Here is a 55,724-nt window from a genome sequence, read left to right as displayed (position 1 = left end):
CGCTGAGCTCCACAGCCGGGCAGCCGAGCAAGGCACAGGCCAGGGCGCTGGCGGCGGTGGTGTTGCCGATGCCCATCTCGCCGCCGATAAACAACTGGGCGCCGCTGGCGGCCGCGCGCAAGGCACTCTCGCGCCCGCCCTGCAGGGCCAGCACGCCCTGTTCATGGGTCATCGCCGGCACCTGGGCGAAGTTCGCCGTGCCGGCGCCGACGCGCAGATGGCGTACACCCGGCAGCTCCAGCGCGAGGTCGATGGTGCCCAGGTCGACCACTTCCAGCTGTGCATTCAACTGCCGCGCCAGCACGCTGATGGCGGCGCCACCGCTGACGAAGTTATGCAGCATCTGCCCGGTCACTGCTTGCGGGTAGGCCGAGATACCCTCGGCGACCACGCCGTGATCGCCGGCAAAGATTGCGATCCAGACCTGCTCAACGCTGGGCTTGAGCTGGCCTTGCAAGCCGGCCAACTGCACCGCCAACTGCTCCAGGCGGCCCAGCGAGCCAGCCGGTTTGGTCAGTTGCTGTTGACGCGCCAGGGCCTGTTCGCGAACAGCCTGGTCAACAGGACGACAGGCTTCAAGCCACCAGGTTTGACTCATAGTGCAGGTCCTTTAAGGGTGAGCGGCAGGCCGGCGACGGTCAGCACCACGCGCTGACAGCGTTCGGCAATGGCCTGGTGCAGCCAGCCGGCTTCATCGACATAACGGCGGGTCAGCTCGCCCATGGGCACCACGCCCAGGCCGGTTTCGTTGCTGACCACAATGATTTCGCCCGGCAGTTGCGCCAGGCAATCGAGCAGTGCAGTGCGTTCAGCCGCCAGGCGCTCGGGGTTGTCGAGCATCAGCAGGTTGGTCAACCACAGGGTCAGGCAGTCGACCAGCAGGCAGCGCCCGGCACTGGCATTGGCACGCAGCACCCGGGCCAGTTCCAGCGGCTCTTCGATCAATGCCCACTCCGGCGGACGCCGCTCGCGGTGCAGTTGCACCCGCGCGTTCATCTCGCCGTCAAGCGGTTCGCTGGTGGCGATGTAGGTAACGGCCAGGCCGCTCTGCACCGCCAGCTGTTCGGCCAGGCGGCTCTTGCCCGAACGGGCACCGCCAAGAATCAGGTTGAGCATTTCAGTTCAGTCCGCAGAGTTGGCGCAGGCGCGCGGTGTCCAGGTGCTGCTCGACCAGATCGGCAAGGCGCTCGATGTCGCGTTCGCGCAGGGCCTGATAGTCGATCTGCTCTGCCTCCTGCAGCCCGGCCCAGCGCAACAGCGCGGCGCAGCAATGCGGCGCCTCGAACAGGCCATGCAGGTAGGTGGCGAGGATCTGCCCGTCGGCGCTAATGGCGCCATCGGCGCGACCATCGTCCAGTTGCACCGCCGGGCGCTCCAGCGCCGGTCCCTGGGTGACGCCGGCATGAATCTCGTAGCCGTTGATGGCCGCTTGTTCCAGTTGCAGGGTACCGGCGACATTGCGCAGCTGTTTCTCGGCCTCCAGCACGGTGACAAAGTCCAGCAGCCCCAGGCCGTCGCTGACACCCGCCGGCCCTTCCAGGCCCAATGGGTCTTCCACGCGCCGGCCGAGCATTTGCAGCCCGCCGCAAATACCCAGGACCTTGCCGCCATAACGCAAATGACGGCTGATCGCCTGGTCCCAGCCGCGCTCGCGCAACTGCGCCAGATCCCCGCGCACACTCTTGGAGCCGGGCAGGATGATCAGGTCGGCCGGCGGAATCGGCTGGCCGGGGCCAATGAACTGCAGGTCGACCTGCGGGTGCAGGCGCAGCGGATCGAAATCGGTGTGGTTGCTGATACGCGGCAGCACCGGCACGATGACCTTGAGCTGGCGCCCGGCCTTGATGCCCTGGCGCTGGTCGATGCCGTCCTCGGCTTCCAGGTGCAGGTCCATCACATAGGGCAGCACGCCCAGCACCGGTTTGCCGGTACGTTCTTCGAGCCAGTCCAGGCCGGGCTGGAGCAAGGCGATGTCACCGCGAAAACGGTTGATGACAAAACCTTTGACCCGCGCCTGCTCGCTCGGCGAGAGCAATTCCAGGGTGCCGACCAGATGGGCGAAAACCCCGCCACGGTTGATGTCGGCAATCAGGATCACCGGGCAATCCACCGCCTCGGCAAAACCCATGTTGGCGATGTCGCCGGCCCGCAGGTTGATCTCGGCCGGCGAGCCGGCACCTTCAACCATCACCACCGGATAGGCTGTGCTCAGGCGCTGGTGCGAGGCCAGCACAGCCTGCATGGCGATGACCTTGTAGTCGTGATAGGCCACGGCATTCATGCTGGTGACCGCGCGGCCATGGACGATCACCTGGGCCCCGGTGTCGCTGTTGGGCTTGAGCAGCACCGGGTTCATGTCTGTGTGCGGCGCCAGGCCGGCTGCCTGGGCCTGAACCGCCTGGGCTCGGCCGATCTCGCCACCTTCGGCGGTCACCGCACTGTTGAGCGCCATGTTCTGCGGCTTGAACGGCACTACGGCAACGCCCTGACGCAGCAGCCAGCGGCACAGCGCGGTCACCAGGGTGCTTTTGCCGGCATCGGAGGTGGTGCCCTGCACCATCAAGGTGGTCATGGCTGTTCCTTGCGGTAATCGGTGAAGGCCCGGGCCAGGCGCTGGAAATCCTGCTCGCTGGCCGGCAGGCCGAAGCGCAGGCTGGGCGGCTGGTTGAACAGGCGCAGCAGGATGCCGCGCCGGGCCATGAATTCATGCAGTTGCGGCGCCTGCTCGGTGACCAGGTACTGGAACAGGTCGCAGCTGCCGTGCGCAGCGAATCCACCAGCGCTGAGCACCTCGGCCAGGCGCTGGCTGGCCACGGCGCAGCGGATAATCTGCTGCTGATGCGCGGCGCTATCGAGCAGGCACGCCTGGCCGAGGATGCGCGTCGGGCCACTGATGGTCCAGGGCCCGAGCTGTTCGGCGAGCAATTGCAGGAGTTGCCGCTCGGCAAGGACAAAGCCCAGGCGCACACCGGCCAGGCCAAAGAACTTGCCGAACGAGCGCAGCACAATCAGGCCCGGGCGCTCGGCGTGTTCGCCGATGCTGTGCTGCGGGGTGTTGTCCATGAAGGCTTCATCGACCAGCAGCCAAGCACCGCGACGGGCCAGGCGCGCATGCCATTCGAGCAGTTGCTCGGCAGGTATCAGCCGCCCAGTGGGGTTGTTGGGGTTGACCACCACCAGTACGTCGAGACTGTCGAGGTAGTAGTCAACCTGATCTTCAGCCAACTCACGCACCCGATGCCCGGCACGGCGCCAGCCTTCGGCGTGCTCGGCGTAGCATGGCGACAGTACGCCGACCGTACCGGGGCGGCGCAAGCGCGGCAACGCCTGGATCGCTGCCTGGGAACCGGCCACGGGCAGCAACTGGTTGACCTGGTAGTACTCGCAGGCAGCCTGTTCCAGGCCGTCGTCGGTCTCGGGCAAGCGTGCCCAGGCGCGCAGCGGGATCTCGGGGATTGCATAGGGCCAAGGCGCAATACCGCTGGACAGGTCCAGCCAGTCTTCGCGGGCGATACCGTATTGCTGCACTGCGCGCTGCAGGCGACCACCGTGCTCAAGCATAGAATTCAGCTCCCAGGCACAACAGCAGTAACCACAACCACACGCCCTGGCACACCAGGCGCCAGCCGCGCTCGATGGCCTCGGCATCGGCCTGCGGGCCTTCGCCCAGCTGCGGGCGCTCGTGCAGCTCGCCGTGGTACACCGCCGGGCCGCCCAGCTCGACACCCAGCGCCCCCGCTCCGGCAGCCATTACCGGGCCGGCGTTGGGGCTGTCCCACAACGGCGCCTGGCGCCGCCAGCAGTGCAGGGCCAGGCGGGTCTTGCCCAGCAGCGCGTAGGTCAGGGCCACCAGCCGCGCCGGAATGTAGTTGAGCAGGTCGTCGATCTTCGCCGCAGCCCAGCCGAAGCGTTCGAAGCGCTCATTGCGATAGCCCCACATGGCGTCCAGAGTGTTGCTCAGGCGATAGAGCACCACCCCCGGCACACCGCCAACGACGAACCAGAACAGCGCGGCAAACACCGCATCGCTGCCGTTCTCCAGCACCGACTCGGTGGCGGCGCGGGCCACGGCGGTTTCATCCAGCTCACGGGTTTCGCGGCTGACCAGGTAACCCACGCGCTGGCGGGCGTGTTCCAGGTTGCCCTGGCGCAAGGCTTCGGCCACCGGCGTCACGTGCTCGCCGAGGCTGCGCAGGCCCAGGGCGCAATACAGCGCCAGCACTTCCACCAGCCAGCCAATGTACGGCAACCAGGACAGCAGCATGGCCAGGAAGGTCAGCGGCACCACGGCCAGGAACCAGGCGGTGACGCCATGGCTGCGCCAGCCGCGGCCACCGGCATTGAAGCGTTGCTCCAGGCGCCCGGCCATGCGCCCGAAGGCGACCAGTGGATGCCGGCGCTTGGGCTCGCCCAGCAACGCATCCAGCGCCACCCCGGCCACAGTCAGCAACGCCACACTCATCAAGACTCTCCCCACTGGTTTTCAAACAGCATTTCGTGCAACGGACGCGCCGTGGTCCAACCTTCAAGCACCAGCATGGGCGCCGGGTAAAATTCGTGCACCGGCCCCAGGCAAAGGATTGCCAGCGGCTTGGCACCGGCCGGCATGCCCAGCAGCTCGGCCAGGGCCCGGGGTTCGAACAGCGATACCCAGCCCATGCCCAGGCCTTCGGCGCGGGCGGCCAGCCAGAGGTTCTGGATCGCACACGACAGCGATGCCAAGTCCATTTCCGGCAAGGTTCGGCGGCCGAAGATATGCGCTTCGCGCTCATCCATCAGCGCGGCAACCAGCAGTTCGGCACAGTCATTTATGCCTTCGACCTTGAGCTTCATGAAGTCGTCGGAGCGCTCGCCCAGGGCTTGGGCGGTACGCAACCGCTCCTCCTCCACCAGGGCCTGGATACGCTGGCGCAGTTCACGTCGGGTAATGCGGATAAAGCGCCAGGGCTGCATCAGGCCAACACTGGGGGCCTGATGCGCGGCTTGCAGCAGGCGTGCAAGCAGTTCAGGGGCGACTTCGCCGCCGCTGAAGTGGCGCATGTCACGGCGTTCGCCAATGGCGCGGTAGACCGCCGCGCGTTCGGCTTCGGTAAAGGCATGCTCGGTCATGGACACAACAGCGCCGCCGACGCCTGGGGGTTGGAGGCAAAGTAGAAATGCACGTAGGAAGCGGTCAGCCGGCCACAGCGATACACCGCTTCGGCACCACGGCCACCGTTGGGGCTCTGGCCACGGGCAATCGGCTCAAGCCCGGTGCTGGTCAGCGAGTGATGGTAGGTGTGCCCGCGCAAGGTACCTTCGGGCAATTCCACCGCCTGCAAGGCCAGGGCGGCCAGGCGCTTCTGCATCACCGCCTCACCAGCCAGCAACCCGAGCAATTCGGCGCGCTCACCAGCGACATCGGTCAGGGCATCGAGCAGATAGAGCATGCCGCCACATTCGGCGAGCAACGGCTTGCCGGCGTGATGATGGGCGCGAATGGCTGCGAGCATCGGCGAGTTGGCCGCCAGGGCCTGGTGATGCAGCTCCGGGTAACCACCGGGCAGGTACAGGCTGTCGGCCTGCGGCAAACTCACGTCATGCAGCGGCGAGAAGAACGCCAGCTCCGCGCCCATGGCCCGCAGCAGGTCGAGGTTGGCGCCATAGGTGAAGGCAAAGGCTTCGTCGCGGGCGACCGCGATGCGCACACCTTGCAGCAAGGGCTCGCTCACAAGCTCGGTCGGCGCGGCGAAACTCACCGCCGGCGGCAAAGCCGCATCGCAACTGGCGCCCAGGGCGGCTGCAGCTGCATCCAGGCGTGCTTCGAGGTCGTTCAGTTCACTGGCCTGGACCAGGCCCAGGTGGCGGCTCGGCAGTTCGATGCCGGTTTCTCGCGACAGCCCGCCGTACCAGCGCAGCCCTTCGGTCAGGCTGCCTTCGAGCAATTGAGCGTGGCGCAGGGTACCGACGCGGTTGGCCAGCACCCCGGCAAACGGCAGGTCCGGCTGATAGCGCGCCAGGCCCAGGGCCAGGGCACCGAAGGTCTGGGCCATGGCCGTGCCATCGATCACCGCCAGCACCGGCACACCAAAATGACGAGCGAGGTCGGCGCTCGATGGCGTGCCATCGAACAGCCCCATGACCCCTTCGATCAGGATCAGGTCGGCCTCAGCCGCCGCTTCCCATAACAGACGGCGGCTTTCCTGCTCGCCGACCATCCACAGGTCGAGCTGATACACCGGCGCACCGCTGGCGCGCTCGAGAATCATCGGGTCGAGAAAGTCCGGGCCACACTTGAATACGCGGACCTTGCGCCCCTGGTTGCGATGCAGGCGCGCCAGAGCGGCGGTCACCGTGGTCTTGCCCTGGCCGGAAGCCGGTGCGGCGATCAATACCGCCGGGCAATGGCGCGCATCCCTCATAGCTCGACGCCCTTCTGGGCGCGGATACCGGCCTGGAAGGCGTGCTTGATCATGCCCATTTCGGTGACGGTGTCGGCCAGTTCGATCATTTCATCCTTGGCCGCACGACCGGTGACGATCACGTGCTGCATCGGCGGGCGCGCCTGCAAGTCGCTGAGGACCTGGTCCAGATCGAGGTAACCGTGCTTGAGGGCGATGTTCAGCTCATCGAGCACCACGAAGGCGATCGACGGGTCCTGAAGCATCTGCCGCGACACTGCCCAGGCGGCTTCGGCAGCAGCGATATCGCGCTGGCGGTCCTGGGTTTCCCAGGTAAAGCCCTCGCCCATCACGTGGTAGCGCACCTGTTCCGGGAAGCGTCGGAAGAACAGCTCTTCGCCGGTGCTGTTGCGGCCCTTGATGAACTGCACCACGCCGCACTGCATGCCATGGCCCATGGCCCGGGCGAGCATGCCGAAGGCCGAACTGCTCTTGCCCTTGCCATTGCCGGTGAGCACCAGCAGCAAGCCGCATTCGTTAGGCGAATTGGCGATGCGCTCGTCGATGACGGCCTTCTTGCGCTGCATACGCGCCAGGTGGCGTTCGTCGCGCTCGGTGGATTCAGTCATGAGGTTCTCCGCAAACCACTGTCGGCCGACCCGCAACGAGCGTAGCAGTCTATGGCTGCTCAGGGTTCGCGGCGAGGAACGGCGTGACAAATGAATGGATATGGCAGACGGAAAACGCGCAGGGCTACGGCACAGGCCGGAGGAACCGCGCATCACCCTCCGTGATGCCGTTGGCTGTAACAGGCCGGTCTCCGGGCTTGTGAGCGGGGCCATGAACACCCGGGACCGTGCGCCTTCCCGGGTCGAACACCCAGTGGCCCTGCGCGGCCTTGACTCACCTACCGTTGCGGGGGCAGCGCCGGATTCGCGCGCCTTGCGCGCCCACCGGCTTCCCTGTTTCACCCTGCCAGGCCATCGCCTGCAGAGCACCTGAAACAAGTCGCGAAGGTTAGAGGGTTGCACCCGGAGCGTCAATGAAAGGCGCTGAACTGGCCTGGATCAATGGCGCCTTTGACATCTTGTGCAACACTGACTTCAGTGATATCAAATAGCCATACCTCGGCTGTACTCGATCACAACTATAAGGGAGAGCAGCATGCAAGGCCTGATCATCAACAATGCGCGCCTGGAATTCCTGCGCCCCGCCCTGGAGCGCTGGGTCGATTGCATCGACCGCTTCAACCACACCCTCGGTGATGGCGATGCGCCCTACTGGCACGGTGCCCAAGCCAACCTCGGCCTGCTTTCGGCCGCCGCCTGGCAAGCCGAGCTGGTGACCCTGCAGCAGCATCAGAGCAAGAAGCAGCGCGATGACGGTGATCGTGAAGGTCGCTGCGACCTGTACATCGCCAACCGCGAAGAAGCCGCCTACCTGCAAGCCAGCCAGCGCTGGCCGAAAATTGCCAGGCTGGACCTGAACAATGCCCTGGCCGAAACCGTGTATGCCGCACGCCAGGTTGCCGCGCCCAGCCAGCTCAAGGTCGCCGCGCTGTTCGCCAGCCCCTGGAAAGCCGGCCAGCACGCCAGCCCCGAAGAACTACAGGACCTGGTCGACGACCTGCAAAAGCACAACGCCTGCGCCATTGCCTGGTACTTCCCCTACGCCTACCGCAAGCTGCACAACGAAGCCGGCCAGTACCACCCCGGGGTGGCGTTGCTGCTCAAGCAGGCCTGAACCAGGGAACCTCCCGCGCCTGATCCGCCTCTACTGGCAATAGCGGCCATCATCGCGAGGGAAACGACATGGGCATCAGCCGGATTGCACTGCTGCTGGCAGTGACTGCGGGATTAAGCGGGTGCGGCGAGAACGCGCGCCTGGAGGTCAGCGACGGGGTCGGCCCGTCGCCGCAATTGCCCGAACCCAACAAGACCCTGATTCCCACCGTCAACATCGCCCCGGCCATCGGCTGGCCCCGGGGTATGACGCCCAAGGCCGCGCCCGGCACTCAGGTGGCGGCCTTTGCCGAAGGCCTGGACCACCCGCGCTGGCTCTACGCCCTGCCCAATGGCGATATCCTGGTGGCCGAAACCAATGCCCCGCCCAAGCCCGATGACGGCAAGGGCATTCGCGGCTGGGTGATGGGCAAGGTCATGGACCGCGCCGGCGCCGGCGTCCCCAGCGCCAACCGCATCAGCCTGCTGCGCGACAGCGACCATGACGGCGTCGCGGAAACCCGCACGACCTTTATCGAAAACCTCAATTCTCCGTTTGGCATGGCCCTGGTTGGCAACGACTTCTACGTCGCCGACACCGATCGCCTGCTGCGCTTTCATTACGAATCCGGCGCCACCTCGATCAAGGGCCCGGGTACGCCGGTGGCTGATTTGCCGGGCGGCACACTGAACCATCACTGGACCAAGAACGTGATCGCCAGCCGTGACGGCAAGAAGCTCTACGTCACTGTCGGCTCCAACAGCAATGTCGGCGAGAACGGCATGGACCAGGAAAAAGGCCGTGCGGCGATCTGGGAAATCGACCCGGCCAGCGGCCAGCAGCGCATATTCGCCTCCGGCCTGCGCAACCCCAACGGCCTGGCCTGGGAACCCCATACCGGCCAGCTGTGGACCGCCGTCAACGAGCGCGACGAGATCGGCAGCGACCTGGTGCCCGACTACATTACCTCGGTCAAGGATGGCGGCTTCTACGGCTGGCCCTACAGCTACTACGGCCAGCACGTCGATCAGCGGGTCAACCCTTCTGATCCGAACCTGGTAGCCAGCGCCATTGCGCCGGACTATGCAGTGGGGCCGCACACGGCGTCGCTGGGCCTGACCTTTGCCGAGCAGGGCCTGCTACCGGCGCCTTTCGAGCAAGGCGCATTCATCGGCCAGCATGGCTCATGGAACCGCAAGCCGCACAGCGGCTACAAAGTGATCTTTGTGCCGTTCAGCACCGCAGGCAAACCTGCAGGCAAGCCAATTGACCTGCTGACCGGGTTCCTCAATGACGAGGGCAAGGCCATGGGCCGCCCGGTCGGGGTGATCAACGACCGGCGCGGAGGGTTGCTGGTGGCTGATGATGTGGGCAACAAGATCTGGCGGGTGAGCAAGGCCAAGTGACCTGGGGGCCGCTATGCGGCCCATCGCCGGCAAGGCCGGCTCCCACACAGATCACATGCACCAATACCCTGCGCCCTCTCAGCGCTTGCGGCACAGGGTCAAGCCATCGCCAATCGGCAGCATCGACAGGTCCACCCGCGGGTCATCCTTGAGTGTGAGGTTCAATGCCTGGATCGCCCGGGTGTCTTCGCTGTCCGGCGTTCCCTGCAGCACCCGCCCGCTCCACAAGGTGTTGTCGAACAGCACCAGCCCGCCAACCCGCAGCAAGCGCAGGGCCTGTTCCAGGTAGTGTGGATAGTTGGCCTTGTCGGCATCGATGAAGATCAGGTCGTAGCGCTCTGACGGCAGCGTCGCCAGGGTCTGCAGGGCGGGCGCCAGGCGTAGTTCAATGCGCTCGGCGACCCCGGCCTCCTGCCAGTAGCGCCAGGCCACGGCGTTGTAGCTGCCTTCAAGATCACAACAGAGCAACTGCCCGTGTTCCATGGCCTGGGCCATGCATAAGGCGCTGTAGCCGGTGAAGGTACCCACTTCAATCACCCGCTGCGCGCCGATCAGGCGTACCAGCAGTGCCAGCAGTTGCCCCTGCTCCGGTGCTACCTGCCAGCGCGCTTCGGGCATGGCCTGGGTTTCGGCACGCAAACGGGCAAGCAACGGCGTTTCGCGCAGCGACACGCTTTGCAGGTAGTGGTAGAGGGGGTCGTCGAGGTAGAGCGTCTGCGCGGTCATCATCTACCTCGCGAAGGTCAGGGGTTACGCGCCAGATGCGCTGGCTGCAGCACGCGCTTGGCATTCAGGTAGGTTTTTTGCCAGTAGCTGTTGGACAGGTAGTCCAGGCGCACCGTTCCGCCGGTGGCCGGGGCATGGACGAAGCGCCCCTCGCCGACATAGATGCCGGCATGGCTAACCTGCGAACCGCCATTGGTGGCAAAGAACACCAGGTCGCCGGACTGCAGGTCGGTGCGCTCGATGCTCGGCGCTCGGATGCCGATCATTTCCCGGGTCGAACGCGGCAGCGAAATACCGGCGGCATCGCGATAGACATAGCCAATCAGGCCGCTGCAATCGAAACCCGAATCCGGGGTGTTGCCGCCCCAGCGGTACGGCGTGCCAACCAGGCCCAGGGCGCGGAACAGCACGTCTTCGGCAACCGGGGAGAAATAGACTTGCGGGGCCATGACGGCAGGCTCGACCACTTTACGCGGGGCCGGGGCATGACTTGAGCATGCACCGAGCAGTGCTGCGAGGGAAAGTACAGCGAAGCGCGCCATCATCGCCATGGTCAGAACATCCTGTCTGAAGCCGCTTCGGCCAAGAGCCGAAAAGAGTTGAGAATTTAGATTAGACGCTTTCTGTAAACACGCACGGCGACGAGCTTTTCAGCTACGTCGCCGTGGTCAAACCTGTCGAAGGATCAGTTGCGCGAGAGGGTGGTCGCGGCCGGAGCCATGGCCAGTGCACGCTTGGCTTCGATGAAGGTCTTGCTCCAGTAGCGATCACCGAGCTTGTCGATGCGCACACCACCGCTGCGGCGGCTGCTGGAGTGGATGAACTGGTCGTCACCGAGGTAGATCCCGGCGTGACTGACGCGGCCGCGGCCATTGGTGCTGAAGAACAGCAGGTCGCCTGGCTTGAGGTTGTTACGGGCAACCAGCGGGGCCTTGACGTTGATCATTTCGCGGGTGGAGCGCGGCAGGTTGAGGCCAGCTTCTTCGCGGAACAGGTAGCCGATGAAGCCGCTGCAATCAAAGCCGGTGTTCTCGGAGGTACCGCCGAAACGGTAGCGGGTACCGATCAGCGACATGCCGCGCTCGAGAATGTTGTCGGCCAGGGCGGGCAGTTGGTAAGGCTTGCTGCTGGCGAAATCTTGCAGCTCTGCTTCGGTGTTCAGCTCTTCCTCGAACGTCGCCTGGACGGAGGACTTGGTCAAAACCTGAGCGGTAACCGGTTGCTGCTGAACCTGCTGCTGGGATACGGGACCGGTGGTCGCGCAACCAAAAAGCAGGGTCACGAGTGCGAGGGGCACGAGGGGTGCGAAGCGATTTAGCATGGGCACGACCGTGTCTGGGATTTAAAGAAGCCGAGACTATGCCTTCTATCGCATCGATTTGCAAATTCAATCGAAAAAAATGTGACTTTTATGTGCCGAGGCTCTAGCCCCTGCCTTACCAGCCCAAAGTTTCTTTCAAAAACGGGATGGTGAGTTTGCGCTGAGCCTGCAAAGAGGCCTGATCGAGGCGCTCGAGCAGGTCGAACAAAGCACTCATGCTGCGGGTACCACGCGTGAGGATGAAGTGCCCGACCTCATCGGTCAGGTGCAAACCACGGCGCGAAGCGCGCAGTTGCAGGGCGCGCAGCTTGTCTTCGTCCGACAGCGCACGCATCTGGAAGATCAGCGCCAGGGTCAGGCGCGACTTGAGGTCGGCGAGCTTGATCGGCAGTTCCCGGGGCGAGCTGGAGGCGGCGAGCAACAGGCGCCGGCCACTGTCGCGCAGGCGGTTGAAGAGGTGGAACATGGCCTCCTCCCACTCCGGCTTGCCGGCAATTACATGCAGGTCATCGAGGCACACCAGTTCGTACTGTTCGAGGTTGTCGAGCAGTTCGACGCCGCGGTCGAGCAATTGTGCCAGGGGCAGGTACACCGCCGGCTCACCCAGTTGCTCAAAGCGCAGGCAGGCGGCCTGCAGCAGGTGGGTACGGCCCACGCCTTGCTTGCCCCACAGGTAGATCAGGCTTTCGGTCCAGCCGGCGTCGGCTTCGCAGAGTCGCTCGACGTAGCCCAAAGCGGCGGCGTTGGCACCCGGATAGTAGTTGATGAAGGTGGCGTCATCACGCAGACGCACACCCAGGGGCAACTGGATCGGTTTCATGCTGGCTGGGCAGTTCCGGGGAACCGCAAGGGGCCTTTTGTGAAAAGTCTGCAAAGTTTATACCCGTGGCGCCAGTCGCACAATCGGCGCAGACCACAAGTAAAATCAAAGGCTTGCATTAGCGTCTAACGGCCAATGCAAGCCAGGTGCTATCAAGCTACAGATCCGGGTCGATTTCACCGCCGTAAATATCCGACTCTTTATACAGGTCGTGGACATGGCGCAGCAGCACCATGATCACGGCCGCCACCGGCAAGGCCAGCAATACGCCGGTAAAGCCGAACATTTCACCACCGGCGAGAATCGCGAAAATCACCGCCACCGGGTGCAGGCCGATACGATCGCCCACCAGCAACGGCGTCAGCACCATGCCTTCGAGCGCCTGACCGACCATGAACACTGCTGCAATCCCTAGCAATGGATAGGGGTCGCCACCAAACTGAAACAGCCCGGCAATCATCGCCGCGCCGATACCGATAATGAAACCCATGTACGGCACGATCGCCGCAAGGCCCGCCAGCAGGCCGATCAACAGGCCAAGCTCCAGGCCCACCAGCATCAGCCCCGAGGCATAGATGATGCCCAGGGCCAGCATCACCAGCAGCTGGCCACGGACGAAGGCGCCGAGCACCTCGTGACATTCCCCCGCGAGCGCCACCACCCGCTCCTCGCGCTGACGCGGCAGCAGGCTGCGGATTTTGGCCATCATCAGGTCCCAGTCGCGCAGCAGGTAGAAACTCACCACCGGGATCAACACCAGATTGGCCAGCCAGCCGAGCAGGGCCAGGCCCGAGGCGGTGGCCTGGGACAGGATGACCCCGACGATGTCGGTGGTCTGGCCCATGTGCTCGCTGATGGCCGCCTTGATCTTGTCGAACTTCCAGAAACCGTCGGCCAGACCCAGGCGCGCCTGTACCCAGGGCAGGGCCTGGTGCTGCAGCCAGTCGAGCATCTGCGGCGCCAGCTCGTACAGGCGCACCAGCTGCTTGGCCAGCATCGGCACCAGCACCAGCAGCAACAAGGTCAGCAACAAGGTGAACAGGGCGAAGACCACCACCACGCCCCAGGTGCGCGACAGGCCTGCGCGCTCCAGGCGGTCGACCAGCGGGTCGGCCAGGTAGGCCAGCAGGATGCCGACCAGAAAAGGCGAAAGAATCGGGTGCAGCCAGTAAAGCAAGGCGGCGCACAGTAGCGCCCCGCCTACCCATACCCAGCGACGTGTATCAGTCATGAACGGCTCCGGCCAGGTCAGGGGTTACCAACGAAAACGCAGCCCGTTGAAGGGTTGTGGGGCGGCGGCCTGGGTTGCCCCGGGATTGGCCGGATCGACGGCGGCAGGTGCCGCTGGCGCTTCGGGCGGCAGTTCCTGCAGTTTGGCCAGGCCCAGTTGCGCGCGCAGCTGATCGCTATTGCCGGTGACCTGGTAGGTCAGGGTGTCGCCCTGCACCACCTTGAGTCGCGCACCATAAGGTTCGAGCACCCGGCCCAGTTCGGCATAACGCTCCAGGGTCATGCCCTGGACCTGCACCTGCATTTCGCTGCTGGCGCCTGGACGGGCGACGAAACGCGGGGCCAGGCGACTGCTGACGGCAAGCATCACCGCATCGGCCAGGGCAGCCTGGTCAGCAGCCTCGACAGTGCCCTGCTCGCGCTGGTCACCCAGCCACAGGCGCCATTTGCCCTGCCACTTGCCATCGGCTTCGCTGGCGTGCACCGCCAGCAAGGCATCGGCGCCATAGCGCTCGGAGGCCTCACGCAGCGGCGCCGGGTCAGTGCCTTCAAGGTTCTTGCCGGTCGCCACCAGTTGCTCCTGCAAGTCTGCCAATGGCAGCCGCAATGGCAGCCCACGGTGCTGGGCTGCACGGCGCAGCGGTTCGGCGCTGCCCTGGCCGTCGCCGACCAGGCTCGAGCCCTCGGTGCTGTCGTTCAACCACCAGCCGAGGATCGACGGCCGGTTGTTGCCCCACAGGGCCAGGCCGGCCTGGCGCAAGGCGCGCTCGGTGCTGCCGGGATCGAAGTCGACCAGCACGGTTTCCGGCGGACCGGCCTCGAAACCGAACTGGCTGATGATCTGTTGCGGGTCTTTACGCAGCGCAGCCAGGCCCGGGCTTTGCGCGGCCTTGGCATCGCCGGTCAGGCGCAGCACCAGGGTCTCGAGGGCTTTTCCGGTGGCCTGGGTACGGGCTTCGGCGCCCTGGCCGTTGACCGGCTCGCGGACCTGATACAGGCCGGAGAGGGTTTCGGCCTGAGCCGAGAGGCCGAACAGGGCCAGACAGCCGGCGGCCAGGTAGTTACGCAAACGCATGGAGGATTCCTGTCCTGGTAATAAAGAAGCGAGGGCGACAAAAACGGACGCAGCTCAGACCGCAGCACCCGGTAAAACATTCAACCGCTGGCGGTAAATTCTGCCCATCGCCTTTGCTATACCTTATACAGCCTGCGCCGTGGCAACCAGTCGCGCACTGTTAAAGCGTATTTTTCGCAAGAATAAAGGCTCTGCCCGTCGGCCTGAGGATGGCCGCTACCGGGCAACCCTGATAAAATCGCGCGCCTTCGCAGACCGGCGACGGTCAGGCAGCCGGATTCCCTCCGCCTTGCCTGGCAGGTCACGGTCGATTCCCCTGAATCCCTCCCCCCTAAAGGCCTGGATCATGAGCAAGCAACCCTCCCTGAGCTACAAGGACGCCGGTGTAGACATCGACGCCGGTGAAGCATTGGTCGAACGCATCAAAGGCGTTGCCAAGCGCACGGCGCGCCCGGAAGTCATGGGCGGCCTGGGCGGTTTTGGCGCCCTCTGCGAGATCCCGGCCGGCTACAAGCAGCCGGTTCTGGTCTCCGGCACCGACGGCGTCGGCACCAAGCTGCGCCTGGCACTGAACCTGAACAAGCACGACAGCATCGGCCAGGACCTGGTCGCCATGTGCGTCAACGACCTGGTGGTCTGCGGTGCCGAGCCGCTGTTCTTCCTCGACTACTACGCCACTGGCAAACTCAATGTCGACGTTGCCGCCACCGTGGTTACCGGTATCGGCGCTGGCTGCGAACTGGCCGGCTGCTCCCTGGTTGGCGGTGAAACCGCTGAAATGCCAGGCATGTACGAAGGCGAAGACTACGACCTGGCCGGCTTCTGCGTCGGTGTGGTGGAAAAAGCCGAAATCATCGACGGCTCCAAGGTTGCCACCGGTGATGCGCTGATCGCCCTGCCATCGTCCGGCCCACACTCCAACGGCTACTCGCTGATCCGCAAGATCATCGAAGTCTCCGGTGCCGACATCGAAACCGTGCAGCTCGACGGCAAGCCGCTGACCGAACTGCTGATGGCCCCGACCCGCATCTACGTCAAGCCACTGCTCAAGCTGATCAAGGACACCGGCGCGGTCAAGGCCATGGCCCACATCACCGGTGGCGGCCTGCTCGACAACATCCCGCGGGTACTGCCAAAAGGCGCCCAGGCCGTGGTTGACGTGGCCAGCTGGGAGCGCCCGGCGGTGTTCAACTGGTTGCAGCAGCAAGGCAACGTCGACGAGCACGAAATGCACCGTGTCCTCAACTGCGGCGTCGGCATGGTCATCTGCGTCGCCCAGGACCAGGTCGATAGCGCCCTGAAGGTCCTGCGTGAAGCTGGCGAGCAGCCATGGGTCATCGGCCAGATCGGCGTCGCCGCCGAAGGCGCTGCCCAGGTCGAGCTGAAGAACGTCAAGGCACACTGATGCCGAGCAAGACCTGTGATGTCGTGGTGCTGTTGTCCGGCACCGGCAGCAACCTGCAAGCGTTGATCGACAGCACCCGCACCGGCGACAGCCCGGTGCGGATCTGCGCGGTCATCTCCAACCGCGCCGACGCCTATGGCCTGCAGCGTGCCAAAGACGCCGGTATCGCCACCGCCGTGCTCGACCACAAGGCCTTCGACGGCCGCGAGGCGTTCGACACGGCGCTAGTCGAGCTGATCGATGGCTACCAGCCGCAGCTGGTGGTGCTGGCCGGTTTCATGCGCATCCTCAGTGCCGGTTTCGTCCGTCACTACCAGGGCCGCCTGCTGAACATCCACCCTTCCCTGCTGCCCAAGTACAAAGGCCTGCACACTCATCAACGGGCGCTGGAAGCCGGTGATGCCGAGCATGGCTGCAGCGTGCACTTCGTCACCGAGGAACTCGACGGCGGGCCGCTGGTCGTACAGGCAGTAATACCGGTAGAGTTGGATGACACGCCAGAACGTCTGGCACAGCGGGTTCACAGCCAGGAACACCTGATCTATCCGCTGGCGGTGCGCTGGTTTGCCGAAGGCCGTTTGCGCCTGGGCGAACACGGTGCTCTACTGGATGGCCAGCCTCTGGCGGCCAGCGGCCACTTGATTCGACCCTAGGAGAAATTATGCGTCGCGCCCTGCTCTTCGCTCTCGCCGTGCTCGCGTTGCCGTTGCAGGCAGCCGATCTGAAGCCTTTCTCGGCCAGCTACACCGCCGACTGGAAGCAGTTGCCCATGAGCGGCACTGCCGAGCGCAGCCTGGAAAAGAACGCCAACGGTACCTGGAACCTCAATTTCAAGGCGTCGATGATGATCGCCAGCCTGATTGAGCAAAGTACCCTGACTCTGGACAAGGACACCCTGCTGCCAAAGACCTACCACTTCGAACGTGGCGGCCTGGGCAAAGCCAAGAAAGTTGACCTGGACTTCGACTGGACGACCAAGAAGATCACCGGTACTGACCGCGGCGACGCGATCAACCTGCCCCTCAACCGCGGCGTGCTGGACAAGTCCACCTATCAACTGGCCCTGCAGCATGACGTGGCAGCGGGCAAGAAGAGCGTGAGCTACCAGGTGGTCGATGGCGACGAGATCGATACCTACGACTTCCGCGTCCTGGGCACCGAAAAAGTCACCACCAAGACTGGCCAGGTCGATGCCATCAAGGTCGAGCGCGTGCGCGACCCGAGCCAGAGCAAGCGCATCACCGAGCTGTGGTTCGCCAAGGACTGGGATTACCTGCTGGTGCAACTGCGCCAGGTCGAGACCGACGGCAAGGAGTACGTGATCGTGCTGCAGGACGGCACGGTCGATGGCAAGGCGGTCAAGGGCAACTGATAGCCTGACTGCTGGTAACACCCGAAACCCCGCCAAGTGCGGGGTTTCTTTTTACACCCTTGGTAGGAGCGCGCTGCTACCGACATGAAAGATGTTTCATGCGCCAGTCATTTACTTAGCCTGCTAACAAATTCTATAAAAGAGACCTGCGACACGGTGCCGCAGTTAACTGAAAGTGGAGTTTGCAGATGACTGTCAAAGTAACTGAGCGCGACGAAAGCAAAATGTCTCACGAAGGCCTGGCTGCAGGCGTGCGCATCTGGGATGTGCATCAGCAGGGCGAGCTGGTCGGCATGTTCCACAATGAACATGAGGCCCACAGCTACCGCATCGAGCTGGAATACCTCGAGACCAGACGGCAACAGCAATAACCCCTCCAGAAAAAACAAACCCCGCCGAAGCGGGGTTTGTCGTCATTACCACATCAGATCGTCAGGGATCACGTAGGCCGCGTACGGATCGTCGGCATCCGGCTCTTCAACCTGGGTGTTGAGCAGGACGATACGCTGCGGGTCGCGCTCCTGGATCTTCAGCGCCGCCTCACGGGGGATCACCTCGTAACCGCCTCCATGGGCAACGATGGCCAGCGAACCACTGCTCAGCTTGCTGCGCATCAGGGCGTTGACCGACAGGCGCTTGACCTTCTTGTCGTCGACGAAGTTGTAGTAGTCCTCGGTGGTCAGCTTGGGCAGGCGCGAGACCTCGATCAATTGCTTGACCTGGGCGGCGCGGGCCTTCTGCTCGGCCTTCTCCTGCTGCTGGCGGTTGAGCTCCTGGTCGCGCTTGGCCTTCTCGGCCATGGCTTCCTTGGCCAGCCGCTGCTGGGTATCGTCGACCTCGACCTGGCCTTTGTGCTCCAGGCGCTTTTGTTTCTTCTGTTCTTTACTGACCTGCTTGACCTGTTTCTGGTTGACCAGACCGGCCTTGAGCAATTGGTCGCGAAGGGAAAGGCTCATCGTTCACTCACTTATGCAACAGCTCAGCCGCAGCTGGGCAGGTTCTTTTCCTGACGTTTGGCTTCGCCCCAGAGCGCATCCATGTCTTCGAGGGTGCAATCTTCAATCGGACGGCCTATGTCGCGCAATGCCTGTTCGATAAAACGGAAACGTCGCTCAAACTTTCTGTTGGCCCCGCGCAGGGCGTTTTCCGGGTCGACCTTCAGGTGCCGGGCCAGATTCACTGCGGCAAACAGCAGGTCACCGAGCTCGTCAGCCAGGGCCACGCTGTCATCGTCGGCCATGGCCTGGAGCACTTCATCGAGCTCTTCGCGGACCTTGTCCAGCACCGGCAAGGCATCCGGCCAGTCGAAACCGACCCGGGCCGCGCGCTTTTGCAGTTTGGCCGCCCGCGACAAGGCCGGCAACGCTGCCGGCACATCATCGAGCAACGACAACTGCTCGGGCTCGCCCTTCTCGGCGCGCTCCTGGGCCTTGATCTCGTCCCAGCGCTGCTTGACCTGGGTTTCGTCGAGCTTGGGTGTGTCGAGCGCGGCGTAGAGCTCGCCGGTGGGGAACACATGCGGGTGACGGCGGATCAGCTTGCGGGTGATGCTGTCGACCACGCCGTCGAATTCGAAACGGCCTTCTTCGCGCGCCAACTGGCTGTAGTAAACCACCTGGAACAGCAGGTCACCGAGTTCGCCCTGCAAGTGCTCGAAGTCGCTGCGCTCGATGGCGTCGGCGACTTCGTAGGCTTCTTCGAGGGTGTAGGGGACGATGGTCGCGTAGGTCTGCTTGAGGTCCCACGGGCAGCCATACTGCGGGTCGCGCAGGCGGGCCATGAGGTGGAGCAGGTCGTCTAGGATGTACATCAAAAGGCTCTCTCAGGTCTGGCCTCATCGCTGGCAAGCCAGCTCCCACAGGATCGGAGCAACCTGTTTCCTGTGGGAGCCGGCTTGCCGGCGATAGGGCCTCAAGGCGTACGGTTACGCCGCGTCTCGATGATGTTCGGCAGTTGCGAAATCCGCCCCAGCAAGCGCCCGAGGGCATCCAGGCCAGGAATCTCGATGGTCAGCGACATCAATGCGGTGTTGTCTTCCTTGTTCGAGCGGGTGTTGACCGCCAGCACGTTGATCCGCTCGTTGAGCAAGACCTGGGAGACGTCTCGCAGCAAGCCCGGACGGTCGTAGGCACGGATGATGATATCCACCGGATAGGTCTGTACCGGCACCGGGCCCCAGCTGACCTGGATGATCCGCTCCGGCTCGCGCCCGGCCAGTTGCAGCACCGAGGCGCAGTCCTGGCGGTGGATGGTGACGCCGCGGCCCTGGGTGATGTAACCGACGATCGCATCGCCCGGCAGCGGCTGGCAGCAACCGGCCATCTGCGTGAGCAGGTTGCCGACGCCCTGGATCTGAATGTCGCCACGCTTGCCCGGCTTGTAGCCGGTAGCCTTGCGCGGTACCAACTCGACATGATCGCTGCGCTCCGGCTCCACCAGTTGCTGCGCGGCGTTGACCAGATGCGCCAGGCGCAGGTCACCGGCACCCAGCGAGGCGAACATGTCCTCGGCAGCGCGCAGGTTGGCTTTTTCCGCCAGGCGTTCGAAGTCGACCTGCGGCAAGCCCAGGCGGTTGAGTTCGCGTTCGAGCAGGGTCTTGCCGGCGGCGACGTTCTGGTCGCGAGCCTGCAGCTTGAACCAGTGGACGATCTTCGCCCGCGCCCGCGAGGTGGTGACGTAGCCCAGGTTCGAGTTCAGCCAGTCGCGGCTGGGGTTGCCGTGCTTGCTGGTGATGATCTCGACCTGCTCACCGGTCTGCAGGCTGTAGTTGAGCGGCACGATACGGCCGTTGATCTTCGCCCCGCGGCAGTTGTGGCCGATCTCGGTGTGCACCCGGTAGGCGAAGTCCAGCGGCGTGGCGCCCTTGGGCAGGTCGATGGCGTGACCATCCGGGGTGAACACATAGACCCGGTCCGGCTCGATATCGACCCGCAGCTGTTCGGCCAGGCCACCGATATCGCCCAGCTCTTCGTGCCATTCCAGCACCTGGCGCAACCAGGAGATTTTCTCTTCGTAGTGGTTAGAGCTGGATTTGACGTCGGTGCCCTTGTAGCGCCAGTGCGCGCAGACGCCGAGCTCGGCCTCTTCGTGCATGGCGTGGGTGCGGATCTGCACCTCGAGGACCTTGCCCTCCGGACCGATCACCGCCGTGTGCAACGAGCGGTAGCCGTTTTCCTTGGGGTTGGCGATGTAGTCGTCGAACTCTTTGGGGATATGCCGCCACAGGGTGTGCACGATGCCCAGCGCGGTGTAGCAGTCGCGCATTTCCGGGACCAGCACGCGCACCGCGCGCACGTCGTAGATCTGGCTGAATTCCAGACCCTTGCGCTGCATTTTGCGCCAGATCGAATAGATGTGCTTGGCCCGACCGCTGATGTCGGCGTTGACCCCGGTGGCCAGCAGCTCGTTCTGCAGCTGGTTCATCACGTCGCTGATGAAGCGCTCGCGGTCCAGCCGGCGCTCGTGCAGAAGCTTGGCGATCTGCTTGTACTGATCGGGTTCGAGGTAGCGGAAGGACAGGTCTTCCAGCTCCCACTTGATATGACCGATGCCCAGGCGGTGGGCCAGCGGCGCATAGATATCGAACACTTCGCGGGCGACGCGGTTGCGTTTCTCGTCGTCGGCGCCCTTGACCGCGCGAATCGCGCAGGTGCGTTCGGCCAGCTTGATCAGCGCCACACGGACGTCGTCAACCATGGCCACGAGCATCTTGCGCAGGTTCTCGACCTGCGCCTGCGAGCCCAGCACCAGCGACTGGCGCGGGCTGAGGCTGGCGCTGATGGCGGCCATGCGCAGCACGCCGTCGATCAGCTTGGAGACTACCGGGCCAAAGCGCTGGCCGACTTCAGCCAGGGTCACCTTGCCTTCGCGTACGGCGCGGTAGATGACCGCGGCGACCAGCGAGTCCTGGTCGAGCTTGAGGTCGGCAAGGATTTCGGCGATTTCCAGGCCGGCCTGGAAACTCGACGTACCATCGGCCCAGGAATGCTTGGCCGGGTTGCCCTTCTTCTCGATGTCCTGGGCGAACTCGCAAGCGGCCTTGAGGGCCTCCCGGTCCAGCGCCAGGTCGACGCTCACCACATGATCCAGCCATGCTTCGAGATTGATACTGCCGTCGGTGTTGACCGGCTGGTGCACTCTCACCTGTACCATCTTTGTTTACCTTTCCCTACAGCGCATTCGCGATGCGCTTGAAATCACTGGTGCTGCCCCTGCCGGACCCAAGGTGCAGCGCCGAACGCGTCAGCCTGGCTAACCCGCTTCGAATAACGCCATGGCTTCGACATGCGCCGTCTGAGGAAACATGTCGAGAATCCCGGCACTTTTTAACCGGTAACCCTGCCTGACCAGTTCGACGGTGTCGCGGGCCAGGGTCGCCGGGTTGCACGATACATAAACAAGACGTTTTGCGCCGAGGTCTGCGATTTTTCGCACAACCTCGAATGCACCGTCACGCGGTGGGTCCAAGAGTACCGCAGAAAAGCCTCCTGCGGCCCAGCCCGACGCCGCCAAAGGCTGCGATAAATCGGCCTGAAAAAACTGCGTGTTATGCAAATTGTTGCTACGAGCATTGGCTGCCGCCCGCTCGACCATCGCCTGCACCCCTTCCACCGCCACCACTTCCCGCGCCTGCCGGGCCAGCGGCAGGGCAAAGTTGCCCAGACCGCAGAACAGGTCGAGCACGCGTTCATCGGCTTGCGGCGCCAACCAGGCCAAGGCCTGCTCGATCATCGCGGTGTTGACCTGGGCGTTGACCTGAACGAAATCGCCGGGCCGGTACGCCAATTCAAGGTTCCAGGGTTCAAGACGAAAACCGAGGCTCTGACCCGCATCCACCGGTGAAGGTTCACCCTCGCCTTGTAACCACAGCTGTACACCCGCCTGCGCGCAGAACGCCTGCAGGCGCGCCAGGTCGCCGTCCCCCAAGGGCCCGGTATGACGCAACAGCAGCGCCAGCGCGGTACCGCTGAACAGCTCGACGTGGCCAACCACCTGCGGTTTGCTCAAGCTGCGCAAGAGCGTGGGCAGGTGACGCATGATCGACTGCAAGGGTTGTACCAGCACCGGGCAGTCGTCGATGGCGACGATGTCCTGGCTGGCTTCGGCGCGAAATCCGACGTCGAGATGTTTCGCCTTGTTGTCCCAACGCACCGCAACCCGTGCCCGGCGCCGGTAGCCGAACTCCGGCCCGGTCAGCGGCGCAGCCCAGTGCTCGGGCTGCACGCCCGCGACCCGCTGCAACTGTTCGGCCAGCAGGCGTTGCTTGAGCGCCAGTTGATCGGCATGAGGCAAGTGCTGCAGGTTGCAGCCGCCACAGCGGTCGAAGTGCTTGCACGGGGCCTCGCGGCGCGCCGGGCTGGCATTGAACACCCGCTCCAGGCGGGCCTCGACCACCTTGCCGTGGGTATTGAGTACCCGCGCTTCGACCTCTTCCTCGGCCAGGGCGCCACTGACGAACCAGGTGCGACCGTCGAGAAAGGCAATGCCACGGCCGTCGCCAGCGAGGCGCTCGATGCTCAGGCGCTGTTTCTTGCCGGTGGGGATCTGTGGCGCACGGGTGCCACCGGCCGGCTGAAAGCGCAGGCCGCTGTTACGTTTGTTCTTGGACATCAGTTCACTGAATCGAAAATGCCGGTCGACAGGTAACGGTCGCCACGGTCGCAAATGATCGCCACCATCACGGCGTTTTCCAGCTCGCGGGACAGGCGCAGCATGGCTGCCACTGCACCACCGGAGGACACGCCACAGAAAATGCCCTCTTCGCGGGCTAACCGGCGGGTGGTTTCTTCGGCTTCGCTCTGGGCCATGTCGACCACGCGGTCAACGCGCTCGGACTGGTAGATCTTCGGCAGGTATTCCTGCGGCCAGCGGCGGATGCCGGGGATGGCCGAGCCTTCCATCGGCTGCAGGCCGACGATCTGCACCGCCGGGTTCTGCTCCTTGAGGTAGCGCGAGCAGCCCATGATGGTGCCGGTCGTGCCCATGGAGCTGATGAAATGGGTAATGGTGCCCTGGGTCTGGCGCCAGATTTCCGGGCCGGTGCTCACATAGTGGGCTTCAGGGTTGTCGACATTGCCGAACTGGTCAAGCACCAGTCCACGGCCTTCGGCCTGCAGGCGGTCGGCCAGGTCGCGGGCACCTTCCATGCCCTCTTCCTTGCTGACCAGGATCAGTTCGGCACCGTAGGCGGTCATCGCCGCCTTGCGCTCGGCACTGGAATTGTCGGGCATGATCAGGATCATCTTGTAACCCTTGATCGCCGCCGCCATGGCCAGAGCGATGCCGGTGTTGCCCGAGGTCGCTTCGATCAGGGTGTCACCCGACTTGATCTGCCCACGCAGTTCGGCGCGGGTGATCATCGACAGCGCCGGCCGGTCCTTGACCGAGCCTGCCGGGTTGTTGCCTTCGAGCTTGAGCAGGAGGGTATTGCTGGTTTCGCCGGCAATGCGCTGCAGGCGGACCAGAGGCGTGTTGCCGACGCAATCGGCGATGGTTGGGTACTGCAAGGTCATGGCGTATTCGCAATCCAGACTGCGGGGGCGCCTATCATACCGGCAAACGGGATTTGCCCATATCACGCAATGTGTTGGGGTTATAGCTGCAAGCTATAAGCAAGAGTTTACGGCCCTCTCGCTGGCAAGCCAGCTCCCACAGTGGATTTGCATGCACCTAGTACCTGTGGGAGCCGGACTTGCCGGCGATGGGCCGCGAAGCGGCCCCAGGATCACACCGCCGGCAGTTGCATGTTCAGCCGCAGGCCCTGGCCGGTGTTTTGCGCCCACAGACGCCCGCCCTGGCGGACGATGGCATTGCGGGCAATGCTCAGGCCCAGCCCAAAGCCACCATCGCCCGGGCGCGAACCGTCCAGCCGGGTAAAGGGCGCGAAAATACGCTCAAGCTCACTTTCCGCTACCCCACCGCCCTGGTCTTCCAGCCAGATCAGCCAGTCATCGCCCTGACGCCGCCCGTCCAGGCGAATCACGCCACCGGCTGACGAATGCCGAATGGCATTACGCAAAATGTTTTCCAGGGCCTGGGCCAGGCTGTTGAGGTTACCCTGCACCCAGCACGAGGCGTCCAGCGCACAGTGCAGTTGCGCCCCGGGCCAGGCACTTTCGTAGCAGGCATCCTCAGCCAGCATCTCCCACAGAGCCTGGACCTGGATCGGCTCCTTGCTCATCGGCGCCCGCTCGGTGTCGAGCCAGGCCAGCTGCAGTGCATCCTCGACCAGGCGCTGCATGCAGTCGATTTCGCGGCCCAGGCGCTCGCGCAGCTGGCCGGCATCAGCCTCGCTGTCGCAAGCCACGCGCAAGCGGCTCAAGGGCGTGCGCAGTTCGTGGGAAAGGTCGCGCAACAGCTGCTGTTGCAGGGCCACCGTGCCCTGCAGGCGTTCGGCCATGTCATCGAAGGCGCGGCCCAGCTCGCCCAGTTCGTCCTGGCGGCTGGTGGTGCTGCTGGCGACCCGTGCCGAGAGCTGATCGGCGCGCCAGGCATTGGCCTGCTCTCGCAACTGGATCAACGGCACAATCAGCATGCGGTACAGGCCGACACATAGCAGCAAGGTAAACAGCCCGGGGATGATGCCGTTGGTCACTACTCGCCACAGTACCCGGTACTGCCCCGGCGCCAGACGTTGCGGCAGCTCCATGACCAGGGTGCCCAGGTGCGGCTGCTGCGGGAAAGGCAAGCGCATCCACGGCATGCCGATCGAGCGCGGGCTCACCGGCCAGTCGATTCCGCGCAGGAAGGTCAGGCGCCGGCTTTCAACCTCGTTGAGCGGCGTGCTGCTCAACGACTGCAGGTCCGGGCCTATCACCCCGACCCAGCCGGGCTCCTGTTCGCGAACTGCCGCCAGCCAGGCGTCGATACCTGCCTGCCCTCCTCGCGACCAGGCCTGCTCGGCCTCGCCGGCATAGCCTTGCAGGGTGGTTTTGGCCACCTCGGACAGAAAGGCATTCTGGGTTTCCATATGCCGGCCCCAGGTCCAGCTCAGGCCGATCATCAACAGGCAGAAGCCGACCAGCAGGATGGCCAGTTTCCAGAACAATGAATGACGGTTCGGCACTTCAGTTGACCTCGGCGCCGCTAAGCACATAACCCTTGCCCCACACCGTACGCACCTCGCGTTCGAGGTAACCGATGGCCTTGAGCTTGCGGCGGATCTGGCTGACATGCATGTCCAGGCTGCGATCGTGGCGGGCATAGCCGCGCTGCAACACTTGCTGGTAAAGGAAGGCCTTGCTCAGCACCTCTTCATCGCTGCGGTGCAGGGTGTCGAGCAGGCGGTACTCGCTGAGGGTCAGCCCCGCCCACTGCTCGCCATAACAGACATCGCACGCCTCTTCATCGAAGCGCAGTTCCCCGGTCTGTACCTGTACGGGTTGTTGATGGCGCCGCTCCAGCGCCACCCGGCGCAGGATCGCCTCGATGCGCACCTGCAGCTCGATCATGCTGAAGGGCTTGGGCAGGTAGTCATCGGCACCGCGCTGGAAGCCGGTGATGCGGTCGGCCTCGGCGCCCAGCGCAGACATCAGGATCACCGGCGTCGAGCTGCTCTGGCGCAGCTGCGCCAGCACATCCAGGCCGTTGAGGCCGGGCAGCAGGATGTCCATCAGCACCACGTCAAAGCAGCTGTTTTGCGCGACCTGCAGGCCATCGCGGCCATTCTGGCACCAGGTGACCTTGAAGCCGCCGCGTTGCAGCTCCTCACGCAGGTACGCACCCAGGACCGGATCGTCCTCGATGGCAAGGATGTTGGAGGTGCTAATAGATACAGGAGTCATTGGCCGATGCTAGCAATTCTCAATCACGCGATTATTGGTTATTCACTGCGTGCAGGCAACCAGGGCTGGACCAAAGCCCCGGTTATAGTTGGCAATCGACAAAAGCAGATACAAATGAGTGCATTACGCGAGTAGGCGCGGTACTTTTCCGACTTGGTCCGTCAGCAGGAGCTGGCGGAGGCTTACAGCGCTTACCGGGCACAGGAGAGTGGCGTGCTGAATAGATTGGGCATCAGAAGCCGCGTGCTGTTGCTCGCCTTGTTACCAGCCGGCCTGATGGCGCTGGTACTGGGCGGCTACTTCACCTGGTTGCAGCAGAGCGAGCTGCAGACCCAACTGCTGCAACGCGGCAAGATGATTGCCGAGCAGCTGGCCCCGCTGGTGGCGCCAGCCCTGGCGCGGCACGACCCGGCGCAGCTGGAGCGTATCGCCGCCCAGGCCCTGGAGCAGTCCGACGTGCGTGCCGTGGCCTTCCTCGGCCCCGACCGCAACGCCCTGGCCCACGCCGGCCCGAGCATGCTCAACCAGGCGCCCACCGGCGGTGGCACGCAGTTGCTGCAACGCACCGGCAATGACGCCACCCGTTACCTGCTGCCGGTGTTCGGCCGCCACCGCGACCTGGCCGGCGAGCTGATCCCAGGTGAAGCCGACCGCCTGCTCGGCTGGGTGGAAATCGAGCTGTCCCACGACGGCACCCTGCTGCGCGGCTATCGCAGCCTGTTCACCAGCCTGCTGCTGATCCTGCTGGGGCTGGCCGCCACTGCCCTGCTGGCCTTGCGCATGAGCCGCACGATCAACGGCCCGATCGGCCAGATCAAATACGCCGTCACCCAGTTAAAAGATGGCAACCTGGAAGAACGCCTGCCGCAAATGGGCAGTTACGAACTGGACGAGCTGGCTGCGGGCATCAACCGCATGGCCGAAACCCTGCACAACGCCCATGAAGAACTGCAGCACAGTATCGACCAGGCCACCGAAGACGTACGCCAGAACCTGGAAACCATCGAGATCCAGAACATCGAGCTGGACATGGCGCGCAAGGAAGCCCTGGAGGCCAGCCGGATCAAGTCCGAGTTCCTCGCCAACATGAGCCACGAGATCCGTACGCCGCTAAACGGCATCCTCGGCTTCACTCATCTGCTGCAAAAAAGCGAACTGACCCCGCGCCAGCTCGACTACCTGGGCACCATCGAAAAGTCCGCCGGCAGCCTCCTGGGAATCATCAACGAGATCCTCGACTTCTCCAAGATCGAGGCCGGCAAGCTGGTGCTCGACAGTATCCCGTTCAACCTCCGCGACCTGATCCAGGACACCCTGACCATCCTCGCCCCGGCCGCCCATGCCAAACAGCTGGAGCTGGTCAGCCTGGTGTATCGCGATACGCCGCTGTCGCTGGTCGGCGACCCGCTGCGGCTCAAGCAGATCCTCACCAACCTGGTCAGCAACGCCATCAAGTTCACCCGCGAAGGCACCATCGTTGCCCGGGCCATGCTCGAAGAGGAACGTGAAGACAGCGTGCAACTGCGCATCAGCGTTCAGGACACCGGTATCGGCCTGTCCAGCCAGGATGTGCGGGCGCTGTTCCAGGCCTTCAGCCAGGCCGACAACTCGTTGTCGCGCCAGCCCGGCGGCACCGGTCTGGGCCTGGTAATTTCCAAGCGCCTGATCGAACAGATGGGCGGCGAGATCGGCGTCGACAGCACCCCCGGCGAAGGTTCGCAGTTCTGGGTCAGCCTGAGCCTGCCCAAGGCCCGCGACGATGCCGAAGACCTGCCCATGCAACCGCTGGTGGGCCGCCGGGTTGCGATTGTCGACAGCCACGAACTGGCACGTCAGGCCCTGGAGCATCAACTGGAAGACTGCGGCCTGAGCGTCAGCCTGTTCGCCACCGTCGAACAATTGCTGCACGCGGTCGAAGCCGCCACCCTGGCCGGGCAACCCTTCGAGCTGGCGGTGCTCGGGGTCAACCTCGACAGCGTCTCGCCGGAACGCCTCGGCCAGTACATCCAGCAACTGGAGCACCTGGCCTGCCAGGCTCTGGTGCTGTGCCCGACCACCGAACAGGCGCTCTATCATCCGTACCTGCCCAACGCCCACGGCCAATTGCAGGCCAAGCCTGCGTGCACGCGCAAGCTGCGCCGGGCGCTGGTCGAGATGGTCCAGCCGCGGCGTCCGGGCAGCGAGAGCAAGCCGGTGTCCGACCAGCCGTTGCCAAAGGTGCTGTGCGTCGACGACAATCCGGCCAACCTGCTGCTGGTACAAACCCTGCTGGAAGACCTCGGTGCCGAAGTGCTGGCGGTCGACAGCGGTTATGCGGCGGTTCAGGCGGTGCAGGACGAGCGTTTCGACCTGGTGCTGATGGACGTGCAGATGCCCGGCATGGACGGGCGCGAATGTACCGAACAGATCCGCCAGTGGGAAAGCAGCCAGAGCGGCGCGCCCCTGCCGATCGTCGCCCTCACCGCCCACGCCATGGCCAACGAAAAACGCGCCCTGCTGCACAGCGGCATGGATGACTACCTGACCAAGCCGATCAGCGAACGGCAACTGGCCCAGGTGGTGCTCAAATGGACCGGCCTGGCCCTGGGCGCACCGCGCCAGGAACGCTCGCTGGAATCCACGCCGGACAGCAGCGAACTCAAGGTGCTCGACCCGGAGGAAGGCTTGCGCCTGGCAGCCGGCAAGCCGGACCTGGCCGCCGACATGCTGGCCATGCTGCTGGCGTCGCTGGAGTCCGACCGCGAAGCGATTCGTGCGGCCCGCGAGGTCGCTGACCGCAATGGCATGATCGAGCGCGTGCACCGGCTCAATGGCGCCTCGCGCTATTGCGGGGTGCCACAATTGCGTGCTGCCTGCCAACGCAGTGAAACCTTGCTCAAGCAGGATGACCCGCAAGCGCCGCAAGCCCTCGACGAACTGGACCGGGCCATCACCCGGCTCACGGCCCAGGCGCGGATGAGCGCCTGAACCCTGGCTGACCTGGGGCAAGCCTTAATCCTTGCCCCTTGGTTAAACTTTCAGGCAAAGCCTTCAGGAAGATCCCATGCGCGTATTGTTTTTCAGCAGCCAGGCCTACGACCAGGACAGCTTCACCAGCACCACAGCCGTGCTGGGGCTTGAGCTGCACTTCCAGCCTGCACGCCTGACCGCAGACACCGCAGCGCTGGCCGCCGGCCATGAAGTGGTCTGCGCTTTCATCAACGACGACCTCGGTGCTGGCGTACTGGAACGCCTGGCGGCGGCCGGCACGCGCTTGATCGCCCTGCGTTCGGCCGGTTACAACCATGTCGACCTGGCCGCCGCCAAACGCCTGGGCCTGGCCGTGGTGCGGGTGCCCGCCTACTCGCCCCACGCCGTGGCCGAACATGCGGTGGCGCTGATCCTGGCGCTCAACCGGCGCCTGCACCGGGCCTACAACCGCACCCGCGAAGGCGACTTCACCCTGCACGGCCTGACCGGCTTCGACCTGCACGGCAAGACCGTCGGCGTGGTCGGCACCGGGCAGATAGGCGCGGCCTTTGCGCGGATCATGGCCGGTTTCGGTTGCCAGCTGCTGGCCTACGACCCCTACCCCAATCCCGAACTGCTGGCGCTGGGCGCGCGCTATCTGAGCCTGCCGGAGCTGCTACGCCAGGCGCAGGTCATCAGCCTGCACTGCCCGCTGACCGACGACACCCGTCACCTGATCAACGCCCAGAGCCTTGCCGACCTGCAACCCGGTGCCATGCTGATCAACACCGGCCGCGGCGCCCTGGTCGACACCCCGGCGCTGATCGAGGCGCTGAAAAGCGGCCAGCTCGGCTACCTGGGGCTGGATGTCTATGAAGAGGAAGCCCAGCTGTTCTTCGAAGACCGCTCCGACCTGCCATTGCAGGACGACGTGCTGGCGCGGCTGCTGACCTTCCCCAATGTGATCGTCACCGCCCACCAGGCCTTCCTCACCCGCGAGGCGCTGGCTGCCATTGCCGCCACCACCCTGGACAACATAACCCGCTGGGCGGCGGGCAATCCGCAGAACTTGGTCGAGGGTTGATGCTAGGATACGCGGCAGATTTGGAGGACCCATGGTCGAACACGATTTCCGCTACACCCTGTTTAACCCGCAACACACCCTGATCGAGTGCCGCGCCCTGGTGCCGGGCCGCTATCAAGTGACCGGCAACGGCGGCTCGATCCAGAAGAACGACGTTCTGCTGGTGACCCTCAAGGGCAGCAAGGATTTGTCCATGCGCCTGACCGTGGAATCCGTGCGCCACCTGATCAACCCGACCGGCCAATGGGTCGCGGTGGCCAGTGGCCCGGTGTTCGGCGAGCTGGCGATCCATACCTGGGACGTCAACTGCGATAGCTGCCAGGCAACCCTGAACTTCGAGTTCGCGGTCGACGCCAAACTGGGCAAAAAAGCCCAGCAACCGGCCGCCACTGCGCGCATCGCCGAACTCGGCTGGATCAGCCGCGGCGACAAACACCTGTGCCCGAAATGCAAGGAGACGGCCCAGTGAAAACGCTGTTGCTCTCAGCCCTGACCGGCACGGCCCTGCTGGGTTGCGCCGCCGAGCCGATGAAGCTGGAACAGGAACGCAGCTACCTGCTGGAGTGGATTGGCGAGCGTCCGCTAATGGACTACAGCCACCTGACCCTGACCCTGGCCACCGACGGCCGCGCCTATGGCAACGCCGGCTGCAACCACTGGTTCGCGCCTTACCAGCTGGACGGCGACAAGCTGACCTTCGGCAAGGTCGGCAGTACCCGCAAGCTGTGCGCGCCAGCGCTGATGGAGCAGGAAAAACGCTTCCTCCAGGCGCTGGAAACCGTGCAGCGTTGGGATATCTCGCCGATCGAGCAGGTGCGCTTCTGGCCGGCCGAGGGCAAGCCGCTGCGTTTCTGGCCTGAGGAAGGCTGACTTAAGCGGCAAGCCACAAGCTTCAAGCAGCAAGTAAAAGCAGACTGTGCGCGGTCTTGCTCTATCTTGCAGCTTGTCGCTTGTAGCTTGAATCTGCTGTCAAGCGCCCTTGAGCGCCTTGATCTTCTGGTTCAACCCCTCAAGCGTCTGCTCGCCCATCAACTGCTCCCTTACCTTGCCCTTGTCATCGATGATGTAGGTCACCGGCAAGGCTTCACTACGCGGCAGTTGGTAACGCTCGGCCGGGTCGCTGGCCAGCACCGTGAAGCCGATGCCCAGCGCTTCGCTGGCCTTTTTCAGGTCTTCTCCCTGCAGGCCGTCGAAGTTCACCCCGAGCACCTGCACGCCCTGCCCCTGCCATTGCTTGGCAGCAGCGTTGAGTTCGGGAATTTCTATGCGGCACGGGCCGCACCATTCCGCCCAGTAGTTGAGCACCAGCCAGTGCCCTTCAATCTGCTCGGCCTTCACTGCCTGGCCGTGCTGGTCCAGACCGTAATCTGCACCGCATCCGCCGAGCAACAGGCTCGCGGTGATGGCCAGTGCTGCTGCCAAACGCCTTGTCATGGGTCAATCCTTCTCGAAGATTCAAGCAAAATGCGAAGTCGCTGCGGTTAGAATAGCCGCCACACCCTGCTGGATGCGACCCGAACATGACTGACCTGACCCTCTATCACAATCCGCGCTGCTCCAAATCCCGTGGCGCCCTCGAGCTGCTCGAAGCCCGCGGCCTGGCCCCGACCGTGGTGCGCTACCTGGAAACCCCGCCGACTGCCAGCGAACTCAAGGCCCTGCTCGGCAAGCTGAACATCAGTGCACGCCAGCTGCTGCGCAGCGGTGAAGACGAATACAAAACGCTCAACCTGGCCGACGCCAGCCTCAGCGAGGCGCAGTTGATCGAAGCCATGGTCCAGCACCCCAAGCTGATCGAGCGGCCAATCCTGATTGCCGGCGATAAAGCCGTGATCGGCCGGCCACCGGAGAAGGTGCTGGAGATCCTGCCGTGAGCGCGCCGTACATCCTGATCCTGTTCTACAGCCGTCACGGCTCGACCAGCGAGATGGCCCGGCAAATTGCCCGCGGCGTCGAGATGGCCGGCCTGGAAGCGCGCATCCGCACCGTACCGGCGATTTCCACCGAGTGCGAAGCGGTAGCCCCGGACATCCCCGATACCGGCGCGCTGTACGCTACCCTGGACGACCTGCGCCATTGCTCGGGCCTGGCCCTGGGCAGCCCGACGCGCTTTGGCAACATGGCCGCGCCGCTCAAGTACTTCATCGACGGCACCAGCAGCCTGTGGCTGAGCGGCGGCCTGGTCGGCAAGCCGGCGGCGGCATTCACCTCCACCGCCAGCCTGCATGGCGGCCAGGAATCGACCCTGCTGTCGATGCTGCTGCCGCTGATGCACCACGGCATGCTGATCATGGGCCTGCCCTACAGCGAGTCGGCGCTGCTGGAAACCCGCGGCGGCGGCACCCCTTACGGCGCCAGCCACCATGCCGGTGCCGACGGCAAGCGCGATCTGGATGCCGACGAAATCGCCCTGTGCCGCGCCCTTGGCCAGCGCCTGGCGAGCACCGCCAACCTGCTGGAGAACGGCCGTGGCTAAAAAGCCCAAGGTGCTGCCCCCGATCGAATGGCTGACGCCGCGCCTGCGCCTGACCCGGGCGCTGAGCCTGGCGAGCTTTTTCGGCCTGATCGCCTTGCTGACCCTGAACAACCTGCTGTTCGCCGACCTGCACGGTGCGCGGGTCGGGGTGATCCTGGCGATTGAACTGGTGCCGCTGGTCCTGCTGTTGCCAGGCATGCTCCTGGGCAACGCCCGCGCCCACGCCTGGACCTGCTTTGTGGTCAACCTGTACTTCATCAAGGGCGTGCTGGCCGCGTTCGACCCGGCCCGGGCACTGTTCGGCTGGCTGGAAGTGGCGATCAGCCTGGCGCTGTTCGTCAGTGCCCTGCTGTATGTGCGCTGGCGCTTTCAGTATGAGCGGCGGCTGGCGGGGGAAGGTTCGAACTAAGAGTTGAATCCATCGCTGGCAAGCCAGCTCCCACAGGGTTTTGTGGGAGCTGGCTTGCCAGCGATGATGGCACCACCGATCTCAGTGGTTGACGGTATGCGCCAGCATCACCGACAGCTGGCACAACGGCCGCCCACTCTCGGCATGCCACTGATTGAAGGCATCCTGCACCAGGGCCAGATCGCGCTGGCTGGTCGGCGGCTTGTCGATGATGTCCTGGGCGATCAACGCCGCAGCCATGTCATTGGTGGGGATGAAGGTGTCCTTGCCGCACATGCGCAAGAAGCGCGGCGCCGACAGCCCGCCCAACTGGTTGCCATGCTTGGCCAGGTACTTCCACAGGCCGACGATATCGGTCACCGGCCAGTCGGCGATAAACGCACCGAAACTGCCGAATTCCTTCTCGATATCGAGGATCATCTGCGCATTGCGCGGCACGCTCTTGAGCTTGCCCAGGTGGCGGATGATCCGCGTGTCCTGCATCAGCCGCTCCAGGTGCTCGGCGCCCATCAGCACGACCTTTTCCGGGTCGAAGCCAAAGAACACCTGCTCGAAGGCCGGCCATTTGGCGTCCACCAGGCTGTGCTTCAAACCGGCGCGAAACACCCGCAGGGCCAGGGTCGACAGGTAACGGTCGGCGCCGATCGCGCGCAACTGCTCGGGGCTTTTCGCCTGGGGCAGGTGCGCTTCGAGGGCGGCGGCCGAGCCGAAGCGGTTCAGGCAGTACTCATGCAGCCAGTGGTAATCGCGCATGGCCGTCAGATGTTCAGCACGTCGACAAAGCGCGGGGTGGCGGTCTCGTCGATCTTCAGGCTGGTGAAGTCGAACAGGTTGCGGTCAGCCAGTTGCGACGGCACCACGTTCTGCAGGCCACGGAAGATGTTCTCGGTACGCCCCGGGGTCTTGCGCTCCCACTCCACCAGCATGTCCTTGACCACCTGACGCTGCAGGTTTTCCTGCGAGCCGCAGAGGTTGCACGGGATGATCGGGAATTCGCGCATGTCCGAGTAGGCCTGGATGTCCTTCTCGCTGCAGTAGGCCAGCGGGCGGATCACCACGTTGCGCCCGTCATCGGCACGCAGCTTGGGCGGCATGGCCTTGAGGGTGCCGTTGAAGAACATGTTGAGGAAGAAGGTCTCGACGATGTCGTCGCGGTGATGCCCCAGGGCCATCTTGGTCGCGCCGATCTCGTCGGCGAAGGTGTACAGGGTGCCGCGACGCAGGCGCGAGCACAGCGAGCAGGTGGTCTTGCCTTCCGGGATCAATTCCTTGACCACCGAGTAGGTGTCCTTCTCGACGATGTGGTACTCGACGCCAAGCGTCTCGAGGTAGGCCGGCAGCACGTGCTCGGGGAAGCCCGGCTGCTTCTGGTCCATGTTCACCGCAACGATGTCGAACTTGATCGGCGCCACTTTCTGCAGGTGCAGCAGAACATCGAGCATGGTGTAGCTGTCTTTGCCGCCGGACAGGCAGACCATGACCTTGTCACCGTCTTCGATCATGTTGAAGTCGGTGATGGCTTCGCCGGCGAGACGACGCAGGCGTTTTTGCAGTTTGTTCTGGTTGACCGAAAGGGTGCCCATAGCGCTTGGAATCCGCGAGGTGTGACAAAAGCCGAACATTTTACCCTTAAACCGCAGGTGGGCGTAGGCCAATCCGATAAAGACTGCATTGTGATTAAGCAGGCCCCTGACAGCGCGATTTGCTCTAAAAAGCCGGCTTTGTGCGGCGAACGCCTTTCTATACTGCGACATAAGGCCACACAAAGGTGACCTCCAACCTCTGGCCCAGACTTGGGGCCGCAAGCGCTCCACTGGGGGGCGATGGCAACAACGAAGGAGTGACCGGCATGATCCATCACGTTGTTGGGCTATTTACCCATCCCGATCAGGAATGGAAAGAAATACGCGGTGAAGAAGAAAGCATCAGCCACATGTACCTGACCCACACGCTGATCCTCGCCGCGATCCCGGCGATCTCGGCGTTTATCGGTACCACCCAGGTCGGCTGGGTCATTGGCGATCGCGCCCCGGTCATGCTGACCCAGGAAAGCGCACTGTGGATGACCATCATGTCCTACCTGGCCATGCTCGGCGGCGTGGCGGTGATGGGCGCGTTCATCCACTGGATGGCCCGCACCTACGACGCCAACCCCAGCCTGGCGCGCTGCATTGCCTTTGCCACCTACACCGCAACGCCGCTGTTCATTGGCGGCCTGGCGGCGCTGTACCCGCACCTGTGGCTGGGCATGATCGTCGGCACCGCCGCGGTGTGCTACACGGTTTATCTGCTGTATGTCGGCCTGCCGACTTTCATGAACATTCCTTCCGATGAGGGTTTTCTGTTCTCGAGTTCGGTACTGGCGGTAGGGCTGGTGGTGCTGGTCGCCATCATGGCCTTTACCGTGATTGTCTGGGGACTGGGCGTGGGGCCCGTCTACACCAACTAACCCAAACCATTAGAATCAACGGCAACATAGGTGCAACAACCTTCAGGCCGCCGCAAGGCGGCCTGATGCTGTGCGCTGACAGGTGGCTCGGCAGCGCCGCCGCGGTTGCGGCATAATTATCGGCCAGGAGTGTTCCCCGATATGCCCGAACTGCTCAAATCCCGCGTCGAAACCTGTTACCAGCAAGCCGAAACCTTTTTCAAACGCCCCTTCCCGCGCCCCGAAGTCAGCTTCAAGCTGCGCGGACAGAAGGCCGGCGTCGCGCACCTGCACGAGAACCTGCTGCGCTTCAACCTGCAGCTGTACCGCGAGAACAGCGACGACTTCCTCAAACAGACGGTGCCCCACGAGGTCGCCCACCTGGTTGCGCACCAGCTGTTTGGCGACCGCATCCAGCCCCATGGCGAGGAATGGCAATTGATCATGCGCGGCGTGTACGAGCTGCCGCCGCACCGTTGCCACAACTACGCGGTCAAGCGCCGCACGGTGACCCGCTATATCTACCGCTGCCCCTGTGCCGGCAGCGACTTCCCGTTTTCGGCCCAACGCCACAGCCTGGTGCGCCAGGGGCGGCGGTACCTGTGCCGGCGCTGCCGCAATACCCTGGTGTATAGCGGCGAGACCCGGGTGGAGTAAAAGCATCGCGGGGCAAGCCCGCTCCCACCCCATCTGTAGGAGCGGGCTTGCCCCGCGATGAAGCCCCCCCGCAGACACAAAAAAGCCCATCCGAAGATGGGCTTTTTGCGTTACGCAGCCTGCCTGTTAGCGAGCAGGACCTTCAGCCACGCCCAGGTCATCCATCGGACGGGTGTCAGTCAGTGGCGAACCACCGGAAGCCAGCTCGGCCTGCAGCTTGTCTTCGTCCAGCTCGTTGACCCACTTGGCCACGACCACAGTGGCCACGGCGTTACCGATCAGGTTGGTCAGGGCGCGGGCTTCGGACATGAAGCGGTCGATGCCGAGGATCAGCGCAAGGCCGGCAACCGGCAGATGGCCAACAGCCGACAAGGTCGCGGCGAGCACGATGAAACCACTACCGGTAACGCCCGCAGCACCTTTGGAAGCCACCAGCAATACCAGCAGCAGGGTGATCTGGTGGGTGATGTCCATGGTGGTGTCGGTCGCCTGGGCGATGAATACGGCGGCCATGGTCAGGTAGATCGAGGTACCGTCGAGGTTGAACGAGTAGCCGGTCGGGATCACCAGGCCTACCACGGATTTCTTCGCGCCCAGACGCTCCATCTTGGTCAGCATGCGTGGCAGCGCCGACTCCGAAGAGGAAGTACCCAGAACGATCATCAGCTCTTCACGGATGTAGCGGATCAGCTTGAGGATGCTGAAGCCGTGGGCGCGGGCGATGCTGCCGAGCACCACCAGGATGAACAGCACGCAGGTGACGTAGAAGCAGATCATCAGCTGGCCCAGTTGCACCAGCGAACCGACGCCGTACTGGCCGATGGTGAAGGCCATGGCACCGAAGGCACCGACTGGCGCCAGCTTCATGATCATGTTGATGATGTTGAACATGACATGGGCGAAGCGGTCGATCAGGTCCAGCAGCGGCTTGCCGTAGGCACCCAGGCGATGCAGGGCGAAGCCGAAGATCACCGAGAACATCAGCACTTGCAGGATATCGCCGTTGGCGAAGGCGCCGACCACGGTGTTGGGGATGATGTTGAGCAGGAAGCCCACGGTGGTCTGCTGCGCGCCGGCGGCGGCGTAAGCGGCCACACTGCTGGCGTTCAGGGTGCTGACGTCGATGTGCATGCCGGCGCCAGGCTTGACCACGTTGACCACGACCAGGCCGATGATCAGGGCGATGGTCGAGACGATTTCGAAGTAGAGCAGCGCGTAGCCACCGGTCTTGCCGACCGATTTCATGTTCTGCATGCCGGCGATGCCGCTGACCACGGTGCAGAAGATGATCGGGGCGATGACCATTTTGATCAGTTTGACGAACCCGTCACCCAGCGGCTTCAGGGCCACGCCGGTTTCAGGGTAGTAATGGCCCAGCAGGATACCGATGGTGATCGCTACTAACACCTGGATATACAGCGATTTGTACAGTGGCTGACGCGTCGTCATGGCTAATTCCTCAAGGGTACCGGCCCATCCTTCCCAGGATGCGGGGTACCTAAAGCGCGAACCCTCCTGCACTGGAGGGATTTGTTGTGTCGAGCTGCCTGGCAGAACTCTGATGAGTCCATAGCAAGCCCGATGCCAAAATGCGCTTTAACGGTGCAAGCCCCGGTTTTACGGGGCTGCAATGCACAACGAGGTTGCAGGTTGACGCGATGGGGTTGGCGGTTTTCCGCACGCCACGGAAAAGAATCCGACAATGATGGCGGTAATCCGCCTAGGTATTTCTTTCCAACTCGAAGCGAATGCGAAAGGCAGCACCGCCCAGTGGCGAGTCATCGAGGGTCAAGGTCGCGTCGTAGCTTTCGATGATGTCCTTGACCACCGCCAAGCCAATGCCCTGCCCCGGGTTCTGCCGGTCGAGACGCTCGCCACGCTGCAGGATGCGCTCGCGCTGATCGGGCGGCACACCCGGGCCGTCGTCCTCGATACACAGCACCACCTGCGTTTCGCCCGCCTGCAGACTGATGCGCACCTGGTTCAGGCACAGGCGGTAGGCGTTTTCCAGCAGGTTGCCAAGCAGTTCGAGCAAGGCGCCCTGCTCCACCGGCACCATCGCATTCGCCGGCACATCCACACTGATGTGCACGTGTTTGTCGCGATAGACCTTGGCCAGGGTGCTGCACAGGCTGTCGAGCAACGGCCGCAACTGTACCTGGTGGCGCACCAGGCCGCTCTTGCGCAGGCTGGCGCGTTGCAGCTGATAGTCGATCTGCTGGCTCATGCGTTCGATCTGGCTTTGCAGCACCCGCGCCTGTTCACGGTCTTCGCGGCGCTGGGCCATGCTTTCGCTGACCCCCTGGAGCACGGTCAGCGGGGTTTTCAGGCTGTGGGCCAGATCGCCCAGCGAATCGCGGTAGCGCCGGCGCTGCTCACGCTCGCTGCGCAGCAGGCGGTTGAGCGAGTCGGTCAGGCGCAGCAGTTCACGCGGATGCTCGCCGCTCAGGCCTTCGCGGGCACCTGATTCGACATCATCGAGTTCGCGGCTCATCTGCCGCAGTGAACGCAGGCCCCAGGTCAGACCGGCCCAGAGCAGCACCAGCAAAGCCAGCAACGCTGCGCCAAAGCCCAGGTAGAGCTTCTCACGCAGGCCATCGAGGGTGTGCTGGTATTCGCGCAGCGGCTGCAGGGCAACGATGCTGAAGGCGGCGGTCTTGCCGCCGAGCAGCTTGACCTCGACGTCATAGACGAAGAACTCCTCGCCATCGTCCTGGCGAATTCGCGCGAATTCGTTGCCACGGCCGTCGTAACGCGGGGTGTAGTTGATGTTCTCGTCCGCCGTGGCCCGCGAACGCCACACCAGGTTGCCCTGGCGGTCGTAGATGTAACCGAGCAGGCGGCTGTCGGGCAGGTTGAATTTCTCGTCGGGCAACAGCACCGGCATCTGCAGGTTGCCGCCCTCGATGCGCGCGGCGGAAATCAACGTGGTGACGTCCGACGCCAGGCGCTGCTCGATCGACTCCTGCAAGGCCAGGCTGAAGGCCTTCTGCAAGGCCGGCAGCAAGCCGAGCATGAACAGTAGCGCCAGCACCGCGGCCGCCAGCATCAGACGCAGGCGTAGCGAACGGATCATCGGCAACGCTCGGTGAACAGGTAGCCCAGGCCACGCACGGTATCGATCGGCTTGAAGCCGTTGCTGCCCTCAAGCTTGCGCCGCAAACGGCCGACCAGCACCTCGATGACGTTCGGATCGCGCTCGTCATCGTCCGGATACAGCTGCTCCATCAAGCGGTCCTTGGCCACCACCTGCTGGTGATGACGCATCAGGTATTCGAGGATGCGGTATTCATAGGCGGTCAGCGCCAGGGGCTGTTCGTCGAGGGTTGCCTGCTTGCGATTGAGGTCGAGCACCAGGGGGCCTGCGGCGATGGTCGACTGGGTAAAGCCGCTGGAGCGGCGCAGCAAGGCGTTGAGGCGGGCTTCGAGCTCTTCGAACTGGAAGGGTTTGACCACATAATCGTCGGCGCCGGCGGCCAGGCCTTCGACCTTGTCCTGCCAGTTGCCGCGGGCGGTGAGGATCAGGATCGGGAAGCTCTTGCCCTGGGACCGCAACTGGCGGATCAGGTCGAGCCCGCTCATGCCCGGCAGGCCCAGGTCGATCACCGCCAGGTCATGATTGAACTGCTCGGCCTGGTACAGGGCCTCCTCGGCATTGGCCACCGCTTCGACCACATGCCCGCTTTCCGTCAAGCGGCTGTACAAGTGATGACGCAAAAGTGCTTCATCCTCGACCACCAGCAGTTTCATACGCTCCTCCAGACCCGTGCCGGCCTTCATTGGCCAGTCAGTTTTGTAGACCGAATGCAGAATAACAGCGAACCGGCCGTGCGCATGCAGGCCGGTTCGGACATCGCCAGGCGACTTAGAACGCGTAGTTGGCCGACAGGTAGGTCTGGGCGCTGCTGTTCAGGCGCAGGCTGCCGACTTTCGGACCATCATGTTCGGACAGCTCGGTGCTGGCGTTGCTGCGCAGGTAACGGTAGCCCAGTTCCACCGAGGCATTGTCGCTGACTTGCTGCAACACGCCGGCTTGCAGGCCGATGGCGTAGCCGGTGTCGGTGTCGCGGCTGTAGCCGGAGGACTCCATGCTCATCTTGGTCAGGCCGGCGCTGGCGCCACCGAACAGCTTGGTGGTGCTGCCCAGCGGGTAGAACAGGTCGTAGCTGCCCAGCAGGTTTTCCTGGCGCACTTTCAGGCCGCTGTGGTCGTTGGAGACGTTGTCGTAGGTGAGGTAGTAGCGGCCCTGGTCGTTCATCTGGCCGACGCGGATGCCGTAGGTGCTGTCCTTGCTGATGATGCCGTCGGTGTTCAGGTGATCAGTGTTGCGGGTCAGCAGGCCGGACTTTTTCATCTTGTCGCTGGTCTGACCATAGGTGACGCCGGCGAAAGTGGTGTCAGCGGCCTGGGCGGCGGCGCTGGCGCCAAGGAAAGCAACGGTGAGCAGCAGGGTGTTGAGCTTTTTCATCGTGTGGTACTCCAGGTGATGCACTGTGTTGGTGTGGAAGCTAGAGTAAGCAAGCCGTCCTGAACCGCCGCTGAACCCAGGCTGAACCTCGGCTGAACAGCTGCACTGAGTGCAAAACCGACTGCAAGTAAGGAGTACGACCATGCGTTGTCTGCTCGCTCTGGCCCTGATCGGTGCCGCCAGCCTGGCCCAGGCGGCGGTGCAAACCCGTGAGATCCCCTACCAGGACGCCGACGGCAAGCGCCTGGTCGGCTACTACGCCTACGACGACGCCGCCGAGGGCAAGCGCCCGGGCGTGGTGGTGGTGCATGAATGGTGGGGGCTCAACGACTATGCCAAGCGCCGCGCCCGCGACCTTGCCGGGCTTGGCTACAGCGCCCTGGCCATCGACATGTATGGCGACGGCAAGACCACCGAGCACCCGGCCGATGCCCAGGCCTTCATGGCCGCCGCGCTTAAAGACCCGGATGCGGCGGCCGAGCGCTTTGATGCCGGGGTTGAGCTGCTGAAGATTCAGCCGCAGACCGATACCACGCAGATCGCCGCCATCGGCTACTGCTTCGGCGGCAAGGTGGTGCTCGACGCCGCGCGCCGCGGCGAAGCGCTGGCCGGTGTGGCCAGTTTCCATGGTGCGCTGGTGACCAACACGCCGGCGACGCCGGGCAGCGTCAAAGCCAAGGTGCTGGTCGAGCACGGCGCCAATGACAGCATGGTGACGCCGGAGCAGGTGGAGAAATTCAAGGAAGAAATGGACGCGTCCGGGGCGAGCTATGAGTTCGTCAGTATTCCCGGAGCCAGGCATGGTTTTACCAATCCGGATGCCGACCGCCTGAGCCATGGCGGGCATGGTGGGCCTGATATTGGCTACAACAAGTCGGCGGATGAGAGCTCCTGGGCGGATTTGCAGGCGTTCTTCAAGAAGATCTTCAAGTAAACCGAATACGGTGAAGCACTCTGTGGGAGCTGGCTTGCCAGCGATGTGGCCGGTGCAATCGACGCAGAATGCACTGCCTGAATCGCGAGCGCGTTGCGCTCGATCGCTGGCAAGCCAGCTCCCACAAGAACGGCCCGTGCAAGGTATCTGGTCAGCCCTCCCGCACCACGGCACAATAGCGGCCATGAATCGACTGCCCACCTGCTGCGCCCCGCTCCTGCACCACTGGCCCCTGCCGCGTCCGGTCCCCGGCGCGATTCTGGTCAGTTGCCCGTTCGACCCGGCCCTGCTCGCCAGCGACGACTTCAGCCGCGCCGGTATCGAACAGACCGCCAGCCTGCAACGCTCGGTGGCCAAGCGCCAGGCCGAGTACCTGGCTGGCCGGGTGTGCGCCCGCGCGGCCTTGATGCAGCTCGATGGCCGCGACTATGTCCCGGGCACTGACGAAGACCGCGCCCCCATCTGGCCGGCTGGTATCAGTGGCTCGATCACCCACGGCAAAGGCTGGGCCGCCGCGGTGGTGGCGCGCAACAGCGATTGCCAGGGCCTGGGCCTGGATCAGGAAAGCCTGCTCAGCGACGAACGCGCCGAGCGCCTGGCCCGGGAGATTCTCACCGAAGCCGAAATGCAGCGCATGAACCCCAGCCAGGTGGGCCTGAGCGTGACCCTGACCTTCTCGCTGAAAGAAAGCCTGTTCAAGGCGCTCTATCCGATCGTCAGGCAGCGCTTCTATTTCGAGCACGCCGAAGTGCTGGAGTGGTCCGCCGACGGCCATGCGCGCTTGCGTCTGCTGACCGACCTGTCGGCGCAGTGGCACCACGGCCGCGAGCTGGAAGGGCAGTTCTGCCTGCAGGATGATCAACTGTTGAGCCTGGTCAGCGTCTGAGCTTCAGGGCAGTAGCGGGCAGTGCTCGCAATGCCCGACCCAGTCGACCTTGTAACTCAGGCAGCAGGTACGGCGCCGACGCCGGCCCGCAGCATCCTGGCTGACAGCGGCATACAAGGGGCTGCCGGGCGTTTGCAGCAGCACCTGCAATCCTGAGCTGCCCCCCCTGCCTTGCAGCGCCTGATCCAGGCAATCGCCGGCATTGCCCCACAACACCGCCATCGAAACCGGTCCCAGCTCGGCCAGGCGCACAACCAACGGTTGCAGATGCTCAGCGAACAGGTCCTGGCACGGTGTTGCTTCGGCGACCAGCGTGACCGGCAAACCGCGCGCATCCACCTGCACCGCGGTATCGCTGAAAGCCGACAAGGGTTCGCCCTCGCCCAACATCCGCCAGACCAGTGCGAAGTAATACTTCGACCACTGCGACACCAGCACCGGCCGTTGCGCAGGCATCAACTGGGGGCCATAAAGCGCCAGCAGCAGAGGGTCGAACCGTGCTTGGTCGAGCAAAGCCTGCAGGGCAATCGGCGAACTCATGCGCCGTCCTGATTGCGTGGCCAGTTCAGGCTGAAGCAGGCGCCGCCCAGGCGCTCGCTGTGCCCCACTGACGCTCGCCCGCCATGCCAATAGATGATCCGCCGCACGATCGACAAGCCCAGGCCATGCCCGCCCGAAGCGCGGGTGCGGCTGTCATCGAGGCGGGTGAAGGGGGTGAAGATGCGCTCCCAGACGCTTTCCGGCACACCGGGGCCATCGTCCTCGACATCGATCCGGCAACGCTGCAGCCCCAACTGATAGCTGAGGCTGACCTGCGATTCGGCGTGGCGCATGGCGTTGCTGACCAGGTTCTGCAACGCCCGGTGCAGGTAGCGCGGCTCGGCCTCGACCCACGGTCCCTGCCCGTCCGGGCCTTTTTCACCGCCCTGGCACGGGCCACGCAGCACCCGCACCTCGCGGCGCAGCGGCGCCAGTTCAGCGATCACCTGGTCGAGCAAGGCATCCAGGTCGACCCGCTGGAAATGCAGGGCCGGCGCGCCCTGCTCCAGGCGCGCGTAGGTGAGCATCTCATCGACCAGCTTGTCCAGGTCCTGGATATCGCCATCCATGCCGGTCAGGTACTTGTCCCGGGCCTGGTCATTGCTGGCGCTGGCGATCATTTCCAGGCCAAAGCGCAGGCGCGCTACCGGCGTGCGCAGTTCGTGGGACACCGCCCGCACCAGCTCGCGCTGGATGGTCAGCGAGCGCTGCAGGTGTTCGGCCATGCCATTGAACGCCGCGGCCAGGCGCCCGACCGAATCGGCGTCGTCGGCGGCTACGCGGGTTTCCAGGCTGCCCTGGGCAATCAGCGTTGCGGCGGCTTCAAGCCCGGACAGGCGCCGTTCCAGCTGGCGCACCAGCAGGTAGACGATCAGGCCGATCAGGCACAGGCCCAACACCGCAATCAGCACCAGCAGTTGCGGCGGATAGGGGTTCATCTGGTACAGCGGGCCGATTTCCAGCACCCAGGGCGTACCGACCAGGCCGGCGAACACACGGATCGAGTTGCCGTCCTTGCCCAAGGCCATCACCGTGTCGCCTTCGTCGATGCGTCGGCGCTGGTCTTCGTCCATGTTGGTCTGGCTGACCCGCTGCAGGCGCAGGTCGAAGCCAAAACCCTTGCTCTGCTTGAGTGCGGCCAGGCGCTGGGGCTGCTCGGCCACCGGGTAGCGCACCAGCTCATCGGCCAACAGGTAGATAGTGGCACGGGCCAGTTGCTCGCTGATCTGCTGCACTTCGCCAACCAGCAGCAAATCCTGGTCACCGACCTGACGCAGCACCTTGGCCGCGTGCGGGCCGGTCTTCTCGACCAATACCTGGCCGCGCTGCAACTGGCTGCGCTGGCTGCCGTCGAGGGCAGTGCTGCTCAGCACCTGCAACTCCAGCGGAATCCCCAGCAGGCGCTCCCAGATCAGCAGGGCGCGCTTGCGCTCGACAGCGTCCAGTGGCGCCAGGTTGTCAGCCATCAGGGTAAAGGTGCCGTGGGCCAGGCGCTCGCGGTACTGGCCGGCGCGCACCTCGTTGAGCAGATGCAGGCTGAGCACGCCCAGCACCGCCACCAGCACCAGGGCGGCGAGCATGCCGCCATAGATGCGCAGGAAGATCGAGTTCATTGCACCTGGCCCATGGCTTCGGCCGCTTCGCGGACGAACAGGTAACCTTTGCTGCGGATGGTCTTGATCATCCGCGGGTGCTCCGGGTCGTCGCCTATTTTCGGACGGATGCGCGAAATACGCACATCAATGGAGCGGTCCTGGCCGTCATAGCCGACGCCGCGCAGGGAAGTGAAGATCTCTTCGCGCGACAAGGTGCGCCCGGCGTTGCTCACCAGCAGCCATAAAAGGTCGAATTCGGCGCTGGTCAGTTCGATACCGCTGTCGTACAGCCAGGCCTCGCGCAGGGTGTTGTCGACCCGCAGCGGGCCGAACTGCAGGGCTTGCAGCGCTTGCGCCTCAGCCGGCGCCTCGCTGCGGCGCAACAGGGCATTGATGCGCGCCAGCAGCAAGCGCGGGCGCACCGGCTTGCATACGTAGTCGTCGGCGCCCAGGTCCAGGCCCTGGATCTGATCAAGGTCGTCGCTGCGCGCGGTCAGCATCAGGATCGGCCCGGGGTACTGTTGGCGCACCTTGCGGCAGATGCTCAGGCCGTCCTCGCCGGGCAGCATCAGGTCGAGGATCACCAGGTCCGGCTGCTCGGCAATGATCCGCGCCGCCGCCCGGGCGCCATCGCCCTCCACTTCCACGGCAAAGCCATTGGCCTGCAGGTATTCACGGGTCAGGTCGGCCAGCCGCTGGTCATCCTCGACGATCAATACCCGACTGCTCTGCTCCACGGCTCACCTCAACAGCTTGTTGTTATAAAGAGTGCCCACTTCACCAAAAGGCAACATTGGCCCCGGATACTACGTCGGGCACCCGCGCCTGCCAACCGCCGTTGCAAGCGGTTAAAAACCTGCGGGAAAGCCGCTCGGACAAGCCGATTTTTTGTGATAGGGTTCGCGCCCGCAAAATCGGCCTGCGGCCTTAAGACCTGCGAAAAAATCGGTGACAGCCGGTCATGCCGCGCTAAGACGCGGCCTACAAGGGGTTGAGTGAAATCACTCACAAAATACGCACAAGTTATCCACAGACCCCGACCTTGCATTACCCCCAAGACCGCATTATCTTGTATCCCCAGCGAAACAAAACACTACATCTTGGGGTTTCCTGAAAATCCCAAGCACAAGTCAAGCAGAGAACTCAAGCCCTCAACGGGTAGATTTTTTGCTTGAACTTTAGAAGAGATCAGCAGCCAAACCGCTCCTGCGGAGGCGACCGGTGCAAACCCCTGGAGGGTGTTGTTTCGGGTACGGGTGAGGCCAACGGCACACCCGACAGCAACAGTTTTGAGTCGTAGATTCAAGACCTTTGACTTCGGCCAGGGAGCGGCAAGCATTTGCCCTAATTCCTGAACTGTCCCGAAGTGAGTATGCCCGACCTGTGCGGCATGCCGGAACTCTCGTTCCTGCGCGCCCTCGGGGTCGGTTGTTGAGCTTTCGGACGGAACGGTTGGCGCTCACCAAGCGCCTAAACATACTTAGAGAACGTGGAGACACCCATGCAAACCGACACAACTCGCGAGAACCCGCAGGCCAAGGCGCCGCAGGCCGCTGATTCGAACCAGGATCTGGCTGCCACCGCCCCGGGCCAACTGCGCGTGATCAAGCGTAACGGCACTGTCGTCGCCTACACCGATGACAAGATCACCGTGGCCATCACCAAAGCGTTCCTCGCAGTTGAAGGCGGCACCGCTGCCGCCTCGTCGCGCATCCACGACACCGTTGCCCGCCTGACCGAACAGGTCACCGCGACCTTCAAGCGTCGCATGCCTTCGGGCGGCACCATCCACATCGAAGAAATCCAGGACCAGGTCGAACTGGCCCTGATGCGTGCCGGCGAGCAGAAAGTCGCCCGTGACTACGTGATCTACCGCGACCAGCGTGCCAAGGAGCGTGCCACCCGTGGCCACGCCGAAGACGCCGGCGTCCAGCCGCACCCAAGCATCCGCATCACCCTGGCCGACGGCAGCCTGGCGCCGCTGGACATGAACCGCCTGAACACCATCATCAGCGAAGCCTGCGAAGGCCTGGCCGAAGTCGATGGCGAGCTGATCCAGCGCGAAACCCTGAAGAACCTCTACGACGGCGTGGCCATCACCGACGTCAACACCGCCCTGGTGATGACCGCCCGCACCCTGGTCGAGCGTGAGCCGAACTACTCGTTCGTCACCGCCCGCCTGCTGATGGACACCCTGCGCGCCGAAGGCCTGGGTTTCCTCGAAGTTGCCGACAGCGCCACCCACCACGAGATGGCCGACCTGTACGCCAAGGCCCTGCCTGCCTACATCGCCAAGGGTGTCGAGTTCGAACTGCTGAACCCTGCCCTGGCCGACTTCGACCTGGAAAAACTGGGCAAGGCGATCAACCACGAGCGTGACCAGCAATTCACCTACCTGGGCCTGCAGACCCTGTACGACCGCTACTTCATCCACAAGGATGGCGTACGCTTCGAGCTGCCTCAGGTGTTCTTCATGCGCGTGGCCATGGGCCTGGCGCTGGAAGAGAAAGAAAAAGAAGCCCGTGCCATCGAGTTCTACAACCTGTTGTCGTCGTTCGACTACATGGCTTCGACCCCGACCCTGTTCAACGCCGGTACCCTGCGTCCACAGCTGTCGAGCTGCTACCTGACCACCGTGCCGGACGACCTGTCGGGCATCTACCACGCGATCCACGACAACGCCATGCTGTCGAAATTCGCCGGTGGCCTGGGCAACGACTGGACCCCTGTGCGCGCACTGGGCTCCTACATCAAGGGCACCAACGGTAAATCCCAGGGCGTCGTACCTTTCCTGAAAGTGGTCAACGACACCGCCGTCGCCGTTAACCAGGGTGGCAAGCGCAAGGGCGCTGTCTGTGCCTACCTGGAAACCTGGCACCTGGACATCGAAGAATTCATCGAGCTGCGCAAGAACACCGGTGATGACCGTCGTCGTACCCACGACATGAACACCGCCAACTGGATCCCTGACCTGTTCATGAAGCGCGTCTTCGATGACGGCAAGTGGACCCTGTTCTCGCCATCGGAAGTGCCAGACCTGCACGACCTGACCGGCAAGGCCTTCGAAGAGCGCTACGAGTACTACGAAGCCCTGACCGAGTACAACAAGATCAAGGTGTTCAAGACCATCCAGGCCAAAGACCTGTGGCGCAAGATGCTCTCGATGCTGTTCGAGACCGGCCACCCATGGCTGACCTTCAAGGATCCGTGCAACCTGCGTTCGCCGCAGCAGCACGTGGGCGTGGTCCACAGCTCGAACCTGTGCACCGAGATCACCCTGAACACCAACAAGGACGAGATCGCGGTCTGCAACCTGGGCTCGATCAACCTGCCGAACCACATCGTCGATGGCAAGCTGGACACCACCAAGCTGCAACGCACCGTCAACACCGCCGTGCGCATGCTCGACAACGTGATCGACATCAACTACTACTCGGTGCCGCAAGCGCGTAACTCGAACTTCAAGCACCGTCCGGTCGGCCTGGGCATCATGGGCTTCCAGGACGCGCTGTACCTGCAGCACATCGCTTATGGCTCCGACGCTGCCGTCGAGTTCGCCGACAAGTCGATGGAAGCGGTCAGCTACTTCGCCATCCAGGCTTCCTGTGACCTGGCCGACGAGCGTGGCGCCTACGAGACCTTCCAGGGCTCGCTGTGGTCCAAAGGCATCCTGCCGCTGGATTCGCAACAGATCCTGATCGAAGCCCGTGGCCAGAAGTACATCGACGTCGACCTGAACGAGACCCTGGACTGGGCACCGGTGCGTGCCCGTGTACAAAAAGGTATTCGTAACTCGAACATCATGGCCATCGCGCCGACCGCGACCATCGCCAACATCACCGGCGTATCGCAGTCCATCGAGCCGACCTACCAGAACCTGTACGTGAAATCGAACCTCTCGGGCGAATTCACCGTGATCAACCCGTACCTGGTTCGCGACCTGAAAGCCCGCGGCCTGTGGGACTCGGTCATGATCAACGACCTGAAGTACTACGACGGTTCGGTGCAGCAGATCGAGCGCATCCCGCAAGAGCTCAAAGACCTCTACGCGACTGCCTTCGAAGTGGAAACCAAGTGGATCGTCGACGCCGCCAGCCGTCGTCAGAAGTGGATCGACCAGGCTCAATCGCTGAACCTGTACATCGCCGGCGCTTCGGGCAAGAAGCTCGACGTGACCTACCGCATGGCCTGGTACCGTGGTCTGAAAACCACCTACTACCTCCGTGCCCTGGCCGCGACCAGCACCGAGAAGTCGACCATCAACACCGGCAAGCTCAACGCCGTTTCCAGCGGTGGCGACAGCGCCCCGGTACAAGCAGCGCCAGCCGGCCCTGCTCCGGTACCGAAGGCTTGCGCGATCGACGAGCCGGATTGCGAAGCCTGCCAATAAGCGCCTGAAGGCTGGCCAGCTCTCCTGTGGGAGCTGGCTTTGCCAGCGATAGGGCCGGCCCTGCCGCCCTCTTCGCCAGGCCGAACAACAAGGTCGGGGCCACCCCGACCTCCCCCGAGGGCCTCAGCCCCGGGAAGCATTCCAAGTTTTTGCGTGCACCGCAGTACCAACCGCAAGCACCGCAACCAAGATCCACCGGCCATACTGATATGGCCCTCAAGCAGGAGACCCACCATGCTGAGCTGGGACGAATTCGATAAAGACGAAGGCGAAGAAGCCGCCAAAGGCACTACCGCCACTCAAGCTGCTGCCGCAGGCATCGACAAGCTCGACAACGCCGGCGGTGTTGCTGCCCTGGAAGCTCGCGCCGTAACTGCCGAAGACTCCGAAGCGGTCAAACGCGCCAAGGCTGCCCTGGACCAACTCGACATCGCCGAAGGCCTGGCTGAGCTGGAAGGTTCCGCTGCCCGTGTCGCGGTTGACGAAAAGCGCATGATCAACTGCCGCGCCGACCTCAACCAGCTGGTGCCTTTCAAGTACGACTGGGCCTGGCAGAAGTACCTGGACGGTTGCGCCAACCACTGGATGCCGCAAGAGGTCAACATGACCGCGGACATCGCCCTGTGGAAAAACCCGGAAGGCCTGACCGACGACGAGCGTCGTATCGTCATGCGCAACCTGGGCTTCTTCTCCACCGCCGACTCCCTGGTTGCCAACAACCTGGCCCTGGCCGTGTACCGCCTGATCACCAACCCCGAGTGCCGCCAGTACATCCTGCGCCAGGCGTTCGAAGAGGCGATCCACACCCACGCCTACCAGTACTGCATCGAATCGCTGGGCATGGATGAAGGCGAGATCTTCAACATGTACCACGAGATCCCGTCGGTCGCTAAAAAAGCCGCCTGGGGCCTGAGCTACACCCGCGCGATCTCCGACCCGGAATTCAACACCGGTACCGTCGAGACCGACAAAGAGCTGCTGCGCAACCTGATCGCCTACTACTGCGTCCTGGAAGGCATCTTCTTCTACTGCGGCTTCACCCAGATCCTGTCCATGGGTCGTCGCAACAAGATGACCGGCGTTGCCGAGCAGTTCCAGTACATCCTGCGTGACGAATCCATGCACCTGAACTTCGGTATCGACGTGATCAACCAGATCAAGATCGAAAACCCGCACCTGTGGGATGCCGAAATGAAGGAAGAAGCCTCGCAGATGATCCTGCAGGGCACCCAGCTGGAAATCGAATACGCCCGCGACACCATGCCTCGCGGCGTGCTGGGCATGAACGCAGCGATGATGGAGGACTACCTCAAGTTCATCGCCAACCGTCGCCTGTCGCAGATCGGCCTGAAGGAAGAGTACCCAGGTACCACCAACCCGTTCCCATGGATGAGCGAGATCATGGACTTGAAGAAAGAGAAGAACTTCTTCGAGACTCGGGTGATTGAGTATCAGACCGGTGGGGCGTTGAGCTGGGATTGATTTCCCCGTTCATGTTCTACAAGAAAAGGCTGCCGCTAGGCAGCCTTTTTTATTTGTCCTGCTCAAGCCTCAGCGAAACGCCCAAGTACAGTCTCGACAAAGCACCGAAGCTTGGCCGTGCGCTGACGGCTTGCCGTATAGAGCAAATGCATCTGCCGGCTCGGCGGCTGGTAGTCAGCCAGCACCCGCACCAGCTCGCCACTTTGCAGCGCCGGGCGCAGAAAGTCTTCCGGCCCCAGCACAATCCCGAAGCCATCCAGCGCCGCTGACATCAGCGCCCTGCTCTCGTTGACCTGCAAACGGCTGGCGACCTGCACCTTGTGCAGCGTATCGCCCTGGACGAATTGCCATTCACGGTCGGCTGGGCGCGACCAGTAGGCGTAGCCCAGGCATTCGTGCTGTTCGAGGTCGGCTGGCGTTCGTGGGGTGCCGTGGGCGGCCAGGTAGCGCGGCGATGCGCAGGTCACCAGCCGGTAGGGCGCAAGCGGCCTGGCGGTCAGGCTGGAGGTGCCCAGGGGGCCGATGCGAAATGCCACTTCGAAGCCCTCCTCTACCAGGTCGACGAAGCGGTCGGTCAGGTGCAGGTCGATCTCGACCTCGGGGTACTGGCGCAGAAAGTCGGTCACCAGCGGCATCAGGCTGTAGGAGCCGAAGGTGACCGGCGCACTGACCTTCAGCTTGCCACGGGGCGTTTCGTTCATGATCTGCGCCAGGGAGTCGGCCGCCTGCGCCTCGCTGAGGATGTGTTTGCAACGCTCGTAGTAGGCGCTGCCAAGCTCGGTCAGGCTCTGGCGGCGGGTTGTGCGGTTGAGCAGGCGCGCGCCCAGGCGTTGCTCCAGGGCAGCTACATGCTTGGCGACCATCTGTGGCGACATGCCCAGACGCAGCGCTGCACTGGCGTAGGAGCCCGCTTCGGCCGCCATCACAAAGGCGCCCATGCTAGTCAGGCGATCCATCATTCAACACTCCTGGTAACGATACTTGATCCAGACCGCTAATTTATCTCCATCCGGTTGCCAATCATCATAAACGCTCCTATCACGCAACGGAGCAAGGACATGCGTATCGGCATTATCGGGGCAGGTTTTATCGGTCGGGCAGTAGCGCAGCTGGCGCTGGCAGCCGGGCATGAGGTGATGCTCAGTAACTCACGTGGGCCGCAGACCATGAGCAGCGTGCGCAGCGGCATTCTGGGCTGCGAGGTGGGCAGTGCAGACGATGCGGCGCGGTTTGCTGAGCTGGTACTGGTGGCGATTCCCTTCGCGCACTACCGCAGCGTGCCCGCGCAGTGGCTGGAGGGCAAGATCGTCATGGACGCCAACAACTACTACCCGGACCGCGACGGTCAGTTTCCCCCGCTGGAGCGCTTCGAGACTACGACCAGTCGCCTGCTTGCCGAGCACCTGCCGGGTTCGCGGGTGGTGAAGGTGTTCAATGCAATCCTTGCCCAGGACCTGGAGAAAGACGCACGTGTCAGGGGTGCGGCAGATCGGCGTGCCCTGCCTATTGCCGGCGATGATGATGAAGCGAAGTCAGCGGTGAGCAAGTTGCTCGACGATCTGGGCTACGACGCCGTCGATGCCGGAGGCCTGGATGAAAGCTGGCGGTTCGAACGGGCCAAGCCGGCTTACTGCATCCCCTTTGATGTAGAGGGCTTGAAGCTGGCCCTGGCGCAAGCCGAGCGTGAGGTTGAAGTGCCCGAAGGTGCCTGGCGGCGTTGAATTGCAGCGCTCCAGCTGAATCTGATCCGTATTTTGCAGCGCCATCTGCATCTGTTTCGGTAACAGCGCCAGAGCGAAAATACGCCTGCGCCCCGCTCTACCGGGCGTATTTCGCGGGTGCGGCCTGGCGCTGCACCGCAAAACCTCTATCTGGAGCGCTCAATGGGTAAGCTTGCATTCTTCGTCGTAGGGTTTCTGGTGCTGGCCATTGCGATTGGCGCACTCGGTACCATTTCTCCCCTGTAAACAACGCTGTTCTCCAACCTTCTGACTCAAGCCTCCAGCATGACGTTGACGATGGCGCCGCATCCGCCGCCAACCTGTGCGAAAATAGGGGGCTTTTGTTCATATGTTTGGAGATGTACAGCTTGGTAATGCACTACTCAACCAGCGGCGACGCAGTCGCTTGCGGTCGCGCCGGTAACAACCTCACCAGCACCTCCACCCCTGACCAGGTTTCCTGCAAGTCGTGTCAGCGGTCCCTGGTCAAGACGGAATCGCCTGCGTCGGCCAAGAAATCCACCCCGTCCCTGGCAGAGCTGCGTAAACAACGCATGGCCAAGGCCAGCCCCAGCCCCAGCACGTTCTGCTTCAAGGCCAGCTGGCGTGCACGCCTGAGCGCCCTGCCCGGCAGCAACCGCCTGCCCCGCGGCGTAGTGCCTCAGCGGTTCGTCTAAGCGCCCTTGCGAGGACACGTGGGGCCGACACCCGGCCCCACGTGATCTTACCTTCACCGCGGCTGACGATACTCCGCCAGCCAGTGCTCCAGTTCATCATCCATCCCGCAGCCGATCAGCACCCACAACAATACCCGGCATTTGCGCGGGCACAAGAACCCCGCCATCAGCGCGCCCTTGCGTTGCAGGTCCATTTCCCCACCCTCGAAGCCATAGGTGTGGCGCGCCGTAGGACCGGAGCCGGTTCGCGAGGCGACAATGACCGGCATTCTCGTGACGATGTATCCCACGCATTTGGCCCATGCTGCCGGCACGTGCCCGGCGCCAAAGCCGGCGATCACCAGGCCTTCGTAACCCAGGCCGGCGACTTGCTCGAGCAGCAGGGTATCTGCGGCGAAATCAGCCTCCAGCAACGCCACACGCTGATCCAGGCGCCAGGGTTCGGGCAAGGGATGGCGAGGCCTGGCGGGCTTCAGATAGCAGGCGCGCCCCTCGATCACCAACCCTTCGCAGCCGAAGTGCGGTGAGCTGAATGCGGCCATAGCCAGGCTCTCGGTTTTGCGCACATGTTCAGCGGCGTGGATCTGATCATTGATCACCACCAGCACGCCTCGTCCACGACTCTGCGAATCCAGCGCCACCTGCACCGCCGCCAGCAGATTGGCCGGGCCATCGGCGCCGGGCTCGCTGGCCGCACGCATGGCGCCGGTCAGGATCAATGGCGCGTCAAAGGGCCAGAGCAGTTCGAGAAAGTACGCCACTTCCTCCAGGGTATCTGTGCCCTGGGTCAGCACCACAGCGTGTGCGCCCTCTTCCACCTGGGCTTTGGCCCAGTACAAGACATCGATCAGTTGAATGAACGACAACGATGCACTGGGCAGCATCTGCAGGGTTTTCGCCGAGATGCGCGCAAGGCTTGCAAGCTGCGGCGCGTCGGCCAGCATCTGCGTGCTGTCCAGGCCCGGAGTGACACCTTCGCCAGCTGCTGCCTGGAGCATGCTGAGGGTACCGCCGAGGGTTCCTATGGCTAGTGTGGGCAGGGTCATGCGTCACCTCCTGCAACCAGGCTGATGAAGGGGAGAACTAGCAAAGTGGAAATAGCCATAGACAGCACATTACCGATGAAACCATGCATATGACTTGGCAGGCGCTGGCTGATAGAGGCCGCCAACGGTGGAGCCACAAGGGCTCCCAAGACCGCACTGAGCCCGATCACCTGCCAGTTGCCGCCGAAGGTCAGCACGGCGGCCGGGACAACTGAGACGATCGGGATATAGGTTGGATACCAGCCCTGGCGCATCCACTGCCTACGCCAGATCAGCACGCCGACAAAGGATGCCAGTGCTTGCCCTGCCACTATTTCCACTACCAGCTGTGAGCCGTACGCAGGGCCAGTGGGTGACAGGATGTAGGCCAGCAATACGCCCAGCAACAAGCCGAGGCTCGCCAGTTCATTGCCGAAGAACGGTGCTTCACTGAAGTCGGCCAGCACCCGGCGCAACGTCCAGGTGATGCCGTAATCGGTTTGGATCTGGCCGAGCGCTTGTGGGGTGTAGCCCGACGCGGTTGACCTCACCAGCAGCGGAAATCGGCGGATCAAGATGAACGCCAGGACACTGGCAACCGCCATGCCGCCGACATTGCCGACTACCACTGGCAGCTTCAAGGGATAGCACAGGTAGTTGACCAATAGCAGGCTGGCTGGCGTTACCAGCAAAGCGCCCATCAGCGCGCCATTGAAAGCCACCTTCCAGCCCGCACCGAACACCAGCACCATGGCCGCCGGCAGCGAAACGAAAGCCACGAAGGTTGGTTGCCAGATGCCACTGTTCAAGGTCCAGCCCCATAGCGTATGGCTGAACCACAACCCCAGCAGCGAACTGGTCACCAGCCACGGCCACAAGCCCGTGCCGTAACAGATGGCGAAGCCTTGCCAACGCTTGCCGTTGCGGTTGGCCCAATGAGCCAGGGCCGCGCCCGCCAGCAAGCCCAGTGCCGGCAACTCATGCTTGTAGAAGGCCGCTTCACTGATATCACCGATGACCCAGCGCAAACGCGCCAAGGGCTCGCCAAGATTGGCCATCATGTGCGCATAGTCTGGCCACTGGCCAATCCAGGCGTCGGCGCGGCCGCTGATAACTTCAAGCAGCACCGTGGTGACCAACGACACCGTCAGGCACAACAACAGCAAAGGCCAGAAGGTGGAACGGGAGGTTTCGATTGAGTTGTCCATCCCCCCTCCTTAGCGCGGCAAGGCTGGGTGCAGGTCATAACCGAGCATCGAGCCGTAGAGGTCGGTCCGTCCCCAGTTGTTCAGGCTAGGGCCGTCCGCCAGAGCTTCGGCGTGAGCCCAGGCTTCGGCGCGGGTATTGAAGCTGTAGCCGGTGTTGGTCAGTTCAGGCAGGACTATCAGATTGGCGCCCTCACGAACCGCTTGTTCGGCGAGCTGCAGGCCATGGCAGAGGTTGTTGTCGCAGTGTTCAAGACCCACCTGCGGGTCGAACTGGATGACTGCGACGCGGGCGGGACTGATCGGGGCGGCATTTGCAGACATGGGCGTTGGCCTTCTTATCGTTATGGGAGGGACGCCAGTTAAGCGGACACTCGGCTAGATAAGACAGTCAGGCGGGTCTGAAGCTACTGTGGGAGCGGGCTTGCCCCGCGATGCGATGTGGCTGACAGAAGGGGATCGCGGGACAAGTCGAGGCATCGCACCGCCGCTCCCACAGTGGCAAATGCCAGAAAGACAAAACCCCTACCTGCATACGCAGATAGGGGTTTCGGAATT

The 55,724-nt window shown here is 63.6% G+C and carries 55 protein-coding genes, 1 pseudogene and 1 riboswitch (1 of these 57 running past the window's edge); of the genes and pseudogenes, 21 read left to right on the top strand and 35 right to left on the bottom strand.

The window, feature by feature from the left end; all coding sequences use genetic code 11:
* The 8 genes in view from cobT to cobO are tightly spaced (at most 1 nt apart) and all read right to left on the bottom strand, a layout consistent with a single transcriptional unit that may run on beyond the window.
* Positions 1-598, bottom strand: partial view of a nicotinate-nucleotide--dimethylbenzimidazole phosphoribosyltransferase gene (gene cobT, locus ABM562_RS18315; RefSeq protein ID WP_460422879.1) — the 5' portion only. The gene continues 458 nt to the left of window position 1, outside the view; the window shows 598 of its 1,056 coding nt (coding positions 1-598); it begins with the start codon at positions 596-598; the stop codon falls past the left edge of the window.
* On the bottom strand, positions 595-1,116 hold the full coding sequence (gene cobU / locus ABM562_RS18310) for a bifunctional adenosylcobinamide kinase/adenosylcobinamide-phosphate guanylyltransferase (RefSeq protein WP_233673597.1): 522 nt from the start codon (positions 1,114-1,116) through the stop codon (positions 595-597). The genes cobT and cobU overlap by 4 nt, the downstream gene beginning before the upstream one ends.
* A gap of 1 nt (position 1,117) precedes the next feature.
* The gene (locus ABM562_RS18305; protein WP_258578250.1) at positions 1,118-2,572 is read right to left on the bottom strand and encodes a cobyric acid synthase; all 1,455 of its coding nucleotides are present in this window, start codon (positions 2,570-2,572) and stop codon (positions 1,118-1,120) included.
* Positions 2,569-3,561: a threonine-phosphate decarboxylase CobD gene (cobD, locus tag ABM562_RS18300; protein ID WP_134061596.1), complete on the bottom strand. Its 993-nt coding sequence runs from the start codon at positions 3,559-3,561 to the stop codon at positions 2,569-2,571. Before cobD ends, ABM562_RS18305 begins: the two co-directional genes overlap by 4 nt.
* Positions 3,554-4,462, bottom strand: a complete 909-nt coding sequence (cbiB, locus tag ABM562_RS18295) for an adenosylcobinamide-phosphate synthase CbiB (protein WP_115085746.1) — start codon at positions 4,460-4,462, stop codon at positions 3,554-3,556. The genes cobD and cbiB overlap by 8 nt, the downstream gene beginning before the upstream one ends.
* Positions 4,462-5,115 carry a 5,6-dimethylbenzimidazole synthase gene (bluB, locus tag ABM562_RS18290; protein ID WP_166675655.1) on the bottom strand — a complete coding sequence of 218 codons (654 nt, stop codon included), beginning with the start codon at positions 5,113-5,115 and terminating at the stop codon, positions 4,462-4,464. The genes cbiB and bluB overlap by 1 nt, the downstream gene beginning before the upstream one ends.
* Complete coding sequence (locus ABM562_RS18285) at positions 5,106-6,401, bottom strand: cobyrinate a,c-diamide synthase (RefSeq protein ID WP_115085744.1); 1,296 nt, start codon at positions 6,399-6,401, stop codon at positions 5,106-5,108. Before ABM562_RS18285 ends, bluB begins: the two co-directional genes overlap by 10 nt.
* Positions 6,398-7,009 carry a cob(I)yrinic acid a,c-diamide adenosyltransferase gene (gene cobO, locus ABM562_RS18280; protein WP_010220352.1) on the bottom strand — a complete coding sequence of 204 codons (612 nt, stop codon included), beginning with the start codon at positions 7,007-7,009 and terminating at the stop codon, positions 6,398-6,400. The genes ABM562_RS18285 and cobO overlap by 4 nt, the downstream gene beginning before the upstream one ends.
* A gap of 165 nt (positions 7,010-7,174) precedes the next feature.
* A riboswitch (cobalamin riboswitch) is annotated at positions 7,175-7,397 on the bottom strand.
* 147 nt (positions 7,398-7,544) lie between these two features.
* Here cobO and ABM562_RS18275 point away from each other — a divergent pair.
* Together ABM562_RS18275 and ABM562_RS18270 are read left to right on the top strand one after the other, a co-directional pair.
* Positions 7,545-8,123, top strand: coding sequence for a hypothetical protein (locus ABM562_RS18275; protein ID WP_460422876.1), 579 nt, complete (start codon positions 7,545-7,547; stop codon positions 8,121-8,123).
* Between the two features lie 68 nt (positions 8,124-8,191).
* The gene (locus ABM562_RS18270) at positions 8,192-9,508 is read left to right on the top strand and encodes a PQQ-dependent sugar dehydrogenase (RefSeq protein ID WP_460422875.1); all 1,317 of its coding nucleotides are present in this window, start codon (positions 8,192-8,194) and stop codon (positions 9,506-9,508) included.
* 78 nt (positions 9,509-9,586) lie between these two features.
* Here the strand turns inward: ABM562_RS18270 and ABM562_RS18265 are convergent, their stop codons facing one another.
* The 6 genes from ABM562_RS18265 to ABM562_RS18240 form a co-directional block, all read right to left on the bottom strand.
* A complete protein-coding gene (locus tag ABM562_RS18265; protein WP_233674815.1) occupies positions 9,587-10,234 on the bottom strand; it encodes an O-methyltransferase in 648 nt (215 codons plus the stop codon).
* A gap of 17 nt (positions 10,235-10,251) precedes the next feature.
* Positions 10,252-10,785: a C40 family peptidase gene (locus tag ABM562_RS18260; protein ID WP_115085741.1), complete on the bottom strand. Its 534-nt coding sequence runs from the start codon at positions 10,783-10,785 to the stop codon at positions 10,252-10,254.
* Between the two features lie 134 nt (positions 10,786-10,919).
* Positions 10,920-11,555, bottom strand: coding sequence for a C40 family peptidase (locus ABM562_RS18255; RefSeq protein ID WP_115085740.1), 636 nt, complete (start codon positions 11,553-11,555; stop codon positions 10,920-10,922).
* Between the two features lie 115 nt (positions 11,556-11,670).
* A complete protein-coding gene (hda, locus tag ABM562_RS18250; RefSeq protein WP_010220358.1) occupies positions 11,671-12,375 on the bottom strand; it encodes a DnaA regulatory inactivator Hda in 705 nt (234 codons plus the stop codon).
* 157 nt (positions 12,376-12,532) lie between these two features.
* Positions 12,533-13,606, bottom strand: coding sequence for an AI-2E family transporter (locus tag ABM562_RS18245; RefSeq protein ID WP_115085739.1), 1,074 nt, complete (start codon positions 13,604-13,606; stop codon positions 12,533-12,535).
* 24 nt (positions 13,607-13,630) lie between these two features.
* Positions 13,631-14,680, bottom strand: coding sequence for a DUF2066 domain-containing protein (locus tag ABM562_RS18240; RefSeq protein WP_134061587.1), 1,050 nt, complete (start codon positions 14,678-14,680; stop codon positions 13,631-13,633).
* A gap of 346 nt (positions 14,681-15,026) precedes the next feature.
* On the opposite strand from ABM562_RS18240, the gene purM reads away from it, so the two are divergent.
* The 4 genes from purM to ABM562_RS18220 all read left to right on the top strand — a co-directional run bounded on the left by purM (position 15,027) and on the right by ABM562_RS18220 (position 17,828).
* On the top strand, positions 15,027-16,085 hold the full coding sequence (purM, locus tag ABM562_RS18235; protein WP_134061586.1) for a phosphoribosylformylglycinamidine cyclo-ligase: 1,059 nt from the start codon (positions 15,027-15,029) through the stop codon (positions 16,083-16,085).
* Positions 16,085-16,738: a phosphoribosylglycinamide formyltransferase gene (gene purN / locus ABM562_RS18230; protein WP_115085736.1), complete on the top strand. Its 654-nt coding sequence runs from the start codon at positions 16,085-16,087 to the stop codon at positions 16,736-16,738. Before purM ends, purN begins: the two co-directional genes overlap by 1 nt.
* Positions 16,739-16,746: 8 nt before the next feature.
* Entirely contained in the window at positions 16,747-17,457 is a 711-nt protein-coding gene (locus tag ABM562_RS18225) for a DUF3108 domain-containing protein (RefSeq protein ID WP_115085735.1), read from the top strand.
* A 188-nt stretch (positions 17,458-17,645) separates the two neighbouring features.
* Positions 17,646-17,828 (top strand): hypothetical protein, encoded by a 183-nt coding sequence (locus ABM562_RS18220; RefSeq protein ID WP_010220364.1) that lies wholly within the window; start codon positions 17,646-17,648, stop codon positions 17,826-17,828.
* Between the two features lie 45 nt (positions 17,829-17,873).
* Here ABM562_RS18220 and ABM562_RS18215 read toward each other — a convergent pair whose 3' ends face one another.
* The 7 genes from ABM562_RS18215 to ABM562_RS18185 all read right to left on the bottom strand — a co-directional run bounded on the left by ABM562_RS18215 (position 17,874) and on the right by ABM562_RS18185 (position 26,240).
* Positions 17,874-18,413 carry a DUF2058 domain-containing protein gene (locus ABM562_RS18215; protein ID WP_115085734.1) on the bottom strand — a complete coding sequence of 180 codons (540 nt, stop codon included), beginning with the start codon at positions 18,411-18,413 and terminating at the stop codon, positions 17,874-17,876.
* Between the two features lie 23 nt (positions 18,414-18,436).
* A complete protein-coding gene (gene mazG / locus ABM562_RS18210) occupies positions 18,437-19,267 on the bottom strand; it encodes a nucleoside triphosphate pyrophosphohydrolase (RefSeq protein WP_460422870.1) in 831 nt (276 codons plus the stop codon).
* Between the two features lie 101 nt (positions 19,268-19,368).
* On the bottom strand, positions 19,369-21,609 hold the full coding sequence (gene relA, locus ABM562_RS18205) for a GTP diphosphokinase (protein ID WP_115085732.1): 2,241 nt from the start codon (positions 21,607-21,609) through the stop codon (positions 19,369-19,371).
* 99 nt (positions 21,610-21,708) lie between these two features.
* Entirely contained in the window at positions 21,709-23,067 is a 1,359-nt protein-coding gene (gene rlmD, locus ABM562_RS18200) for a 23S rRNA (uracil(1939)-C(5))-methyltransferase RlmD (RefSeq protein ID WP_115085731.1), read from the bottom strand.
* A complete protein-coding gene (cysM, locus tag ABM562_RS18195) occupies positions 23,067-23,969 on the bottom strand; it encodes a cysteine synthase CysM (protein WP_115085730.1) in 903 nt (300 codons plus the stop codon). The genes rlmD and cysM overlap by 1 nt, the downstream gene beginning before the upstream one ends.
* 212 nt (positions 23,970-24,181) lie before the next feature.
* The gene (locus ABM562_RS18190) at positions 24,182-25,552 is read right to left on the bottom strand and encodes a sensor histidine kinase (protein WP_115085729.1); all 1,371 of its coding nucleotides are present in this window, start codon (positions 25,550-25,552) and stop codon (positions 24,182-24,184) included.
* A complete protein-coding gene (locus ABM562_RS18185; RefSeq protein WP_460422867.1) occupies positions 25,524-26,240 on the bottom strand; it encodes a response regulator transcription factor in 717 nt (238 codons plus the stop codon). The genes ABM562_RS18190 and ABM562_RS18185 overlap by 29 nt, the downstream gene beginning before the upstream one ends.
* A 213-nt stretch (positions 26,241-26,453) precedes the next feature.
* Here ABM562_RS18185 and ABM562_RS18180 point away from each other — a divergent pair, with 213 nt between their 5' ends.
* The 4 genes from ABM562_RS18180 (at position 26,454) to ABM562_RS18165 (ending at position 31,143) form a co-directional block, all read left to right on the top strand.
* On the top strand, positions 26,454-29,207 hold the full coding sequence (locus tag ABM562_RS18180) for a response regulator (RefSeq protein WP_115085727.1): 2,754 nt from the start codon (positions 26,454-26,456) through the stop codon (positions 29,205-29,207).
* Between the two features lie 76 nt (positions 29,208-29,283).
* The gene (locus ABM562_RS18175; protein ID WP_460422865.1) at positions 29,284-30,273 is read left to right on the top strand and encodes a 2-hydroxyacid dehydrogenase; all 990 of its coding nucleotides are present in this window, start codon (positions 29,284-29,286) and stop codon (positions 30,271-30,273) included.
* 31 nt (positions 30,274-30,304) lie between these two features.
* The gene (locus ABM562_RS18170) at positions 30,305-30,742 is read left to right on the top strand and encodes a hypothetical protein (protein WP_115085725.1); all 438 of its coding nucleotides are present in this window, start codon (positions 30,305-30,307) and stop codon (positions 30,740-30,742) included.
* The gene (locus ABM562_RS18165; protein WP_415842500.1) at positions 30,739-31,143 is read left to right on the top strand and encodes an META domain-containing protein; all 405 of its coding nucleotides are present in this window, start codon (positions 30,739-30,741) and stop codon (positions 31,141-31,143) included. The genes ABM562_RS18170 and ABM562_RS18165 overlap by 4 nt, the downstream gene beginning before the upstream one ends.
* Before the next feature lie 99 nt (positions 31,144-31,242).
* Here ABM562_RS18165 and ABM562_RS18160 read toward each other — a convergent pair whose 3' ends face one another.
* Positions 31,243-31,707 carry a TlpA disulfide reductase family protein gene (locus tag ABM562_RS18160; protein ID WP_115085723.1) on the bottom strand — a complete coding sequence of 155 codons (465 nt, stop codon included), beginning with the start codon at positions 31,705-31,707 and terminating at the stop codon, positions 31,243-31,245.
* 86 nt (positions 31,708-31,793) lie between these two features.
* Between ABM562_RS18160 and arsC the strand changes: the two genes are divergently transcribed.
* From arsC to ABM562_RS18145, 3 genes are read left to right on the top strand one after another with little or no spacing between them, the layout of a single operon-like run.
* Positions 31,794-32,147: an arsenate reductase (glutaredoxin) gene (gene arsC / locus ABM562_RS18155; protein ID WP_115085722.1), complete on the top strand. Its 354-nt coding sequence runs from the start codon at positions 31,794-31,796 to the stop codon at positions 32,145-32,147.
* Entirely contained in the window at positions 32,144-32,749 is a 606-nt protein-coding gene (wrbA, locus tag ABM562_RS18150; protein ID WP_233674813.1) for an NAD(P)H:quinone oxidoreductase, read from the top strand. The genes arsC and wrbA overlap by 4 nt, the downstream gene beginning before the upstream one ends.
* A complete protein-coding gene (locus tag ABM562_RS18145; protein ID WP_460422862.1) occupies positions 32,742-33,158 on the top strand; it encodes a DUF2069 domain-containing protein in 417 nt (138 codons plus the stop codon). The genes wrbA and ABM562_RS18145 overlap by 8 nt, the downstream gene beginning before the upstream one ends.
* Before the next feature lie 81 nt (positions 33,159-33,239).
* Here ABM562_RS18145 and ABM562_RS18140 read toward each other — a convergent pair whose 3' ends face one another.
* On the bottom strand, positions 33,240-33,911 hold the full coding sequence (locus tag ABM562_RS18140) for a DNA-3-methyladenine glycosylase I (RefSeq protein ID WP_258578259.1): 672 nt from the start codon (positions 33,909-33,911) through the stop codon (positions 33,240-33,242).
* Between the two features lie 5 nt (positions 33,912-33,916).
* Positions 33,917-34,741, bottom strand: a complete 825-nt coding sequence (ttcA, locus tag ABM562_RS18135) for a tRNA 2-thiocytidine(32) synthetase TtcA (RefSeq protein ID WP_115085718.1) — start codon at positions 34,739-34,741, stop codon at positions 33,917-33,919.
* Positions 34,742-35,007: 266 nt separating this feature from the next.
* Here ttcA and ABM562_RS18130 point away from each other — a divergent pair, with 266 nt between their 5' ends.
* Together ABM562_RS18130 and ABM562_RS18125 are read left to right on the top strand one after the other, a co-directional pair.
* Entirely contained in the window at positions 35,008-35,607 is a 600-nt protein-coding gene (locus ABM562_RS18130) for a Yip1 family protein (protein WP_010220386.1), read from the top strand.
* A 141-nt stretch (positions 35,608-35,748) separates the two neighbouring features.
* Positions 35,749-36,243: a SprT family zinc-dependent metalloprotease gene (locus tag ABM562_RS18125; RefSeq protein ID WP_115085717.1), complete on the top strand. Its 495-nt coding sequence runs from the start codon at positions 35,749-35,751 to the stop codon at positions 36,241-36,243.
* Between the two features lie 126 nt (positions 36,244-36,369).
* Here the strand turns inward: ABM562_RS18125 and ABM562_RS18120 are convergent, their stop codons facing one another.
* The 4 genes from ABM562_RS18120 to ABM562_RS18105 all read right to left on the bottom strand — a co-directional run bounded on the left by ABM562_RS18120 (position 36,370) and on the right by ABM562_RS18105 (position 40,711).
* On the bottom strand, positions 36,370-37,692 hold the full coding sequence (locus ABM562_RS18120) for a dicarboxylate/amino acid:cation symporter (protein WP_010220388.1): 1,323 nt from the start codon (positions 37,690-37,692) through the stop codon (positions 36,370-36,372).
* A 271-nt stretch (positions 37,693-37,963) separates the two neighbouring features.
* Positions 37,964-39,319 carry an ATP-binding protein gene (locus ABM562_RS18115; protein WP_115085716.1) on the bottom strand — a complete coding sequence of 452 codons (1,356 nt, stop codon included), beginning with the start codon at positions 39,317-39,319 and terminating at the stop codon, positions 37,964-37,966.
* A complete protein-coding gene (locus ABM562_RS18110) occupies positions 39,316-39,993 on the bottom strand; it encodes a response regulator (RefSeq protein ID WP_010220390.1) in 678 nt (225 codons plus the stop codon). Before ABM562_RS18110 ends, ABM562_RS18115 begins: the two co-directional genes overlap by 4 nt.
* 115 nt (positions 39,994-40,108) lie before the next feature.
* Positions 40,109-40,711: an outer membrane protein gene (locus tag ABM562_RS18105; RefSeq protein ID WP_115085715.1), complete on the bottom strand. Its 603-nt coding sequence runs from the start codon at positions 40,709-40,711 to the stop codon at positions 40,109-40,111.
* Between the two features lie 142 nt (positions 40,712-40,853).
* Between ABM562_RS18105 and ABM562_RS18100 the strand changes: the two genes are divergently transcribed.
* Together ABM562_RS18100 and ABM562_RS18095 are read left to right on the top strand one after the other, a co-directional pair.
* Complete coding sequence (locus ABM562_RS18100; RefSeq protein WP_460422859.1) at positions 40,854-41,645, top strand: dienelactone hydrolase family protein; 792 nt, start codon at positions 40,854-40,856, stop codon at positions 41,643-41,645.
* Between the two features lie 184 nt (positions 41,646-41,829).
* Positions 41,830-42,531, top strand: a complete 702-nt coding sequence (locus ABM562_RS18095; protein WP_115085713.1) for a 4'-phosphopantetheinyl transferase family protein — start codon at positions 41,830-41,832, stop codon at positions 42,529-42,531.
* 3 nt (positions 42,532-42,534) lie between these two features.
* Here the strand turns inward: ABM562_RS18095 and ABM562_RS18090 are convergent, their stop codons facing one another.
* Genes ABM562_RS18090 through ABM562_RS18080 form a run of 3 tightly spaced genes read right to left on the bottom strand, consistent with a single transcriptional unit; the run spans position 42,535 to position 45,403 of the window.
* Positions 42,535-43,071, bottom strand: coding sequence for an IucA/IucC family C-terminal-domain containing protein (locus tag ABM562_RS18090; protein WP_258578263.1), 537 nt, complete (start codon positions 43,069-43,071; stop codon positions 42,535-42,537).
* Positions 43,068-44,684, bottom strand: coding sequence for an ATP-binding protein (locus ABM562_RS18085; protein ID WP_115085711.1), 1,617 nt, complete (start codon positions 44,682-44,684; stop codon positions 43,068-43,070). The genes ABM562_RS18090 and ABM562_RS18085 overlap by 4 nt, the downstream gene beginning before the upstream one ends.
* Positions 44,681-45,403: a response regulator gene (locus ABM562_RS18080; RefSeq protein WP_115085710.1), complete on the bottom strand. Its 723-nt coding sequence runs from the start codon at positions 45,401-45,403 to the stop codon at positions 44,681-44,683. The genes ABM562_RS18085 and ABM562_RS18080 overlap by 4 nt, the downstream gene beginning before the upstream one ends.
* A gap of 764 nt (positions 45,404-46,167) precedes the next feature.
* Here ABM562_RS18080 and ABM562_RS18075 point away from each other — a divergent pair.
* Entirely contained in the window at positions 46,168-49,056 is a 2,889-nt protein-coding gene (locus ABM562_RS18075; RefSeq protein WP_233674810.1) for a ribonucleoside-diphosphate reductase subunit alpha, read from the top strand.
* A gap of 234 nt (positions 49,057-49,290) precedes the next feature.
* Positions 49,291-50,538, top strand: coding sequence for a ribonucleotide-diphosphate reductase subunit beta (locus ABM562_RS18070; protein WP_115085708.1), 1,248 nt, complete (start codon positions 49,291-49,293; stop codon positions 50,536-50,538).
* A gap of 62 nt (positions 50,539-50,600) precedes the next feature.
* Here ABM562_RS18070 and ABM562_RS18065 read toward each other — a convergent pair whose 3' ends face one another.
* Positions 50,601-51,497 (bottom strand): LysR family transcriptional regulator, encoded by an 897-nt coding sequence (locus tag ABM562_RS18065; RefSeq protein ID WP_233674809.1) that lies wholly within the window; start codon positions 51,495-51,497, stop codon positions 50,601-50,603.
* Positions 51,498-51,596: 99 nt separating this feature from the next.
* Here ABM562_RS18065 and ABM562_RS18060 point away from each other — a divergent pair, with 99 nt between their 5' ends.
* Positions 51,597-52,259, top strand: coding sequence for an NADPH-dependent F420 reductase (locus tag ABM562_RS18060; RefSeq protein WP_460422857.1), 663 nt, complete (start codon positions 51,597-51,599; stop codon positions 52,257-52,259).
* Between the two features lie 374 nt (positions 52,260-52,633).
* Entirely contained in the window at positions 52,634-52,936 is a 303-nt protein-coding gene (locus ABM562_RS18055; protein ID WP_115085966.1) for a hypothetical protein, read from the top strand.
* Positions 52,937-52,989: 53 nt separating this feature from the next.
* Here the strand turns inward: ABM562_RS18055 and ABM562_RS18050 are convergent, their stop codons facing one another.
* The 3 genes and pseudogenes from ABM562_RS18050 to ABM562_RS18040 all read right to left on the bottom strand — a co-directional run.
* Positions 52,990-53,982, bottom strand: coding sequence for an asparaginase (locus tag ABM562_RS18050; protein WP_460422854.1), 993 nt, complete (start codon positions 53,980-53,982; stop codon positions 52,990-52,992).
* Positions 53,979-55,169, bottom strand: coding sequence for a hypothetical protein (locus ABM562_RS18045; RefSeq protein WP_460422853.1), 1,191 nt, complete (start codon positions 55,167-55,169; stop codon positions 53,979-53,981). The genes ABM562_RS18050 and ABM562_RS18045 overlap by 4 nt, the downstream gene beginning before the upstream one ends.
* 72 nt (positions 55,170-55,241) lie before the next feature.
* A pseudogene (locus ABM562_RS18040) lies at positions 55,242-55,490 on the bottom strand (nitrilase-related carbon-nitrogen hydrolase); the annotation flags it as partial.
* Positions 55,491-55,724: the final 234 nt, after the last annotated feature.

Source organism: Pseudomonas sp. ZL2, assembly GCF_054788455.1.
This window is presented reverse-complemented; position numbering and strand designations above follow the sequence as displayed.

Coding starts and splice junctions, on each gene's coding strand:
- ABM562_RS18255 (WP_115085740.1), bottom strand. CDS start 11,555: ATGCTAAATCGCTTCGCACCCCTCGTGCCCCTCGCACTCGTGACCCTG.
- ABM562_RS18105 (WP_115085715.1), bottom strand. CDS start 40,711: ATGAAAAAGCTCAACACCCTGCTGCTCACCGTTGCTTTCCTTGGCGCC.
- ABM562_RS18245 (WP_115085739.1), bottom strand. CDS start 13,606: ATGACTGATACACGTCGCTGGGTATGGGTAGGCGGGGCGCTACTGTGC.
- ABM562_RS18285 (WP_115085744.1), bottom strand. CDS start 6,401: ATGAGGGATGCGCGCCATTGCCCGGCGGTATTGATCGCCGCACCGGCT.
- ABM562_RS18110 (WP_010220390.1), bottom strand. CDS start 39,993: ATGAAACTGCTGGTGGTCGAGGATGAAGCACTTTTGCGTCATCACTTG.
- relA (WP_115085732.1), bottom strand. CDS start 21,609: ATGGTACAGGTGAGAGTGCACCAGCCGGTCAACACCGACGGCAGTATC.
- ABM562_RS18240 (WP_134061587.1), bottom strand. CDS start 14,680: ATGCGTTTGCGTAACTACCTGGCCGCCGGCTGTCTGGCCCTGTTCGGC.
- ABM562_RS18085 (WP_115085711.1), bottom strand. CDS start 44,684: ATGAACTCGATCTTCCTGCGCATCTATGGCGGCATGCTCGCCGCCCTG.
- arsC (WP_115085722.1), top strand. CDS start 31,794: ATGACTGACCTGACCCTCTATCACAATCCGCGCTGCTCCAAATCCCGT.
- ABM562_RS18175 (WP_460422865.1), top strand. CDS start 29,284: ATGCGCGTATTGTTTTTCAGCAGCCAGGCCTACGACCAGGACAGCTTC.
- purM (WP_134061586.1), top strand. CDS start 15,027: ATGAGCAAGCAACCCTCCCTGAGCTACAAGGACGCCGGTGTAGACATC.
- ABM562_RS18130 (WP_010220386.1), top strand. CDS start 35,008: ATGATCCATCACGTTGTTGGGCTATTTACCCATCCCGATCAGGAATGG.
- ABM562_RS18140 (WP_258578259.1), bottom strand. CDS start 33,911: ATGCGCGATTACCACTGGCTGCATGAGTACTGCCTGAACCGCTTCGGC.
- ABM562_RS18220 (WP_010220364.1), top strand. CDS start 17,646: ATGACTGTCAAAGTAACTGAGCGCGACGAAAGCAAAATGTCTCACGAA.
- ABM562_RS18095 (WP_115085713.1), top strand. CDS start 41,830: ATGAATCGACTGCCCACCTGCTGCGCCCCGCTCCTGCACCACTGGCCC.
- ABM562_RS18215 (WP_115085734.1), bottom strand. CDS start 18,413: ATGAGCCTTTCCCTTCGCGACCAATTGCTCAAGGCCGGTCTGGTCAAC.
- ABM562_RS18305 (WP_258578250.1), bottom strand. CDS start 2,572: ATGACCACCTTGATGGTGCAGGGCACCACCTCCGATGCCGGCAAAAGC.
- ABM562_RS18070 (WP_115085708.1), top strand. CDS start 49,291: ATGCTGAGCTGGGACGAATTCGATAAAGACGAAGGCGAAGAAGCCGCC.
- ABM562_RS18065 (WP_233674809.1), bottom strand. CDS start 51,497: ATGATGGATCGCCTGACTAGCATGGGCGCCTTTGTGATGGCGGCCGAA.
- ABM562_RS18055 (WP_115085966.1), top strand. CDS start 52,634: ATGCACTACTCAACCAGCGGCGACGCAGTCGCTTGCGGTCGCGCCGGT.
- ABM562_RS18120 (WP_010220388.1), bottom strand. CDS start 37,692: ATGACGACGCGTCAGCCACTGTACAAATCGCTGTATATCCAGGTGTTA.
- ABM562_RS18170 (WP_115085725.1), top strand. CDS start 30,305: ATGGTCGAACACGATTTCCGCTACACCCTGTTTAACCCGCAACACACC.
- ABM562_RS18100 (WP_460422859.1), top strand. CDS start 40,854: ATGCGTTGTCTGCTCGCTCTGGCCCTGATCGGTGCCGCCAGCCTGGCC.
- ABM562_RS18225 (WP_115085735.1), top strand. CDS start 16,747: ATGCGTCGCGCCCTGCTCTTCGCTCTCGCCGTGCTCGCGTTGCCGTTG.
- cobU (WP_233673597.1), bottom strand. CDS start 1,116: ATGCTCAACCTGATTCTTGGCGGTGCCCGTTCGGGCAAGAGCCGCCTG.
- ABM562_RS18185 (WP_460422867.1), bottom strand. CDS start 26,240: ATGACTCCTGTATCTATTAGCACCTCCAACATCCTTGCCATCGAGGAC.
- hda (WP_010220358.1), bottom strand. CDS start 12,375: ATGAAACCGATCCAGTTGCCCCTGGGTGTGCGTCTGCGTGATGACGCC.
- cobO (WP_010220352.1), bottom strand. CDS start 7,009: ATGACTGAATCCACCGAGCGCGACGAACGCCACCTGGCGCGTATGCAG.
- ABM562_RS18075 (WP_233674810.1), top strand. CDS start 46,168: ATGCAAACCGACACAACTCGCGAGAACCCGCAGGCCAAGGCGCCGCAG.
- ABM562_RS18160 (WP_115085723.1), bottom strand. CDS start 31,707: ATGACAAGGCGTTTGGCAGCAGCACTGGCCATCACCGCGAGCCTGTTG.
- mazG (WP_460422870.1), bottom strand. CDS start 19,267: ATGTACATCCTAGACGACCTGCTCCACCTCATGGCCCGCCTGCGCGAC.
- ABM562_RS18270 (WP_460422875.1), top strand. CDS start 8,192: ATGGGCATCAGCCGGATTGCACTGCTGCTGGCAGTGACTGCGGGATTA.
- ABM562_RS18060 (WP_460422857.1), top strand. CDS start 51,597: ATGCGTATCGGCATTATCGGGGCAGGTTTTATCGGTCGGGCAGTAGCG.
- ABM562_RS18190 (WP_115085729.1), bottom strand. CDS start 25,552: ATGTGCTTAGCGGCGCCGAGGTCAACTGAAGTGCCGAACCGTCATTCA.
- cobD (WP_134061596.1), bottom strand. CDS start 3,561: ATGCTTGAGCACGGTGGTCGCCTGCAGCGCGCAGTGCAGCAATACGGT.
- ttcA (WP_115085718.1), bottom strand. CDS start 34,741: ATGGGCACCCTTTCGGTCAACCAGAACAAACTGCAAAAACGCCTGCGT.
- purN (WP_115085736.1), top strand. CDS start 16,085: ATGCCGAGCAAGACCTGTGATGTCGTGGTGCTGTTGTCCGGCACCGGC.
- cysM (WP_115085730.1), bottom strand. CDS start 23,969: ATGACCTTGCAGTACCCAACCATCGCCGATTGCGTCGGCAACACGCCT.
- ABM562_RS18260 (WP_115085741.1), bottom strand. CDS start 10,785: ATGGCGATGATGGCGCGCTTCGCTGTACTTTCCCTCGCAGCACTGCTC.
- ABM562_RS18265 (WP_233674815.1), bottom strand. CDS start 10,234: ATGACCGCGCAGACGCTCTACCTCGACGACCCCCTCTACCACTACCTG.
- ABM562_RS18090 (WP_258578263.1), bottom strand. CDS start 43,071: ATGAGTTCGCCGATTGCCCTGCAGGCTTTGCTCGACCAAGCACGGTTC.
- ABM562_RS18275 (WP_460422876.1), top strand. CDS start 7,545: ATGCAAGGCCTGATCATCAACAATGCGCGCCTGGAATTCCTGCGCCCC.
- ABM562_RS18125 (WP_115085717.1), top strand. CDS start 35,749: ATGCCCGAACTGCTCAAATCCCGCGTCGAAACCTGTTACCAGCAAGCC.
- ABM562_RS18115 (WP_115085716.1), bottom strand. CDS start 39,319: ATGATCCGTTCGCTACGCCTGCGTCTGATGCTGGCGGCCGCGGTGCTG.
- rlmD (WP_115085731.1), bottom strand. CDS start 23,067: ATGTCCAAGAACAAACGTAACAGCGGCCTGCGCTTTCAGCCGGCCGGT.
- ABM562_RS18050 (WP_460422854.1), bottom strand. CDS start 53,982: ATGACCCTGCCCACACTAGCCATAGGAACCCTCGGCGGTACCCTCAGC.
- ABM562_RS18045 (WP_460422853.1), bottom strand. CDS start 55,169: ATGGACAACTCAATCGAAACCTCCCGTTCCACCTTCTGGCCTTTGCTG.
- cbiB (WP_115085746.1), bottom strand. CDS start 4,462: ATGAGTGTGGCGTTGCTGACTGTGGCCGGGGTGGCGCTGGATGCGTTG.